The organism is Lysobacter dokdonensis DS-58 (assembly GCF_000770795.1).
GTDB classification, from domain to species: domain Bacteria; phylum Pseudomonadota; class Gammaproteobacteria; order Xanthomonadales; family Xanthomonadaceae; genus Noviluteimonas; species Noviluteimonas dokdonensis.
Genome location: NZ_JRKJ01000018.1, coordinates 109,622 through 166,247 on the forward strand (window position 1 = coordinate 109,622; position 56,626 = coordinate 166,247).

The 56,626-nt window shown below is 67.1% G+C and carries 53 protein-coding genes, 2 tRNA genes and 1 pseudogene (1 of these 56 only partly in view); 19 read left to right on the forward strand and 37 right to left on the reverse strand.

Annotated features, from left to right (window positions below):
* Positions 1–1,225, reverse strand: the 5' portion of a protein-coding gene (locus LF41_RS11665) for a DUF1214 domain-containing protein (RefSeq protein ID WP_036169865.1). It extends 152 nt beyond the left edge of the window; 1,225 of the gene's 1,377 nt are visible here — the first part of the coding sequence; its start codon is at positions 1,223–1,225; its stop codon lies off the left edge, out of view.
* Positions 1,226–1,358: 133 nt separating this feature from the next.
* Between LF41_RS11665 and LF41_RS11670 the strand changes: the two genes are divergently transcribed.
* Positions 1,359–2,096, forward strand: a complete 738-nt coding sequence (locus LF41_RS11670) for a GAF domain-containing protein (protein ID WP_202594043.1) — start codon at positions 1,359–1,361, stop codon at positions 2,094–2,096.
* Here the strand turns inward: LF41_RS11670 and LF41_RS11675 are convergent.
* Complete coding sequence (locus LF41_RS11675) at positions 2,086–2,892, reverse strand: DUF3108 domain-containing protein (protein WP_036169867.1); 807 nt, start codon at positions 2,890–2,892, stop codon at positions 2,086–2,088. The genes LF41_RS11670 and LF41_RS11675 overlap by 11 nt on opposite strands.
* A gap of 120 nt (positions 2,893–3,012) precedes the next feature.
* Between LF41_RS11675 and LF41_RS11680 the strand changes: the two genes are divergently transcribed.
* Complete coding sequence (locus LF41_RS11680; RefSeq protein WP_036169869.1) at positions 3,013–3,384, forward strand: hypothetical protein; 372 nt, start codon at positions 3,013–3,015, stop codon at positions 3,382–3,384.
* Here LF41_RS11680 and LF41_RS11685 read toward each other — a convergent pair whose 3' ends face one another.
* The 3 genes from LF41_RS11685 to LF41_RS11695 all read right to left on the reverse strand — a co-directional run bounded on the left by LF41_RS11685 (position 3,385) and on the right by LF41_RS11695 (position 6,126).
* Entirely contained in the window at positions 3,385–4,830 is a 1,446-nt protein-coding gene (locus tag LF41_RS11685) for a DUF1254 domain-containing protein (RefSeq protein WP_084073576.1), read from the reverse strand.
* 78 nt (positions 4,831–4,908) lie between these two features.
* Positions 4,909–5,298 carry a hypothetical protein gene (locus tag LF41_RS11690; RefSeq protein ID WP_036169871.1) on the reverse strand — a complete coding sequence of 130 codons (390 nt, stop codon included), beginning with the start codon at positions 5,296–5,298 and terminating at the stop codon, positions 4,909–4,911.
* A gap of 18 nt (positions 5,299–5,316) precedes the next feature.
* Complete coding sequence (locus LF41_RS11695; RefSeq protein WP_036169872.1) at positions 5,317–6,126, reverse strand: hypothetical protein; 810 nt, start codon at positions 6,124–6,126, stop codon at positions 5,317–5,319.
* Between the two features lie 97 nt (positions 6,127–6,223).
* On the opposite strand from LF41_RS11695, the gene LF41_RS11700 reads away from it, so the two are divergent.
* From LF41_RS11700 to LF41_RS11715, 4 genes are all read left to right on the forward strand, one after another.
* Positions 6,224–6,979 (forward strand): alpha/beta fold hydrolase, encoded by a 756-nt coding sequence (locus LF41_RS11700; protein ID WP_202594044.1) that lies wholly within the window; start codon positions 6,224–6,226, stop codon positions 6,977–6,979.
* Positions 6,980–6,990: 11 nt separating this feature from the next.
* The gene (locus LF41_RS11705) at positions 6,991–7,371 is read left to right on the forward strand and encodes a VOC family protein (RefSeq protein ID WP_036169878.1); all 381 of its coding nucleotides are present in this window, start codon (positions 6,991–6,993) and stop codon (positions 7,369–7,371) included.
* A gap of 91 nt (positions 7,372–7,462) precedes the next feature.
* Entirely contained in the window at positions 7,463–7,951 is a 489-nt protein-coding gene (locus tag LF41_RS11710) for an RNA polymerase sigma factor (RefSeq protein ID WP_036169881.1), read from the forward strand.
* A gap of 11 nt (positions 7,952–7,962) precedes the next feature.
* The gene (locus LF41_RS11715) at positions 7,963–8,592 is read left to right on the forward strand and encodes a hypothetical protein (RefSeq protein ID WP_161786957.1); all 630 of its coding nucleotides are present in this window, start codon (positions 7,963–7,965) and stop codon (positions 8,590–8,592) included.
* A 6-nt stretch (positions 8,593–8,598) separates the two neighbouring features.
* On the opposite strand, the gene LF41_RS11720 is transcribed toward LF41_RS11715, so the two are convergent.
* The 3 genes from LF41_RS11720 to LF41_RS11725 all read right to left on the reverse strand — a co-directional run bounded on the left by LF41_RS11720 (position 8,599) and on the right by LF41_RS11725 (position 12,262).
* Positions 8,599–9,204: a hypothetical protein gene (locus LF41_RS11720; protein WP_036169886.1), complete on the reverse strand. Its 606-nt coding sequence runs from the start codon at positions 9,202–9,204 to the stop codon at positions 8,599–8,601.
* Positions 9,205–9,284: 80 nt separating this feature from the next.
* The gene (locus tag LF41_RS16770; RefSeq protein ID WP_152600000.1) at positions 9,285–9,524 is read right to left on the reverse strand and encodes a hypothetical protein; all 240 of its coding nucleotides are present in this window, start codon (positions 9,522–9,524) and stop codon (positions 9,285–9,287) included.
* A 224-nt stretch (positions 9,525–9,748) separates the two neighbouring features.
* On the reverse strand, positions 9,749–12,262 hold the full coding sequence (locus LF41_RS11725) for a S8 family serine peptidase (protein WP_202594045.1): 2,514 nt from the start codon (positions 12,260–12,262) through the stop codon (positions 9,749–9,751).
* A gap of 280 nt (positions 12,263–12,542) precedes the next feature.
* Between LF41_RS11725 and LF41_RS11730 the strand changes: the two genes are divergently transcribed.
* The 12 genes from LF41_RS11730 to LF41_RS11785 all read left to right on the forward strand — a co-directional run bounded on the left by LF41_RS11730 (position 12,543) and on the right by LF41_RS11785 (position 27,357).
* Positions 12,543–13,406, forward strand: a complete 864-nt coding sequence (locus LF41_RS11730) for a DUF6689 family protein (protein WP_338037855.1) — start codon at positions 12,543–12,545, stop codon at positions 13,404–13,406.
* Positions 13,407–13,476: 70 nt separating this feature from the next.
* A complete protein-coding gene (locus LF41_RS17020) occupies positions 13,477–14,364 on the forward strand; it encodes an FHA domain-containing protein (RefSeq protein ID WP_052116375.1) in 888 nt (295 codons plus the stop codon).
* Positions 14,364–17,663, forward strand: coding sequence for a serine/threonine-protein kinase (locus LF41_RS11740; RefSeq protein ID WP_036169890.1), 3,300 nt, complete (start codon positions 14,364–14,366; stop codon positions 17,661–17,663). The genes LF41_RS17020 and LF41_RS11740 overlap by 1 nt, the downstream gene beginning before the upstream one ends.
* A complete protein-coding gene (locus tag LF41_RS11745; protein ID WP_036169892.1) occupies positions 17,660–18,379 on the forward strand; it encodes a sensor histidine kinase in 720 nt (239 codons plus the stop codon). Before LF41_RS11740 ends, LF41_RS11745 begins: the two co-directional genes overlap by 4 nt.
* A 46-nt stretch (positions 18,380–18,425) precedes the next feature.
* Entirely contained in the window at positions 18,426–19,064 is a 639-nt protein-coding gene (locus tag LF41_RS11750; RefSeq protein WP_036169895.1) for a response regulator, read from the forward strand.
* A gap of 52 nt (positions 19,065–19,116) precedes the next feature.
* Positions 19,117–19,596 (forward strand): LEA/WHy family protein, encoded by a 480-nt coding sequence (locus LF41_RS11755; RefSeq protein ID WP_036169897.1) that lies wholly within the window; start codon positions 19,117–19,119, stop codon positions 19,594–19,596.
* Positions 19,597–19,607: 11 nt separating this feature from the next.
* Positions 19,608–21,401 (forward strand): acyl-CoA dehydrogenase C-terminal domain-containing protein, encoded by a 1,794-nt coding sequence (locus LF41_RS11760; protein ID WP_036169899.1) that lies wholly within the window; start codon positions 19,608–19,610, stop codon positions 21,399–21,401.
* Positions 21,402–21,475: 74 nt separating this feature from the next.
* Complete coding sequence (locus LF41_RS11765; protein WP_036169901.1) at positions 21,476–22,105, forward strand: HNH endonuclease; 630 nt, start codon at positions 21,476–21,478, stop codon at positions 22,103–22,105.
* Between the two features lie 46 nt (positions 22,106–22,151).
* Entirely contained in the window at positions 22,152–23,273 is a 1,122-nt protein-coding gene (locus LF41_RS16225) for a hypothetical protein (RefSeq protein ID WP_052116376.1), read from the forward strand.
* A gap of 48 nt (positions 23,274–23,321) precedes the next feature.
* Entirely contained in the window at positions 23,322–25,229 is a 1,908-nt protein-coding gene (gene dxs, locus LF41_RS11775; RefSeq protein WP_036169903.1) for a 1-deoxy-D-xylulose-5-phosphate synthase, read from the forward strand.
* An 84-nt stretch (positions 25,230–25,313) separates the two neighbouring features.
* Positions 25,314–25,682, forward strand: a complete 369-nt coding sequence (locus LF41_RS11780) for an Hpt domain-containing protein (protein ID WP_036169905.1) — start codon at positions 25,314–25,316, stop codon at positions 25,680–25,682.
* Positions 25,663–27,357: an ATP-binding protein gene (locus LF41_RS11785; RefSeq protein WP_052116377.1), complete on the forward strand. Its 1,695-nt coding sequence runs from the start codon at positions 25,663–25,665 to the stop codon at positions 27,355–27,357. Before LF41_RS11780 ends, LF41_RS11785 begins: the two co-directional genes overlap by 20 nt.
* Before the next feature lie 74 nt (positions 27,358–27,431).
* Here LF41_RS11785 and LF41_RS11790 read toward each other — a convergent pair whose 3' ends face one another.
* The 13 genes and pseudogenes from LF41_RS11790 to LF41_RS17025 form a co-directional block, all read right to left on the reverse strand.
* A complete protein-coding gene (locus tag LF41_RS11790) occupies positions 27,432–29,042 on the reverse strand; it encodes a POT-type proton-dependent oligopeptide transporter (RefSeq protein ID WP_052116378.1) in 1,611 nt (536 codons plus the stop codon).
* Between the two features lie 129 nt (positions 29,043–29,171).
* Positions 29,172–29,486, reverse strand: a complete 315-nt coding sequence (locus LF41_RS11795; protein WP_152600001.1) for a hypothetical protein — start codon at positions 29,484–29,486, stop codon at positions 29,172–29,174.
* 189 nt (positions 29,487–29,675) lie between these two features.
* Complete coding sequence (locus LF41_RS11800) at positions 29,676–30,923, reverse strand: low temperature requirement protein A (protein ID WP_084073578.1); 1,248 nt, start codon at positions 30,921–30,923, stop codon at positions 29,676–29,678.
* Entirely contained in the window at positions 30,920–31,588 is a 669-nt protein-coding gene (locus tag LF41_RS11805; RefSeq protein WP_237577738.1) for an alpha/beta hydrolase, read from the reverse strand. Before LF41_RS11805 ends, LF41_RS11800 begins: the two co-directional genes overlap by 4 nt.
* Positions 31,552–31,917, reverse strand: coding sequence for a hypothetical protein (locus LF41_RS11810; protein ID WP_036169912.1), 366 nt, complete (start codon positions 31,915–31,917; stop codon positions 31,552–31,554). Before LF41_RS11810 ends, LF41_RS11805 begins: the two co-directional genes overlap by 37 nt.
* 44 nt (positions 31,918–31,961) lie before the next feature.
* Positions 31,962–32,384 (reverse strand): PaaI family thioesterase, encoded by a 423-nt coding sequence (locus tag LF41_RS11815; RefSeq protein ID WP_036169914.1) that lies wholly within the window; start codon positions 32,382–32,384, stop codon positions 31,962–31,964.
* A gap of 19 nt (positions 32,385–32,403) precedes the next feature.
* Positions 32,404–32,685 (reverse strand): hypothetical protein, encoded by a 282-nt coding sequence (locus LF41_RS11820; protein ID WP_036169916.1) that lies wholly within the window; start codon positions 32,683–32,685, stop codon positions 32,404–32,406.
* 406 nt (positions 32,686–33,091) lie between these two features.
* Positions 33,092–33,448 carry a hypothetical protein gene (locus LF41_RS11825; RefSeq protein ID WP_036169917.1) on the reverse strand — a complete coding sequence of 119 codons (357 nt, stop codon included), beginning with the start codon at positions 33,446–33,448 and terminating at the stop codon, positions 33,092–33,094.
* A gap of 237 nt (positions 33,449–33,685) precedes the next feature.
* Complete coding sequence (locus tag LF41_RS11830) at positions 33,686–34,027, reverse strand: hypothetical protein (RefSeq protein WP_036169919.1); 342 nt, start codon at positions 34,025–34,027, stop codon at positions 33,686–33,688.
* Positions 34,015–34,224 carry a hypothetical protein gene (locus tag LF41_RS11835; RefSeq protein WP_036169920.1) on the reverse strand — a complete coding sequence of 70 codons (210 nt, stop codon included), beginning with the start codon at positions 34,222–34,224 and terminating at the stop codon, positions 34,015–34,017. Before LF41_RS11835 ends, LF41_RS11830 begins: the two co-directional genes overlap by 13 nt.
* Before the next feature lie 206 nt (positions 34,225–34,430).
* Complete coding sequence (locus LF41_RS11840) at positions 34,431–35,672, reverse strand: HlyD family secretion protein (protein WP_036169921.1); 1,242 nt, start codon at positions 35,670–35,672, stop codon at positions 34,431–34,433.
* 109 nt (positions 35,673–35,781) lie between these two features.
* Positions 35,782–37,883: pseudogene (locus LF41_RS11845) on the reverse strand (peptidase domain-containing ABC transporter).
* A gap of 55 nt (positions 37,884–37,938) precedes the next feature.
* On the reverse strand, positions 37,939–38,118 hold the full coding sequence (locus LF41_RS17025; RefSeq protein WP_161786958.1) for a hypothetical protein: 180 nt from the start codon (positions 38,116–38,118) through the stop codon (positions 37,939–37,941).
* Between the two features lie 147 nt (positions 38,119–38,265).
* Between LF41_RS17025 and LF41_RS17390 the strand changes: the two genes are divergently transcribed.
* On the forward strand, positions 38,266–38,412 hold the full coding sequence (locus LF41_RS17390) for a hypothetical protein (protein ID WP_425599477.1): 147 nt from the start codon (positions 38,266–38,268) through the stop codon (positions 38,410–38,412).
* A 51-nt stretch (positions 38,413–38,463) separates the two neighbouring features.
* On the opposite strand, the gene LF41_RS17130 is transcribed toward LF41_RS17390, so the two are convergent.
* The 16 genes from LF41_RS17130 to LF41_RS11915 form a co-directional block, all read right to left on the reverse strand.
* Positions 38,464–38,640, reverse strand: coding sequence for a hypothetical protein (locus LF41_RS17130; RefSeq protein ID WP_202594046.1), 177 nt, complete (start codon positions 38,638–38,640; stop codon positions 38,464–38,466).
* Between the two features lie 623 nt (positions 38,641–39,263).
* Positions 39,264–39,340 (reverse strand) — tRNA-Pro (locus LF41_RS11850).
* Between the two features lie 50 nt (positions 39,341–39,390).
* Positions 39,391–39,747, reverse strand: coding sequence for a MerR family transcriptional regulator (locus tag LF41_RS11855; protein ID WP_036169922.1), 357 nt, complete (start codon positions 39,745–39,747; stop codon positions 39,391–39,393).
* A complete protein-coding gene (locus LF41_RS11860; RefSeq protein WP_036169925.1) occupies positions 39,740–40,042 on the reverse strand; it encodes an integration host factor subunit alpha in 303 nt (100 codons plus the stop codon). Before LF41_RS11860 ends, LF41_RS11855 begins: the two co-directional genes overlap by 8 nt.
* A gap of 17 nt (positions 40,043–40,059) precedes the next feature.
* Positions 40,060–42,444, reverse strand: coding sequence for a phenylalanine--tRNA ligase subunit beta (gene pheT, locus LF41_RS11865; RefSeq protein WP_036169928.1), 2,385 nt, complete (start codon positions 42,442–42,444; stop codon positions 40,060–40,062).
* Between the two features lie 10 nt (positions 42,445–42,454).
* Complete coding sequence (gene pheS, locus LF41_RS11870; RefSeq protein ID WP_036169930.1) at positions 42,455–43,450, reverse strand: phenylalanine--tRNA ligase subunit alpha; 996 nt, start codon at positions 43,448–43,450, stop codon at positions 42,455–42,457.
* Between the two features lie 118 nt (positions 43,451–43,568).
* Positions 43,569–43,928 (reverse strand): 50S ribosomal protein L20, encoded by a 360-nt coding sequence (gene rplT / locus LF41_RS11875; RefSeq protein ID WP_036169932.1) that lies wholly within the window; start codon positions 43,926–43,928, stop codon positions 43,569–43,571.
* Positions 43,929–43,941: 13 nt separating this feature from the next.
* A complete protein-coding gene (rpmI, locus tag LF41_RS11880; RefSeq protein WP_027083463.1) occupies positions 43,942–44,139 on the reverse strand; it encodes a 50S ribosomal protein L35 in 198 nt (65 codons plus the stop codon).
* A 192-nt stretch (positions 44,140–44,331) separates the two neighbouring features.
* Entirely contained in the window at positions 44,332–44,856 is a 525-nt protein-coding gene (gene infC / locus LF41_RS11885) for a translation initiation factor IF-3 (RefSeq protein WP_237577748.1), read from the reverse strand.
* Between the two features lie 66 nt (positions 44,857–44,922).
* Positions 44,923–46,839 (reverse strand): threonine--tRNA ligase, encoded by a 1,917-nt coding sequence (gene thrS / locus LF41_RS11890; protein WP_036169935.1) that lies wholly within the window; start codon positions 46,837–46,839, stop codon positions 44,923–44,925.
* A 180-nt stretch (positions 46,840–47,019) separates the two neighbouring features.
* Positions 47,020–47,094: transfer RNA gene (locus tag LF41_RS11895), tRNA-Val, on the reverse strand.
* A gap of 74 nt (positions 47,095–47,168) precedes the next feature.
* Positions 47,169–49,787: a reprolysin-like metallopeptidase gene (locus LF41_RS11900; RefSeq protein ID WP_036169937.1), complete on the reverse strand. Its 2,619-nt coding sequence runs from the start codon at positions 49,785–49,787 to the stop codon at positions 47,169–47,171.
* A 28-nt stretch (positions 49,788–49,815) separates the two neighbouring features.
* Entirely contained in the window at positions 49,816–50,949 is a 1,134-nt protein-coding gene (locus LF41_RS17275) for a Calx-beta domain-containing protein (protein WP_338037856.1), read from the reverse strand.
* A complete protein-coding gene (locus tag LF41_RS11905; protein ID WP_036169939.1) occupies positions 50,840–52,477 on the reverse strand; it encodes a M12 family metallo-peptidase in 1,638 nt (545 codons plus the stop codon). The genes LF41_RS17275 and LF41_RS11905 overlap by 110 nt, the downstream gene beginning before the upstream one ends.
* A gap of 18 nt (positions 52,478–52,495) precedes the next feature.
* Positions 52,496–55,192, reverse strand: coding sequence for a reprolysin-like metallopeptidase (locus LF41_RS11910; protein WP_036169942.1), 2,697 nt, complete (start codon positions 55,190–55,192; stop codon positions 52,496–52,498).
* Positions 55,193–55,268: 76 nt separating this feature from the next.
* Positions 55,269–56,570, reverse strand: coding sequence for a reprolysin-like metallopeptidase (locus LF41_RS11915; protein WP_036169944.1), 1,302 nt, complete (start codon positions 56,568–56,570; stop codon positions 55,269–55,271).
* Between the last annotated feature and the right edge of the window lie 56 nt (positions 56,571–56,626).

Here is a 56,626-nt window from a genome sequence, read left to right on the forward strand (position 1 = left end):
AGTACAAGGTCAGCGAACCATCCGGGTTGTACTTCAAACCCGATTCGCGATTGAGCAAGAAGCGGTTCTTCGGATTCTTCAACACCCGCATGAACATCGGGTCCACCGCGATCACGGACCAGAAGTAGTTCGCGTACTTCGGCGGGAGGTCATCTTTCGGGAACGTGAGCGTGTAGGTGTTGTCGCCGTTGAGCGTTGCACCTGCACCGTCCACCGCGGCCTTGTAATAGATCACTTCATCCAGGCGATTGGCCCAGATGCCGCCGAGGTTCACCAGCGTGCGGCCGAGCCAGTCATCGTTGTATGTGCCGGCGACCGCAGGACGCACCCAGCCATTGCGGATCGTTCCGTGCCCGATCAATGCGCCGGCCTTGCCGAGATCGGCGTGGGCCTTCTCGCGGACGATCTTGTCGACGCGGGCGCGTTCGGCAGGATCCGCGATGCCCGCGGCGATCGCCCGCGCTTTCGCGGCCAGTCCTTCCATGCCCGGGTTGATGTCCTGCTCGCTGTCGAGCACCGCGTCGGCATGCTCGAAGGCTTCGACACCCGGCAGATGTTGTTGGTCGAACTCCGGCGTCGCGGGAAGCGTGGGCGGCGTCGGCGTGCCCGTCGCGCGCAGCGCGAACTTGTGTTGCAGCGCGACGGCCTGGTTCCAGTCGTCGCCCAGTTCCACGCGCGCCAAGACGCGCATGTATTTCACCGGTACGTCGATGCGCGTGGTGTTCGCCGGCAACGTCACGTTCGCCCCCTTCAGGCATACCGCGAAGTCCCCGGAAGGCTTCGCGGCCTGCGTGCGCTCGTTGATGTTCGCCACCGTTTCGCCCCAGCCGTTGAGGAATTGCACGGTGTAGTAGCGGCCGGTGATCTTCGGCACGGTGACGAGGGTGCAACTGTTTTCATCCACCGCGACCCACGCTTCGGAGTACGCGACATCGAGGTTCGGGTTCGGCCAATCCACCGCGCCCGGTTTGCGGTGGATCATCGTGTTCCACTTCCAGCCTTCCGCGAAGTCCGCCTTTTGCTGGCGGAGCACGAGCAGGCGGCCCATCAGGTAGATCCAGGCATCACTGATGTCCTGCTCTGTGTATGCGGCGGCCCCTGCAGTCGCCGTGGCGGATGCCGTCGTCGAGACCGACGCCGGCGTGGCCTCCGGTGCCGTCCGATTGCAGGCACCCGCCACGAGCGCGATTGCGGCCATCCAGGACATCGATGCAACGCTGTTCATGAAAGCCTCCCAGGCGCCCGCTCCATGATTCGACGAATCGCAGCGCAGGCGCGTCGGAGCTTTCACGTACGCCCGGCCAGTAGAAATACGGTGTGGTTCACGTTGATGAAACCGCGCGCTGTAGACTCGCCCGGTGACCGCCTCCCCGAACCGAATCGCCATCGACGCAGACGTCGCCAAAGTCGCGCGCTGCCCCTCAGTGCCCGTCATCCTCGATGCCGTCGTCGAACTGACGAGCCTGCGGTTCGCGGCCGTCGCGCGCGTGACGGAAACCGAATGGACCGCCTGCGCGGTCCGCGACGATCTCGGCTTCGGCCTGAAGCCGGGCGACGACCTCGTGGTCAAGACCACGATCTGCGACGAGATCCGTCAGCACCACCAGCCGGTGATCTTCGGGCACGCCAGCGCGCATCCGTTGTTCAAGACCCACCACACGCCGCTGCAGTACGGGCTGGAGAGTTATGTCTCCGTGCCGATCTTCCGCCGCAACGGCGACTTCTTCGGCACGTTGTGCGCCATCGACAGCGCGCCCAGCCAGATCGACGCCGATCCGGTGAAGCTGAAGACGATCTGCCTGTTCGCGCGCCTGGTGGGTTACCAGCTCGACATCGTCGATGACCTGTCCGAAAACATGTCCCGCCTGCAAGACGCCCAAAGCGGCCACGCGGTGCGCGAGGAAGAGGTCACGCACACCGAGCGCGAGATCCGCGGCATGCTGCAGCCCGTGGTCACCGGCCTGTACCTGTTGCGCGCGAGCGACGTGCTCGGCACCGCCGACCGCGCCATCCTCGCGGACATGGAAGCCAGCTGCGCGGCCATCGCCACCATGCTGCGCGACCGGCTCAACCAGGACGGCCGCGTCAAGGCTTAGACAGCGGGAATTCCACCACCGCCGGCACGGACAGCAATACCTTCGAGCGGTACATGCCGTTGAACACGTCTTCTTCCTTGATCACCACGCGGCGCGCCTTGTCGATCCAGAAGCGCTGGTAGTTGCCCTTGCCGGGCTGTCCGCTTTCGGTTTCCACCAGCCAGCAGTCGTGGCGCGTGCCGTCGCCGCCGGTGAGCGTGCGTTCGCCGACCACCGTGTAGTCGACATCCATCGGTGCGTCCATGCCGACGTCGAACAGGCGGATGCGCAACGTGCCGCCCTTTTCGTACGGCAGCAGCGGCAGCAGCGTGAGATCGGAGTGCCAGTTCATCCACCAGCCGTCCTTCATCGCCTTGAAGCCGGCTTGCGCCTTTTCTCGCGCCGGGTCGGGCATGGTGCCTTCGATGGTGCCACGACCGAGTTTCGGTTCGACCGTCGTCGTGAACTGCGCGTTCGGGCGGTTCCACATCGAGGTCTGCGATAGCGTCGCGAGGTCCTTCGCCGCGTGCACCGTGCGTGCGGTATGGACCACGCCGGTCTCGTCTTGCCAATGCTGCGTGATCACCCATGCGTCCGCGCCGTCGACGCGTTCGCGCGCGACCTGCGTGGTCGCGAGCATCGTGCGTTTGAATCCGGTGTCGGGCGCGCCGTGGAAATAGACGAGGTAGGTTTGGGTCGCCGGCTGCAGTGCTTGCACATGGAGATCGGCGGGCACGACCTGCACGGGTTCGGCGGCGATTGCAGAGCCTGCGAACACGGCCAGTGCGAGGGCGATGGAACACGACAGGCGATTCATGCGGGAAACCCGATCGGGGGAGTGCGGTATTCAACGGTCGCGCCCGCGCGGCAGGGAGTGCCTTCCGGCAGGGTGACGAAGCACACGGCGGCGCCAGATCGCCCCTGATAGAGTCGCGCGATGCGCAGCACGGTCAAGGTGATTCCGGACACGGACATCATCGAACTACGGTACGCCGGCGAGATCGACTTCGCCGCGCGCATCGCCGCGCTCGACGATCTCGAACATCGCTACCAGCGCGACGGCTTCCGGCGCGTGCTCGTCAACTACACCTCCGCCTGGCCGGCGGAGGAGCAACCGGGGATGGCCGCCCGGTTCCTCGACAAACTCACCGCGCTGCAATTCCCGCGCGGCGCGCGCATCGCCTTCCTCAACCAGCCCGATGCGCACATGGCCGCATCGGAGCCTGTCGCCGCGGGCTTCGGCTACCGCATGCGCAAGTTCCGCGAGCGCACCGAGGCGATCGCCTGGTTGCTGGAAACGGGGCCTTGATCATCGCGCCCGCTCGATCGGCGGCGCCTTCCACCGGCCATCGAGGGCCTCGGGCTTCGGCCAGTACACGCGCATCGCCACGAAAAACGGCCCGGCGGGTGCACGCAACCAATTGGACTGCTTGTCCTGCCCCGGCGAGGCGTGCTGGAGATACAGCGTGATCCCGCCGTCCGCATCCTTCTTCAGCCCGGGCAGCATCGGTGAATTGACCAGGTAGCGGTCCAACGGATTGTCGATCAACAACCGTTCGGGAAGCCGGTACATGGTCACCGACCAGAAGGCGTTGGCCGGCGGCAACTGCCCCGGCGCGAAACGGAGCGTATAGGCGTTGGCGCCATCCAGCGGTTGACCCGCGGCATCATTGAAATACTCCGGGTAGAACGCCTCGTCCTTCGCGTTGCCGTAGATGCCCAGCACCGCGGCCATCATCCGGACGAGGTAGTCGTTCTTGAGGAAGGCGCGCGTGCCGAAGGCGTCGGCGCTGTTTTTCTTTCCGGTATCGAGCATCGTCGTCTTGTAGTCGTCCAGCGCCTTCCACGCGTCGGCCATGCCCGCTTCGATCGCGGCGCGATCAGCGGGCGACAGCGATGCGACGTCGAAGGGCTTGCCCGCGCCGACACCGATCTTCGCGAAGCGCTCCATCAGCGCCGATTCGCTCGGATGCGTGGGACAGAATTGCAGGAGCCAATTGAGGATGCGGAAGAACTCGGGCGAAGTCTTCTGCGCGTCCGGCGTGAGCGGCGCGATGAATTCGATCGGCGGTGCGGCGGGGGGCGCTTGCTGGCCCAGGAACTTCGACAACGGCTGCACCTTGTAGCCGGCCTGGATCTTCCGGACGTTGGGGATATCGGCCGCGTCGAACAATTGCGTGCGGAACAACACGAACGCCAGCTGGGTTTCCGAGCGGATGACTTCCCTGATGCCCTTGGGCGTTTCGCCCTTCCAGTCCGGGCCGGCGAGGAGGTAGTCGGCGGCGTCGTTGCCGGTCGCGCGACTGCCGATGTACGCGAAGTCGAAGGTGTACATGTCGATGAACTGCGCGGAGTAGTAGCGGCCTTTCTCGACCGCCGGCACGGAAATCACCAAGGGCTCGCTGCGCAGGTCCGCGCCGATCGCCGAGTACGGCGTGTCCGAGTTCGGCGTCTGGATCGCCGTGTCCTTCGGCCCGTAGACGCGCGCGGTGTTGTGGATTTCGTTCCAGCCGCCCTTGTACTCGGCGTTGCCCTTGTCGACGAAGTACGCGTATTGCACGCGATAGCTGTCGACCATCGGAAAGCCGTAGATGTAGGCCTCCTTCGCAATGGCGCGTGTTTCGTCGGCGATGGTGGTGGCCGCCGGTGTGCCTGCGGTCGATGCGGCAGGGGCCGTTGGTTCGGGCGCGCGGTTGCACCCGGCGATCAGCAGCAGGGCGACGGCGGGAAGCGCGCGACGGAGGGAAGCCGGCATGGGGGTGCTCCGCGGGGAACCACCGCCATGCTGGACGGCCGCGACGTGCGCGGCCACGGTAGAACTACTGAAACGCCCTTACGAAAAACGCCAGCGGCGGGCGAAGTAGCGCGTGGCCCAGACGGCGGCGATGACTTCCACCACGGGCATGCCCACCCACCAATATTCGACGACCGCGTCGAGGTGCCGCGTGGCGGAGATCAGCTTCATCTCGTAAAACTCCGGCGCGAAGAACACGGTGTAGACCGCGAGCGGCAACTCGATCATCAGGCTGGCCACGCCGGTCGCACCGAACGCGAATCCCCACACCACCAGTACGAACATCCGGCGTTGCTCGAGGCGTTCGCGCCGCGCCCGCCACCACGCCCACAGCGCGGGGAAGGACAGGATCAGTCCGATTCCCAGGTAAGCGGCGATCAACAGCAGCAAGCCCTTGTAGCCGATCAATTGGATCGTCGCGTCGAACATGTGCGTTCTCCAGGTCGATCAGAGCGAAGCCCCGATGATGCCGTCGCTGAGTGCGACCATCGGCGCCGGTTCGCCCGCGCGCTTGGCCGCGTACCACGCGATAGAGCGCAGCGGCGTGCGCGATTCGATGCGCCACTTGCCGGGGCGCTCGTCGATCGGGCCTTCGGGTTCGAACACCACGCGCACTTCGGTGATACCCGGCATTTCCATGTTGAAGGTGCGGAACTTCGCGAGCTGCACCGATTCCACGCTCAAGGCTTCGAGGCGTCGGCAGATCAGCGCCTTCTCTTCCGCATCGCCGCCCGCGTTGAACAGCGTGCAGCGCAGCGAACCGGTGTCCTGCGCACGGCCTTCGCCGTCGACGCGCGCCGCGACGCGCACGATCGCGTTGGTCGAGCGGTACGGCGATTCGAGGTAGGTCCGCGTGGCGACACGCGATTCGCGTGCGCCGATGCCCTCGCCGAACGCCGCGTCTTCCAGTCGGATCAAGTGTCCCTCGGGCACCTTGATCGCGCCGATCATCAAATCCATCGACGTCGTGCCGGTCGCCTTGCCTTCCGGCATCGCGAGGGGCTTGAAGGTCCACGACGGGATCGCCTTGTCCAGGCGGTTGCGCACGGCGTCGGGGAGTTTCTTCGTCGTGATCTCGTGCGCGACCACGCGCCCGGCGGCATCGAGGGTGATCGTGCCTTCGACGCGCATCGTCATGATTTCGTCGAGCGGGGCCGGCGGCGGCGCGTCGTCGCGCGCGATGCCCGCCGGCGATGCGAACGCGATGGCGAATGCAGTCAGCAACGGCGCGGTGCGTCGCATGCAGCGGTGGCGCATGTGGTGTCCCCTGTGTTCCCCGGCGCGATGCTATCGTGCGGCGGCGTTCCGATGCCAATCCGTGGAGCCTGCGACAGCGATGGTGACCGAGGGTCACGTGGACACCGATGTCGCATCGCCCGGCGGCCGCATCTTCGTGCGTCGATGGCCGGGCGGGAACGAACGTGCGCCGATCGTGTTGTTGCACGACTCGCTCGGATCGGTGGAGCAATGGCGCGACTTCCCGCGCGCACTGGCCGATGCGACGCAGCGCGACATCATCGCGTACGACCGCCTGGGGTTCGGACGCTCCGGCGCGCGCGAGGCGCGGCCGTCGATCGGCTTCATCGACGAAGAAGCATTGGTCTTTTCCGCGATCGCGGACGCGCTCGGGCTGGCGCGCTTCGTATTGTTCGGCCACAGCGTCGGGGGTGCGATGGCGCTGGCCATCGCGGCCGCCGAAACCGAACGCTGCGAAGCGGTCGTGACCGAATCGGCGCAGGCCTTCGTGGAAGCGCGCACGCTCGAGGGCATTCGCGCGGCGAAAGCCGCCTTCGGGGATGACGCGCAGTTCGCACGCCTTGCGAAGTGGCACGGCGACAAGGCGGGCTGGGTACTCGATGCGTGGACCGGCGTCTGGCTCTCGACCGCGTTCGCGCCATGGTCCGTGGATGCGCACCTGCCGCGGATCGCGTGTCCCGTCCTTGTCATCCACGGCGAGCGCGATGAGTTCGGCTCGACGGCGTTCCCGGAGCGCATCGCCCGCGGCGTGCGCGACGGTCGCATGATCGTGCACCCGTGCGGGCACGTGCCCCACCGGGAATGCCCGGCGGACGTGCTGCGCTGGGTCGCGGCATTCCTCGATCGAGAGTAGGCTTGCCCCCCATGCGCATGCCCCGACCCGCCGCAGTCGTGTTCGCAGCCGATGTGTCGAAGGTCGCTGCGTTCTATCGCGGGGTCTTCGCGATGCGCGACATCGAGACCGGCGCCGGCTACGTGGTGCTCGAACGCGACGGCTTCCAGCTCACGGTGCACGGGTTGCGTGGCGAGCGGTCCGCCAACGGCGCGGCGCGCGAGGACACGTACCTGAAGGTGTGCTTCCCCGTCGACAACCTCGCGGCCGTACGGCGCGAGGCGGCATCCCTCGGCGGCGAACTGTGGGCGGCCGAGCGCGAGTGGGAATCCGACACGCGCGGCTTCCGCGCCTGCGATGGCCGCGACCCGGAAGGCAACGTGTTCCAGGCGCGGGAACCGATCGCCGGCTGAGTCGGCCGGTGTCGCGTGTGATATTCCGCGCCCTCGCGCGTATCACCCCGGCAAGCCCTTCCGACTCGCCACCGTGACCATCGCCCTTGCCATGACCCCGGATTTCCAGGCACTGCTCGCCGCGCATCGCGGGATCGTGCTGAAAGTCGCCGCCACGTATGCGCGCTCGCCGGAGGATCGCGCGGACCTGGCGCAGGACATCGCGATGCAATTGTGGCAGGCGTGGCCTGCCTACGACGCATCGCGGACTTTCGCCACGTGGATGTACCGGGTCGCGTTGAACGTCGCGATTTCGTGGCAGCGGCGCGAGCGCCATCGCCGGCACGAAGCGCTGGACGACGACGCGCAGTCGCACATCGCCGGCGCGCTCGATGTCGATGCAGAGGCACGCGAGCAACTGACCTTGGTGCAGCGCGCGATGGCACGCCTGGGCGAAGTGGACCGCGCGTTGCTGCTGTTGCACCTGGAAGGCTGCAGCCATCGCGAAAGCGCCGAGGTGCTCGGCACCACGGAAGGCAACGTCGCCACGCGATTGAACCGGATCAAGACCCACCTGCGGCGCGAAGTCGCCGACGCATGACGGAGACGAACATGGAACTGCACGAACTCGAATCGGCGTGGAAGACGCTCGACGCACGCGTCGCGCGACAGGATGTCGAACTCGCGCAACTGCGCGCGCGGGATTTCGCGTCGCGGATGAAGGCGACGCTGTTGCGCGTGACGCTCGGCCAGTGGTGGCAGATCGCCGTGGGACTGGCGTTCGCGGTGTGGGGTGGCTCGTATTGGTTCGATCACCTCGGGACGACGCACCTGGTCGCCTACGGGCTGGCGGTGCACGCGTACGGCATCGCGTTGCTGGCCACCGCGATCGTGTTGCTGGTGCACCTGTCGCGGGTCGACTACGGCCAATCGGTCGCTGACGTGCAGCAACGGGTGCTGGAACTGCGCCGCACGCGCATCCGGTGCGAGCGCGTGTTGTGGATCGCGGGCGCGGTGATGTGGGTCCCGATCCTGATGATCGCGTTGCGCTTCATCCGCGTCGATGCGTGGGCCGCCAACCCGTGGTATGTGCTGGGCAATCTCGCCGTGGGCCTCGTGCTCGCGGCGGTCGCCGGCCTGCTGATGTGGCGCAAGCCGGCGTGGTTCGCGAAGCACGCGATGGACGGCGGTCTGGCCGAGGTGGAGCGCCGGCTCGCCGACGTCCAGGCGTTGCGATCCTGACGTGGCTTACTTCGACGGATTGGAGTCTGCCTTCTCGAGCGAGAGCACGACCGATTCGGCGGCGGTGATCACCACGGTGTCGCCGATGTGGGGCTTGGTCAGCAATGTCGGGTCCTGCACCTTCACCGTCACGTAGTTGCCTTCGGGGCCCTTGAGCGTGGCGGTCTGCGTGGTGCGGTCGAGCGCTTCGACCGTCGCCACGACGCGGAACATGCGGCCTGCCCCGGCGGCCGGCGCCTTGTCGGCGGGCGCATGGCCGCCGCCTTCGACGGCGACGAAGGGGTCCTTCTTTTCTTCCTCGGTCGCCGCGCGCAGCTCGCTGGTGATGCCGATGGTGTATTTCGCGCGCACCGTATCGCCGGGGGAGATCTCGTTGAAGCGCTCCACCTCGGGGCCGACGACAATGGTCTGTGACTCGCCTTCTTCGTTCTTGAGCGTGACTTCCCGCTTTTCCCGGTTGACGGCGGTGATGGTGGCGGTCTTCTCGACGGTTTGTTCCATCGTCTGCGGGGCGGCGGTGGTCTGCGGCTCCTGCGCGAGGGCGGGCAGCGCGAGCACGGCGCCCAGGCACGCGGCGATCAGGGCGGGGCGAAGCACGGTGCGACGGTCCATTCGGCGAACTCCTCGGGGGGAAGCCCGCAGTCTGGCGACTCGTTCGCGGGCTCGATATTGCCCTTTCGGGAGCCGATGGCTCAGCGCGGGATGCGGCCGTTGGCCAGCAGGAGGATGGCTTTCTCGATCGACATGAAGACGAACAGGCTGTGGTCCACGCCATCGAGGATGTGGCTCCAGTCCCCGGGGCCCGAATCGGGCACTTCCACGGTGCCGCACAGGCGCGATTCCGGCATCTGCTTGTGCATCTCCCTCGGCGGTAGAAAGCAGGCAGGCAGGAAGGCGACAGTCCCGCCCTGCTCGTACACGGACAGCTTCATCGACGTCTTCTCCCCCGGCCGCGCCTCCCGCGCGACCGGCCGATTTGTGAAGGCCAAATGGCAGAGCCAGGCCCTGTGTCGAAGTGAACGCTGCGTGCATGGCGGACCGGCTACAAACCGGCGCCGTTCGTCGGGAAAACGCTTACGAATTGCGGTTCGCCCAAAAAAAGAACGGCCCGGTCACCCGGGCCGTCGTTTCCGGCATCCCTGCCGACAGGGGAAGGTCAGTCCTGCGAGGACTGGTAAGCGGTGAGGTAACGGCCGGCGGAGACGGCGAAGGCCGCGCGGGTGACCGTCTTGTTCGGGTCGAACCAGGCATGCAGCACCGGGGTGAGGTCGTACGGACCCTGCGTGACTGTGAAGCGTGCATTGATCAGCCCGAGGTCCAGCGCCTGCTGCACGTAACCGCGCAGCGCGGGGGCGATCGAACCGGCGTCGTCGATCGCGATGCGCTTGCCTTCGTGGAAGACGGTCAGCGGGCCGGTGAACGCGCGGGCCGATTCCTGCAGCGCCATGCTCTGCACGAGCGAGTACGCCAGGCTGACGCGCGTGACGCTGTCGTTCGGGCGGAACGCGCCGTTGACCGTGCCCATGATGCCGTCCTGGCCTTGGGTGAGGTCACGCAGCGCACCGCCGCGGGCCACCGCCGATTCGGCGAAGGCGTAGCGCGCATCGCCCGGGGCGAGGTCGGTAAAGCTCGACTTGTTGTTGAAGGGCAGCGACTGGCGGACGTTCTGGCCCATCGTCAGGTACTGCGCGAGCTCGCTGCGCTTGATGACGGCGTCGGGGCGGAACGACTTGTCGGAGTAGCCATCGACGAGGCGATTGGCGACTGCGAACTCGATCGCCTGGCGCGCCGGATGATTGGCGACGTCGCCCATACCGGTGTAGCCGCCGCTGTTGAGGAAGGCGATCGTGCCCGTCACGGTGCCCGGTGCCGCGTAGCCGTTGGTGACCTTCAGCGGATCCAGGCCGGTGCCAGACACCGAACCGATGCCGCGCACGGTGACATACCAGGTGCCGGCCTTGCCCGGCGCGCCCGTGGTGATCTCGCCATCGTTACCCACGATGGGCGCGGGGATGCCGATGGACGAACCGTACTGGTTGCCATCCGGATCGATCAGTACGACCGCGACGGTGCTCGTCGTGCTCGCGCTCGCGGTGACCCATGCGACGTTGGCGCCGACTTCGAACGGCACCGACTGCACCGTGCCGACCGGTGCGAAATCCACCGACCACGGGAAGCTCGCGCCGCCCGGGGCGAGCAACGCATTGGCGTTGAATTCGCGCAGGAAGTTGACCGTGCTGCCCCAGCCGTAACGCACGGCGGAGGATTCGGCGACCGCGGCGTAGGCATTGATATGGCCCGCGCCCGCTTCCCACGAAAGGCGACCGGTCATGTTGGTCGCGGTGCGCTCGACGATGTCCTTGACCTGCGCCGGCGTGAGGTGCGGATTGGCTTCGAGCATCAGCGCGACGATGCCGGCCACGTGCGGCGTCGCCATCGAGGTGCCGCTCATGTGCGTGTAGAACGGCAACTCGGCGAGCGGCAGCGTGTCGGCGTCGTGCTGCGCTTCGAGCGGCGGCAGCGCGCCGGTCAGCGTGCGGGTGGAAATCACGTCCACGCCGGGCGCGACGATGGTCGGCTCGTTGTAGTACGTCCACGAGCGGCCATCGGGCATGGTGAACGTGCCGGTTTCACCGCGCTTGCCGCGTGAGGAGAAGCTGGTGAGCACGCCGTCGTTCTCGCCGGCGCCGACGGAAATCACCCAGGGCGCCTGCGCGTACGGGTTGTGCGTGTCTTCGCCCGGGCCGTCGTTGCCGGCGGCGAACACCGACACGATGCCGCGCTTGTACAGCTCATAGGTCGCAATGCTCACCGGGTCCAGCGGATCGAACTTGCCGCTCGACCCCCACGAATTGCTGGTGACCCGGATCGCATTGCGGTAGGAGAACTGGTTGGTGGCCGCGTAATCGAGGCCGCCGACCGCGTCGAGGATCGAAATCACCGCGCCGGAGCCGTAGCCGACGAGATCGGCGCCTGCCGCGACGCCGCGATGCTTGCCGTTGGAACGCGCGCCCGTGCCTGCGATGGTGCCGGCGCAATGCGTGCCGTGCCCCGAGCTGATGTCGGTGTTCGGCACACCCTCGGTGTAGGTGATCGGCAACATGGTGTCGAAGGCCGCCAGGTTGGTCAGGCCGGTCGTGTTCTGCACGACGTGCGTGCCGAACTTCAGGTCGTCGTGCGTGCCGTCGATGCCCGAGTCGTTGACCAGCACGGTGACGCCCGCGCCGCTGAAGGGGATCGGGCGGTTGTAGTCGGCCGGATTTTCGACGGTGCGCGCGGCGCCGGAGATGCGGCGCTCGTCCTGGTTCATGTAGCGCAATGTCTTGTTGAAGTAGATCGAGGCGACATCGTCGCGCTGCGCGAGTGCGCGGATCTCGGCGGGCGTGGCCAGCGCGCCGGCGATGGGCAGCGAGCGCATCGTGATGCCCTTGGTGATACCCAGCGACTTCAGGACCTGCAACTGCTGCGCGGTGACGGGGCCGGATTGTTCGTACGTGACGACGATCTGCAACTCGTCGGCGCCCGCGGTGGACGCGAGCTTGGCGACGAGATTGGGATCCAGGTGCGCATCGGCCAGGGCGACGCCGCTGGCGAGCAGGCCGGCGGCGATGGCGCAGATGCGCAGGCCGCGGTGGGAACGGTTGGCGTGTGAGTCGGACGACGTGCGCATCTGGAACTCCGTGGGGATGGGACCCGGTGGGGGGCGGGTGCATTGACGTTGTCTCGCGTTCCGACCTTCGCGCCCATCGGTGCTTGCCCCTACGTCGTGTAGGGATTTCCCCCTAGTGCGCCCATTCACTGATGCGGCCTTCACGGGACACACGTGAGCCTGAACCCGACAACACGATGGGGGTTTCCCCTACAGACCGCGCGCGAGGGAGCAGCTAGTCTTGCCCCTGGCCTCGGTGCACCGCTGGCTCACACAAATCGAATTCCGGAGCGCAACCACGATGCGTGCTTCCCTTTCAGTCGGTCCGCTGCGTTGCACGCGGTGGTTGATGGCCGCGGCGCTTTTCTGCTGCGCCTCGCTCGCATCCGCGCAATCCGTTCCGCAAGTCGTCCCGGTGTCGACCACGGTGTCCGGCAACACGGCCACCGTCGTCGTCGGCCCTGCCTCCGCACCGCTGGCCGATCTGACGTTGACCTTCGACGATGCGAGCGGACTCACCGCCTCCAGCCTCGGCGTGTCCGCGCAAATCGTGAACCTGAGCGATTCAGGTCTCCTCGCCCGCCTCCCAGGCGTGCTGACCCAACCCGACGCGTTGTTCCCGTTGCTGGTCACCATCGAGCCGCCGAGCACGGGCGGCCTGGCGTTCGATCGCACCGTCCGCGTGGAAATGCACACGCACGCGCTCACGTATTCGGCTGGCAGCTCGTATCGCCTGTTCAAGGCCTCGCTCGGCGCGGGCTTCAAGGACATCACCGATGAAGTCGCGCCCGGCAGCGTGCGCGCGCGCGGCACCACCGGCGGTTTCTCGCAGTTCCTGATCCTGGCGGATCTGCGCGAGTCGTCCGACGTGGTCGCCGGCAAGATCGCCGCGCTGCGCGCCCGTGTCGCCACCTTGCCGAGCGCCGAGCGCCCCGCGTTCGATGCACTGATCAATGCCACCGAGACGGCCGTCGCCAATGAATCGTGGTCCGACGCCATCGCCGCCATCGACAGCCTCCGCGCCCGCGCCGCGGCGCGCGCCGGCAACCAGCTCACGGATACCTGGCTCGCCACGCGCAACGGCGACAACCAGGCCGGCGACCTGATCGCGGGCGCGGCCACGCTGCGCTTCAGCGTGTCCTACCTGCGCGATTACGGCGACTGAGCCCCGCGCGCGCGGCTCCGCGTACGGGCCGATACGCGCCACCGTCTCGCGGGGCGCTAAGATCGGCCGCATGCAGGCGCGACTCATCGCTTTCCTTCCCGACCAGGCGGCCATCGTCCGCACTGCGCGTCCGGGTGAAACGCTGCGCATCGGGCGCGCGCAGGACAACGACCTGCGGCTCGACCACCCTTCCGTCTCCCGCGCGCACGCGCAGCTGATCGGCTCCGACTCCGGTTGGCTGCTGCGCGACCTCGGCAGCAAGAACGGTAGTTACGTCGATGGCCGCGCCGTCCTCGGCGATGTTGCGCTGGCCAAGCCCGGCTGGCTGCGCTTCGGCGACATCCATTGCGAACTCGGCCTGCTCTCGGCGCTCGATCTCGCCGAAGAGGACGCGCACCGCCTCGCTCGGCGCACGGCGGCGACGGCGCATACGGCGCAGCTCGAGCGCCTGACGAACCTGGGCGATTTGCTCGACGCGAGCCTGCGCTCCGTCCTCGACCTCTCGCAATGCGAACGCGGCTTCGTCCTGCTCGCACAGGGCGACGACTTCCGCGTACGCAGCAGCCAGGCGCTCGATGCCGGCGCGCTGCCTGACCGCGCGTTCTCCGGCAGCGTCGGCGCGGTGCGTCGCGCGCTCGACGAACGCCGCGCCGTCGTCGCCAACGACATCGCCAGCGACGCCGAACTCGCCGCACGCCATTCCATCGTGTCCCAAGGCCTGCGCACCCTGCTGTGCCTGCCGTTGTTCGAAGGCGAGCGCACGCTCGGCGCGATCTATGCCGATCGCACCGGCCCCGGCCCCGCGATCACGACGCTCGACGTGGAGTTGCTGCAAGCCTTCGCCGAACATGCCGCGGTTTGGATCGCCGCGCGCCGCGCGACCGAACAACTCGCGCAAGCGGGCGATGCCGCGCCGCGCTGGAGCCGCATCGTCGCGGCGCAGGCCGAGGTCGCCTGATGCAGCACGAGGATCCCGAACGAACATCGACCGGTGTGTACGCGCACGCTGACCTGCCGCCCGGTACGGTGCTGGCCGGGCGCTTCCGCATCGAATCGCTGCTCGGCGTCGGCGGCATGGGCATGGTGTATCGCGCCACCGACACCGCGCTTGGTGTACCCGTCGCGCTCAAACTGTTGCGCCCCGAATCGATGCATCGCGAGGAAGCGGCCGAACGTTTCCGGCAGGAGCTCCTGCTCGCGCGCCAGGTGTCGAGCCCGCATGTCGTGCGGATCCACGACCTCGTGCAGGACGGCCAGCGCTTCCTGATCAGCATGGACTTGGTGGAAGGCGAGTCGCTCGATCGCCGCATGGATCGACAGGGAACGCTCGACACCGACGAGGCCCTGCGCATCGCCCACCAGCTCGCAGAGGGCCTCGCGGCCGCGCACGCACGCGGTGTGGTGCACCGCGACCTCAAACCCGCCAACGTGCTGCTCGACAAGGACGGCAACGCGTTCATCAGCGACTTCGGCGTGGCGCGCTCGCTTGCGGGCAGCGGCATGACGCGAGCGGGCGCGGTCATCGGCACGCCCGATTACGTTTCGCCGGAGCAGGCACGCGGCGATAGCGTCGATGCGCGCAGCGATCTGTACTCGCTCGGCCTGATCCTCTACGAAATGCTGTCCGGCAAGCTGCCTTTTGCCGGCGGCACCGTGACCGAAGTGCTCGCGCAACGCATGACGCGCTCGCCGCCGCCGCTTGCCGTCAACGGGCTGCCGACGTGGGTCGTCCGTCTCGTCGATCGCTTGCTGCGGCCCGTGCCGGCGCATCGGTTCGCGAGCGCGCGCGACGTGGTCAAGGCGATCGACGCGCGCGAAGTGCCGTGGGAACGCCCGCAGGGAAAGGCCATCGCCGCGTGGGCCACCGCGCTCGCGGCAGTGGCACTGCTCGGCGCCGGCGCATGGTGGTGGCTGCATCGCGAAGTCGCCACGCCCGCCGCCACCCTTGTCGCCGCCGCCCCGCTCGATCGCGTGCTCGTGCTCCCGCTCGGCCACGATGCCGGCGTGCCCGACGAACGCGCCCTCGCGTTGGATGCACGCTTCCGTGACGCACTCGCCGCCGCGCCCGCCCTCGCCGTCGTCGATGGCGAGCGCACCGACCAGGCGTTGCGCCAACTCGACGCGGTGCGTGCGGGCAACATCGACATCGCGACCTTGCAACGTACCGTCGCCGCCTCGCGCATCCTGCAACCCACATTGCGCACGGCGAACGGCCAATGGCGCATCGAGGCGAACTTGCATGCGCTGTCGGGGCCGGCGACGTCGCTCGCGGGCCCGAACGCCAGCTCGCCCGCGAACGCCCTGCAACAATGGTTGCGCACCGCCGCCGTGCAACAGGCGTTGAACCTCGCGACGCCCCCCACCTTGCCGCCCGTGCCCGGCAATGACGCACTCGACGCGCAAGGCGCCGGCCTCGACGCCTTGCGCAACGGTCGTCTCGCCGATGCGCTGCAGCAGTTCCAATCCGCCACGACGAAGGCGCCGGGCGACGCCGCGCTCTGGCTCGCGCAATCCGACGCAGCCCTCGCCATCGGCGAACAGGACGCGGCGTACGAGGCGATCGAATCCGGCCTGCGCGCCTCCGCCGCGATCAAGACGCCCTCGCCCACCGACGCCCGCATCCGCGCGCGCCTGGTCGCCGCGAAAGCCCTGCTGGATGGCGATGCGCCCGCCGCCGCGGCGCAATCGCGCGGCGCCACGGCGAAGACGCCGGACGATACATTCGCCGAACTCAACCTCGCGCGCGCACTCGGCGCCGGCGGCGATTTCAATGCCGCGACCGCGTTGTTGCAGAAGCTCACGACGCGCGACCCGAACGACCCGCGGGCGTGGTTCGAGCTCGGCAAGTTCTCGATCCTGCGTGGGCAGGCGCGGCGAGCGGTCGATGAAGACCTCGTGCGCGCGCTCGTGTTGTTCAAGCGCGGCCGCAACCTGTATGGCGAAGCAGAGACGGTGAACGCGCTCGGCGTCGGTTACGGACGCCTGGGCCAAACGGTCGATGCAGGCGAGCAATACCGCAAGGCCGTCGATTTGCGCCGCAAGCTCGGCAACCAGCGCGGCGTCGCGACGAGCTTGCGCAACCTCGCCAACATCGAATCGCTCACCGGCGATTACGCGCAAGCCCAGGCGCACCTGGGCGAAGCGCGCGCGATCAACGCCCGCATCGACGACCGCGCGGGCCTGGCCGCGATCGACAACGAGCTCGGCCTGCTCGCCGAAGAACGCGGCGACTATCCCGCCGCGCTCGATGCCTTCAAGCGCGCGTTGCAGGGCTGGCGCCAGGTCGACGACGCGCACGGCACCGCCGACGCGCTGAACAACATCGGCTTCTCGCATTTCCAGCTCGGCGCGTACGTCGACGCGCAGACGCATTGGGAACAGGCTGCCGACGCCTTCGCCAAGCTCGGCGAAGACACGGGCAAGATCCGCACGCAACAGAACCTCGGCCTCCTCGCCACCGCGCGCGGCCGCTGGAACCAGGCACGCACGCTCCTCACGCAATCGCTCGCCAGCGCCGAGCGGCTCCAGATGCCGGAGGAAGCCGCGGTGAGCCGCCGCAACCTCGCCGAGCTGGAGCTGATGCAAGGCAACGTCGCAGCCTCGCTCGCGCAATCGGACTCGGCGGCGAAACTCTTCCGTGCGCGCGAGGATTTGCGCGGCGAAAGCGACGTCGGCCTGTTGCGCGTGCAGGCGTTGCGCGCCGCGGGCGCCATGGACGACGCCGGCAAGGCGCTCGATTCGCTTACCCCGGCACTGAAGGGCGCATCGGCCGAACAGGAAGCGCTCGCCTGGATCGCACGCGCGCAAGTCAGCGCGGGCGCGCGACATGGTATTCCGCGCAACGCCCTGCGTTCGGCGAAAGCGAAGGCGCGCCTGTCGGGCGTGCGTGCGCTGGCGCTCGATGCCGATCTTGCGTGGGAAGAAACCATCGGCGCGACGACGAACACGCTCGACAAGGACACCGCCGCGCTCGGCAATGCGGCCTTGCGCCTGCGCTGGCTGGAGTTGTCGATGCGCCGCGCGATCGCCCAAGGCAAGCGCAATCTGGCGACGACGAACTATCGTGAAGCGTTGACGTGGTTCCGCGCGGGCGCGTACCTGCGCGAAGCGGCGATCCATCGCCTGGGCGCGCAAGCGGCCACCGACCCCGGCGAGGTTGCCCTCGCCACGCAACGCGCGAACGCCGCACACGCCGCCTTCGTCGCGCACCTCCCGGAATCCATGCGTGCCGCACACCAGGCCGTCGCCCACCAATGACTTCGAACGACTCCATCGACACCGCCGACCTGCTCGCGCAATACCAGCGCCTGCTCGAACGCGTGGAAACCAACGAGAAGGAATTCCGGCGCCTCGCGCGCTCGGTCTCGCGCGTGGAGGAGGACGAACGCCGCCGCCTCGCACGCGACCTGCACGATGGCCTCGGGCAAACGCTCACCGCGCTCAAGCATCGCCTCGTGCAACTCGGCGACGGGTTGCCGGGTGAATCGCGCGAACGCCTGGATGCCGCCATCGCCCTGTGCGGCGAGGCGCTGGAAGACACGCGCACGCTCTCGCGCCTGCTGCGTCCGCCCATCCTCGACGACCTGGGCCTCGAAGCCGCGTTGCGCGCGCTCGCCCGTTCGCTCGGCGAATCCAGCGGCATGACCATCGACGTTGACATCGGCGAGTTGCCGCCTCTCGACGGCGATGTGCAGACGCTGCTGTTCCGCGTCGCGCAGGAAGCGTTGAACAACGCCGCGAAGCACGCGCACGCCTCGGAAGTCCTGGTGCGGCTGGTGTCGCGCGGTGGATTCCTGCAACTGCAGGTGGCCGACGATGGGGTCGGGTGCGATCCCGATCGCATGGTCGCCTCCGGCGGCAGCGGCCTGGGCGGCATGCGCGAACGCCTGCGCCTGTACGGCGGCCAGATGGAAATGCACTCCTCGGCCGGCGAAGGCACGCGTTTGCGCGCCCTGGTTCCGACGGGCGCTTGACGCACACACCGCGCGCGCGCACCTTCCCCGCAGGGGGAAACATTCGATGATCCGCATTCTGTTGGCCGACGACCACACGCTCGTCCGCGAAAGCCTCGTCAGCCTGTTGCAGGCCGGCGGCGACGTGCAGGTGGTCGCGCAGGCGTCCGACGGGCTCGAAACCGTCACCAAGGCGATCGCGACGACGCCCGACATCGTCGTCACCGACATCGCGATGCCGCGCCTCAACGGCATCGAAGTCGTGCGCCGCCTGCGCGAAGCCGTGCCGCAGGTGCGCGTGCTCGTGCTGACGATGCACCAGGAAGACGAGTACGTCCTGCAGGCCGTGCGCGCCGGCGCCGCGGGTTATCTGGTGAAGGACAGCGCCGCCGAGGAACTGCTCGCCGCCGTGCGCAGCCTGCATGCCGGGCAAGGCTATTTCGGACCGCAGGCATCCAAGGCACTGGCCGAACAGATGCAGCACCCCGAACGCCAGGTCGACGACCCGTACGGACGCCTCACCACGCGCGAGCGCGAAGTCTTCCACCTGATTGTCGAAGGCATGACGACGAAGGAAATCGCGCGCCGCCTCGACATCAGCGCCAAGACCGCCGAGAACCACCGCGCCCGCGTGCTCGACAAGCTCGACGTGCGCAACACCGCCGAACTGGTGCGCTACGCGTTGCGTCGGGGTTTGCTGGACTGACGCTCCGTACCCCGGTGTATGCTCGCGACATCCAAATGCGCGCGAGGCGGTCATGCGGTCGAAGGCAATCCTGGGGGTGTGTGCGGTCGCGATCGCAACACTGTTGTCCGCCTGCGGTGGCGGCGGCATGGTCCGTCGCGTGTCCGAGCCCGCGGTGGGCATCCAGCAACTGACAGTGCAGGCCGACGGCTCGTGGTCGGTCGACGTGCGCATCGACAATTACAGCAGCGTGCCGATGACGTTCGACACGCTCTCTCTTACGGTGAAGGTCGCCGATGAAACCGCGGGCACGCTGACGGCCTCGCCTGCATTGCCCGTCGGGCCCGAGTCCGCCGATATCGCCACGATCCGCATGACGCCCTCGTCGGGCGCGCGCATCGCCATCGCCGACGCCCTCGCCTCGCGCAACCCGTTGTCGTATTCGCTCGAAGGCAGCGTCGGTGCGTCGGCAGACGGCAAGGCGCGCACCTTCCAGGTCGAGCGCAAGAACCAGCTCAACCCCGTGCCCGGCTTGCCGGGCGTGCTGCGCTGAGGGCCGCAGGGATGGGTAGCAGTTACCGCGCACCGCTCGAGGACATGCGCTTCGCCCTGTACGACGTGCTCGGCGCCGAGCAGTTGTTCGCCAAACTCGGTTTCGACGATGCCTCGCGCGACGTCCTCGACGCGATCCTGCAGGAAGCCGCGCGCTTCACCGAAACCGTGCTCGCCCCGCTCAACGAGATCGGCGACCGCGAAGGCTGCACGTTCGACAAGGCGACGGGCGATGTGCGCACGCCGCGCGGTTTCCGCGAAGCGTACGAAAAGTTCGTCGACGTCGGTTGGAGCGGCCTGGTATCGCCGGTCGAGTTCGGCGGACAGGGCATGCCGCACCTCGCCGGCTTGCCGCTGAAGGAAATGATCGACGCGGCCAACCTGGCGTGGGGCAACTTCCCGCTGCTTTCGCACGGCGCGACCGAAGCGCTGCTGCACCACGGCGAGGCATGGCAACAGGACGCTTTCCTCAAGCCCATCGTCGAAGGCCGCTGGACCGGCACGATGTGCCTGACCGAACCGCATTGCGGCACGGACCTCGGCTTGTTGAAGACGCGCGCACAGCCGCGCGAAGACGGCAGCTTCGACATCACCGGCACGAAGATCTTCATCACCGCCGGCGAGCACGACTTCACCGAGAACATCGTGCATCTCGTACTCGCGCGCCTGCCCGATGCACCGGCCGGCAGCAAGGGCATCTCGTTGTTCATCGTGCCGAAGATGCGCGTGGACCGCGATGGCGCGATGGGCGAGCGCAACGCCGTGCGCTGCGGCGCGCTCGAACACAAGATGGGCATCCATGGTTCGGCGACGTGCGTCATCAACTTCGACGGCGCGCAGGGGTATCTGATCGGCGCGCCCAACAAAGGGTTGATGGCGATGTTCACCATGATGAACACCGCGCGCCTCGCCGTCGGGTTGCAAGGGCTCGGTTTGTCGGATCGCGCGTTGCAGAACGCGGTGCGTTACTCGCGCGATCGCTTGCAGATGCGTTCGCTCACCGGCGCGAAGTTCCCCGACAAGCCGGCCGATCCGATCATCGTGCATCCCGACGTGCGCCGCATGTTGCTGACGTGCAAGGCGCTGGTCGAAGGCGGCCGCGTGCTCGGGTATCACGGCGCGTCGCTGGTCGATGTTGCGCACCACGCGAAGGACGCAGGCGACCGCCAGCAGGCCGAGGCGTTGCTCGGTTTCCTGACGCCGATCGTCAAGGCCTGCCTCACCGAATGGGGCGTGGAGTGCACGTACCACGCACTGCAATGTTTCGGCGGGCATGGCTACATCGCCGAGCACGGCATGGAGCAACTGGCGCGCGATGCGCGCATCACCACCTTGTACGAAGGCACCACCGGCATCCAGGCACTCGACCTGATGGGCCGCAAGGTGATGCAGCAGCAGGCGGTCGGTCTGCAGGTGTTCCTCGGCATGATCGAAGAATTCTGCAACGCGCATGCGAACGACGAATCGCTCGCCGAGTTCATCGCGCCCCTGCGCGCCAAGGCCGCGGAATGGCAGGCCCTGACGATGCAGGTCGGACAGCGCGCGGTGGCCGATGCCGACGAAGTGGGCGCCGCGGCCTACGACTACCTCTTCTATTCGGGGTACGTGGCGCTGGCATATTGGTGGGCGCGCAGCGTCGCGGCCGCCGATGCCTCGTCGCAGTCGGCCGCGTTCAAGGCCGGCAAACGCGAGACGGCGCGCTTTTATTTCGCACGTTTGCTCCCGCGCACGGCCATGCATGCGCAGGCGATCGCCAGCGGCGCGGGCGCGCTGATGGCGATGCCGGCGGAGCGATTCGGAGACTGAGTGCGCGAATTCAGCCGGCAATGGCTGGGTTGGGTACCCATTCGGTCATCGAAGGGGTATAAGCTCGATTCCCGATGGAGACCGATAGAGCGCCCCTTCGCCTCGTCGTTCCGCCTTCGGCGGAACCCACCTCCCGCATCCATGCGGTCCGCCTGCTCTCGCTCGACGCCCACGGGCGCGTGCTGGACTGGATGAGCTGGCAGGATGCCGCGTGCCTCTACGCGCGCGGCGCGGTCGCATGGACCCTCGGCGACCCCTGCATCACGGTGCATGGCGGCATCTGCCGCGCGACCGGCGCGCAGAGCGTGCTCGACCTCCACCCGATCGTCGCGGCCAAGGGCCATGCGCGCCCGCACGCACTCGACCCGACGCCGGCGCTCACCAACGCCGCGTTGTTCGCGCGCGACCAGCACCTGTGCCTGTACTGCGGCCATGACTTCCCGCGCCCGCACCTCACGCGCGACCACGTTGTTCCGCTGTCGAAGGGCGGCCGCGATCTGTGGGAGAACGTGGTCACCGCGTGCTTCCACTGCAACTCGCGCAAGGGTGGGCGCACGCCGCAGCAGGCGGGCATGCCGCTGCTCGCCGTGCCGTATCGCCCGAGCTGGATCGAGCACCTGATCCTGTCGAACCGCCACATCCTGGCCGACCAGATGGCGTTCCTGAAATCGCATCTGCCGAAGCGGGCGCGTTCAATCGCGTGAACCGCCGCTGTACACTCGGGACTTTCCCGTCCCAGGTTCACGAAAGATGGCTTTGACGCTCGGCACCACCGGCATGGATTCCGCCACGGAGGCGGAACTGCGCGCCGCATTCCTCCAGGCGAACGCGACCCAGGGCGGTCGCTGGAAGCTCGTCCCGGAAGCCGAGGCCGACTACGTCGTCGTCGACATGGACAGCATGTACGGCCCCATGAGCTGGCTGCGCCTGCACGCCGCGGGCAAGCAGGTCATCGGCCTGACCTCGGCGCCGCGCACGCAGACGGACTTCCGCCTGGAACGACCGATCAACGCCAACGGCGTGGCCGCGATGCTCGACCAGATCTCCGGCGGCGGCAGCGTCACCGCGCCGGCGGCCGAACCCGTCGCGCAGGCCGTGCCCTCGGGCATGAGCCCCTCGCCGGTGCCGTACGACCAGCTTCCCGAGGAAGTGCCGCAGAAGCCGCGCGAAGACCTCAGCGCGCCGCCGCCGGCGCCCAAGCTGCCTGATTCCGTGCAGGCCGGCTCGCTCAAGCCGACCACCATCGAACCCGCGCCGGCGCCCGTCGCCGCTGCGCCCGCACCGGCCCCCGTGGCCGCCGCGGCCCCGCCCCGCGAGCGCCATCTCGGCGACTGGCTGGTTCCTGGCGAACTGCAAGGCAAGCTGCGCTACCAGCTCGGCAACGGCCCGGCGGTGCTGATCGACGCCGACGCGCGCCAGTACCATGGCCCCGCCGCGCTCAAGCCGCTGGCCGGTTACTTCGACGGCGCGGTGAAGCGCGACCACTTCGGTTCGCTCGACGATGCCACCTTCGCCCGCGAAGCCACCGCGCTCGGCGCCGCGCAGCCGCTCGCGCGGCTGCAGTGGTACGGCGGCCTGCTCGCCGGCCAGGGCAAGCTGCTGCCGGGGTTCGATCCCTCGGCGCAGTACCGCCTCACCAAGTGGCCGCAGACCGAACGTGAATTCCCCAAGCACTTCCGCATTGCCACCGCGATGATGAAGGGCCCGGCCACGCTCGACGACGTCGCCGCGGCGAGCGGATGCCCGCTCGAGGACGTGATCGACTTCGTGAACGCCAATCTCGCCACGGGATTCGCGGAAGTCGTCTCCGACGAACCGGAGCCCGTGGAACCGCAGAAGGGCGGGCTGTTCGGGCGTTTGCGGGGTAAGTAATCACGGGGGCGGGCTACAATTGCCGCCTTCGTTGTCGCCTCCCCCCACATGATCGACTCCACGCGCTACCCGCGCCTGTCCCGCATCGCGACGCCGGCGGACCTTCGCACTTTCGGCGAAGACGAGCTGCCGGCCATCGCCGATGAATTGCGCGCCTACCTGATCGAATCGGTGGGCCGCAGCGGCGGCCACTTCGGCGCCGGCCTCGGTGTCATCGAGCTCACCGTCGCACTGCACTGGCTGTACGAAACGCCCGACGACCGCCTGGTGTGGGACGTCGGCCACCAGTGCTATCCGCACAAGATCCTCACCGGTCGCCGCGACGACATCCAAACCGTCAAGCAGAAGGACGGCGTCGCGCCGTTCCCGAAGCGCGAGGAAAGCGAGTACGACACCTTCGGCGTCGGCCACTCTTCGACCTCGATCTCCGCCGCACTCGGCATGGCGATCGCGAATGCGCGCGCCGGCAACACGCGTCGCGTGGTCGCCGTCATCGGCGACGGCGCGATGACCGCCGGCATGGCGTACGAAGCCCTGAACCACGCTGGCGGCATGGACCCCGAGCCCAACCTGCTCGTGATCCTCAACGACAACCGCATGTCGATCTCCGAGAACGTCGGCGGCCTGACCAAGATGCTCGGCCGCATGACGGGGTCGAAGACGCTCAACGCGTTGCGCGAAGGCGGCAAGAAACTCCTCGGCGACAAGAACAACCCCACCGCGCGCTTCGTGCGTCGCTGGGAAGAACACTGGAAGGGCATGTTCGTGCCGTCCACGCTGTTCGAAGAGATGGGCTTCCACTACACCGGCCCCATCGACGGCCACGACGTCAACGCGCTCGTCGCCACGCTCAAGACGCTGAAGACCCTCAAGGGTCCGCAGTTGCTGCACATCATCACGACGAAGGGCAAAGGCTACGAACTCGCCGAAGGCGACCAGATCGGCTACCACGCCGTCGGTCCGTTCGATCCGGCGCAGGGCCTCGTGCCCAAGCCCGGTGGCGCGAAGAAGCCGACGTATACCGACATCTTCGGCGACTGGCTGTGCGACATGGCCGCGGCAGACGAAACGCTGCTCGCCATCACCCCGGCGATGCGCGAAGGCTCGGGCCTGGTGCGTTTCAGCAAGGAATATCCGGACCGCTACTTCGACGTCGCCATCGCCGAGCAGCACGCGGTGACGCTCGCCGCGGGCATGGCGTGCGAAGGCGCGAAGCCCGTCGTCGCGATCTACTCGACGTTCCTGCAGCGCGGTTACGACCAGCTCGTGCACGACGTCGCAATCCAGGACCTCGACGTGTTGTTCGCGATCGACCGCGGCGGCGTCGTGGGCCCCGATGGCGCGACGCACGCGGGCAACCTCGACCTCAGCTATCTGCGCTGCGTGCCGAACATGGTGGTGATGGCGCCGGCCGACGAAAACGAGTGCCGGCAGATGCTCACCACCGGCTTCAAGCACGTCGGCCCCGCGGCCGTGCGTTATCCGCGCGGCACCGGCCCCGGCGTCGGCGTTTCGGAATCGCTCGACACGCTGCCGATCGGCAAGGCCGACGTGCGCCGCAAGGGCGCGCGCATCGCGCTGCTCGTCTTCGGTGCCATCGTGCCGGCCGCCGACCAGGTCGGCGAACAACTCGGCCTCACCGTCGTCAACATGCGCTTCGTCAAACCGCTCGACCGCGCGTTGCTGCTGGAACTGGCGAAGACGCACGGAGGTTTCGTCACGCTGGAAGACAACGTCGTCGCCGGTGGCGCGGGTTCGGGCGTCGCCGAGTTGCTTGCGGGCGAAGGCATCGCGCATCCGGTGCTGCACCTGGGCCTGCCCGATGCCTTCCAGCACCACGCCAGCCGCGAGCAACTGCTCGCCGAAGCGGGTCTCGACGCCGCGGGCATCCGCGCCGCGGTGCTCGCACGCTGGCCCGCGTTGCAGTCCTCCGCGCCGAAGACCGCCGCAGGCTGACCTCCCGTCGGTCTTTTGCCCCGGCCGCTTGTCCGCGGCCGTCGCGCGGGCGCACGATGTTCGCGATCTTCGCAGTCGCAGGTCGTGCTCGTGCAGGTGCAAGGCGAACGCTTCGCAACGATGCGCCGGTTGTTCCCCGACGAACGCACGCTGGTCCGCGTGCTCGGGGCGTTCGGCGACGCCACGCGCGATGACCTGCGCGCGCTGGGACAAGCCCAGGAACGCCACGACCTCCACACGCTCACCGAGATCGCGCACAAGCTGAAATCCGCCTGCGCGCAGGTCGACGACGCCGACGCCGCGCGCGTGCTGGACCTGCTGGAAGACGCCGCGTCGATGGGCTCGTCGCCGCCTCTGCTCGCTTCGTTGGTCGACGACGTCCTCGTCCGCGTGGGCCGCCTGGCCGACGACGTCGACGCCTTCATCGCTTCGCATGAATCCCGCGGCCGCTAGTGCGCTGCTCTTCATCGCCCTGCTCGCCATCGCCGGATGCGCGTGGCTGTGGTGGCGCATGCTGCAAGTACGCGCGCAATTGTCGGTCGCGCAAGCGCGCAGCGAGCGCCTCGACGAAGTCACCAACAGCGTGCCCGGCGCGATCATCGAATTCCTCGTGCGCTTCGACGGCACTTCGTCGCTGTTGTTCGCGAGCGTCCCGGCCAAATCCCTGTCGGGCATCCCGCTCGAGAAGATGCTCGAGGACTACGGCAACTTCGAAGCGTTGATGGACCCCGAGGATGTCGTGCCCGTGCGCATGCAGGTCGCGGCCGCCGCGATGGCGATGACGCCCGTGCGCGTCGAATATCCCATCACGCATGCGATCACCGGCGAGCGACGTTGGCTCACCGCATTCGGCACGCCGAACGCCGTGCCCGAAGGCGTGCTGTTCCGCGGCCACGTCCTGGACATCACCGACCAACACGAGACCGAAGTCAAACTCGCGCAGGCCCTTCAGGAATTGCAACGCGCCCGCATCGCAGCCGACGAAGCCAACGAAGCGAAGTCCACGTTCCTGGCCAACATGAGCCACGAGATCCGCACGCCGATGAACGCGATCATCGGCATGTCGCATCTGCTGCTCAAGTCCAACCTCCCGCCGCGGCAGCACGGCTTCGCCGACCGCATCCACCAGTCCGGCGACTTCCTGCTGCGCGTGATCAACGACATCCTCGACGTGTCGAAGATCGATGCCGGCATGCTGCGCATCGAGCACGTGGCCTTCGACGTGCGCCAGTCGCTGGCGAATGTCGCGTCGATGGCGATGGAACGGGCAGCCGCGAAAGGGCTGGAGGTTTCGGTCGAAATCGGCGACGACGTGCCGCCGTGGCTGCTCGGCGATTCGTTCCGCCTGGAGCAGATCCTCGTCAACTACGTCGGCAACGCGATCAAGTTCACCGAGACCGGCGAGATCGCGATCGGCGTGCGCCTGCTCGGCGCGAGCGGCACGCGTGTGCGGTTACGCTTCGACGTGCGCGACACGGGCGTCGGCATCGCGCCGGATGTGCAGGCGCAGTTGTTCAAGTCCTTCCACCAGGCCGATTCGTCGACGACGCGCCGCTACGGCGGCACCGGGCTGGGTCTGTCGATCTCGCGCAAGCTCGCGGAGCTGATGGAAGGCAGCGTCGGCGTGGAGAGTGCGGTTGGCCACGGGTCGACGTTCTGGCTGTCGTTGCCGTTCGAAGTCTCCCACACCCCGCCCGCGACGCCCGCGGCGCAGAGCGACGACATCGACGTCACCGCCCTGCGCGGCCGTCGCATCCTGCTCGCCGAAGACAACCTGTTCAACCAGGAAGTCGCGCGCGCGCAACTGGAGGACCTCGGCGTCGCAGTGGATGTCGTCGACGACGGTGCGCAGGCCATCGAACGCGCGATCAGCGGCGACTACGCCCTGATCCTGATGGACATGCAGATGCCCGTGCTCGACGGCCTGCAGGCGACGCGCACGTTGCGCACCGACCACCGCCTGCGCGACATCCCGATCATCGCGATGACCGCCAACGTCCTCGAACAGGACCGCAAGCGTTGCCACGACGCGGGCATGGACGACTTCATCGGCAAACCCTTCGAACCCGACGCTTTGCGCGCGGTGCTGCTCAAGTGGCTGGCCGTCCCCGTCATGCCCGACGAGTGACCGTCAGATATCCCGCGCGCCCATGAAACCGACCTTGTAGCCGGCGGCCTTGAGCGTCTTCGTGGTGCGCGGGTTCACGCGGCCCGATAGTTGTCCTGCATCTTGTACCGCTTCGCATACAACGCAAAGCCCAGCGCCGCGGCGAAGGCGAACGCCGCGAAGAAGAACATCAGGAACGCATTCTCGCTCAGCCCCGTGCCCGCGATGTGCGCGGTGACTGCGTCGTTGCGCACGCCGGCATTCGTCAGCAGCACCCACAGGCTGCCGAACGTACTGGTGAGGTACCAGAACGCCATGATCACGCCCTTCATCGCTTGCGTGGCCTGGCTGTAGGCGAACTCCAGCGCCGTCGCGGAGACGAGCACTTCGCCGAAGGTGAGCAACAGGTACGGCGCGATCTGCCACGCCAGCGAGACCTGCGAACCTCCATCGATCCACAACTGCAGGATGCCCGCGACGATCCACGACACGCCGGCGAACACGATGCCCGTGCCCATGCGGCGCAGCGCGGTGGGTTCCAGCCCCGCGCGCCGCAGCGCCGGATACAACACGAGGTTGTTGAACGGGATGATCAGCATGATCAGCGCGGGGTTCAGCGCCTGCATCTGCCCGGCTTCCTTCACCAGGAAACTCGGCCACCACCATTCGTCGTGCGGAATCACCATCTCGCGGCCCTGGATGACCCACGTCGACGCCTTCTGGTCGAACAGCGACCAGAACGGCGTGGTGAGCGCGAACACGATCAGGATGCGCAGCACCGCGCGCACGCTGTCGACCGTCGCATCCGGATGCTTGCCGCGCGCGCGTTCCAGTTGCATCGACGTGCCCAGGCCGCCGCACGCGATCAACACGCCGAGCGCAAGGCACGCGGTGATCACGAACCCGTAATCCTCCGGCCACCACGCCGGGCCGATGGCCCACGCCATCAGCAGGAACACCGCGAGCGCGCCACCGAACGCGGCGACGTAGAAGCCCGGCCGCCCTGCGCCATCCGTCGAGGTCAGCGCGGTCTTCGCCACGTGCATGAAGGAGTTCGGATCGTTCGCGACCGGCGGCACGCGGATGTATCGCTTGCGCCCCATCCAGAAGATCAGCGTCGCGATGAACATCAGGATGCCCGGGATGCCGAAGGCCACCGCCGGCCCGTAGGAGCGCAGGAACAACGGCATCAGCAGGGACGCGAAGAACGAACCGAAGTTGATCGACCAGTAGAAGGCGTCGAACACCACCTTCGCCATCGACTTGTTGTCGCGCGTGAACTGGTCGCCGACGAACGACACGACCAACGGCTTGATGCCGCCCGAGCCCAGGGCGATCAGGAACAGGCCCGTATAGAAGCCGTTGCGGTTGTCCTCGAACAACGCCAGGCACGCATGCCCCGCGCAGTAGACCAGCGAGAACCACAGCACCGTGTTGTATTTGCCGAAGAAGCGATCCGACAACCAGCCGCCCAGCAGCGGGAAGAAATACACGCCGATGACGAAGCTGTGGAAGATGTCCTTCGCCGCGCCTTCCCGGTCGGCCTCCGGCACGTAGGCCAGGATGACGCTCGAGATCAGGAACTGCACCAGGATGTTGCGCATCCCGTAGAACGAGAAACGCTCGCAGGCTTCGTTGCCGATGATGAAGGGGATCTGCCGCGGCAAGCGCGGCTTGGCGATGGCGTCGCTGGAGGTGGTCGTCATGAGGCGGGCGCTGGGACGTCAGCCCGCACTGTAGCCGACCGCGGGCCGTGCGCGGTCATCGCCGCGCGGCCCCGTCCCCGGCGGGGCCGCGAGAACGCATTCACGCGAGGCGATCGCCCCGCGCTGGCGCTATTGCAGCGGCTTCCAGGTCAGGGAGCCGGTGGCGGTACGCGTGACCAGGATCCGCGGCACCTTCTGCGCGCAGGCTTCGGAGGCGGCTTCCATCAACTTGTCGCGCAGCCCCTTGGACTGCGTGGGGTCGTTGACCGACAGCACCTGCTCCACTTCCTTGAGCGAGGGTTGCGCGGGATCGTTGCACGCGATGGTGATCGAGCGTTCCGAGTCTTCCGCCTTGACTTCGATGGCACCGAGCGCTTCCTGCGCCAGCGACGGCGCGCTGGCGAACAACACGACGGAAAGCGCGACAACAGGGGCATAACGCATTGCGCCTCTCCTTCCGATTCGGCGGACGACGGCCTGTCGTCCAGGGTCCGAACCATGATCATTGGCACCTGCGCGCCCGTAAACAAATGACAAAGGTTGGGGAACTAATAGTCATGCCGACGAACGGATGGCTCATCGGTTCGCGGGATGTCCGCGCACTGTGGGCGAATGCGTTGTTGCAGCGCGCCATCAATGCAAGAGCGATGCCGCCTCGTGGCGATGCCCGCGCCATTCATAGCCGATCACCGTCACCACGGGCGCGAGCATCAGCACGCACAGGCACGCCGTCATGTCGACGCCCGACATCGCGGCGCCCACGGCCGCCACCATCACTGCGACGGTTGCGATGAGCAACCACAGGTGGAACGGGTCGAAGCGGCGCACGAGGTAGTAGTACAGCCCGTAGATCGCGAGCAGGAACACGGCGACGGGAATCGCAGTCGCCAGCAATGTCGCGACCGCGCCGATGTGCGCTTCGTGCTGCAGGTAATACGCGGCGACATGCAAGCCGGCGCCGGTGGCGACGATGCTCGCGATGATCAGCAGTTGCGTGTGCGCCCAGGTGAACCCGCGGCGACGGTGGTGGTGCAGTACGTAACCCGAGGGGAGGATGTAGTACGTCCACCACATCGCGAACGTCAGCCCCACGCCCGCCACGCACACCAGCGCCGTATCGAGCGTCCAGCCGTGCACGTCGACGACGGCGGACAACGACGCGACCGTGCCGACGATCCCCTCCCCCATCGCGATGATCGCGAACAGGCTGTAACGCTCGGCGACGTGGTGCGCGTGCCAGGGCGTGCCGTCGTGCAGATGCTCGGCCAACCACGGCAGCAGCAGTTCGAGGCCCGCGAGCGCGACGATCGCCGCGAACGTCGCCACCGGCGGGAACGACGCGAAGATCATCGCGAACCATCCCGCCTGCGCGACCGAGATGCCGATTGCGTACAGCAGGCAAGTGGCGCGCCGCGATGGATCCTGCCGCGCGGCGCGCAGCCACTGGAACACCATCGCCATCCGCATGATGACGTAGCCGAGCACCATGATCCCGATGTCGATGCGTCCGTCGTCGACTTCCAGCGACGCGAACATCCGCGGCAACCCGAGCGCGAACACCAGCACGCCGCTCATCTGCGCCATCGTCGCGAGGCGGAACACCCAATCGTCCGTGTCGTAGGCCGAGGCGAACCAGGTGAAGTTGCTCCACGCCAGGCAGATCGCGAAGGACGCGAAGCCGAAGCCCAGCAATCCGTTGCCGACGTGCCCTTCCGCGATCGCATGCGCGAGCTGCGATGCCGCCAGGCCGAATGCGATGACGAACGTCAGGTCGAACAACAATTCCAGCGGCGTGGCGACGCGATGCGGCTCGCCCGGGTCACGGCCCCGCATGGGCTTGTAGTGATGGTGCAGGTGGTCGGCGTCGATGACGTCGCTCATGGCGTCGCCGCGCCGCTGATGAAATCGAGTGTCGGCACCGTCCATTGCTTGCGCGGCAGATAGAACGCCCCGTGCGACTTGCCCGTGTCGATGACGATCTCCTCGAACGAGGTCGGCTTCTCCGCCTTCTCCGCGATCGGCTTGCACGAATACGGCGACAGCGTGTCGGACTTCTCGCGGATCGACAGCACGCGCCCGGTGAAGCGCACCTGCGGCTCGTCGTCGCGCCAGCAGGCGGCGAGCAGCACGAAGCGCACGTCGGGCCGGCGCAGGAAACTCGACACGCGCATCGCGATCGCCCCGCCCTTGGAGAACCCGACGACGGCGATGTGATCCTCCGGCACGCCCGCCGCGATCAGCGCCTCGATCTGACCGACCACGCCGCCGGCGAACGCGATGTACGCGGTGTCCTTCGGCCGCTGCTGCGAGATCACCACGGCGCCGCGCAAAGCGAGCGACTCGAGCACGGCCGGCCAGTCGTACACACCAAAGCGATCATCGACCGGCCGCGGCGCGCCCTTCTCTTCCACGATCTTGCCGTGGAGGTAGATGACGTAGTGCTTCGTGGGGTCGGGCTTGGCCGGCGGCGCGGTGAGTATCTCCGCCGCGGTGGCGGCGCCCATCGACATCAACAACGCGACTGCGAGTGCGAAGAGCCGGAGCATGGCGGACTCCCGTGCGGGCCCCTAGCGTAACCCGACAGCGCACCGACCCAGGCCGGCTGCCGCACCTCCCGCCGCGCCCCGCTCCCCGGCAACCCCGTGCGCTTCTCCATCCACCGCTCGACCCACCGCATCCCCTGCGCCTGCGACCCGCACCGCGCCTGCAACACCGCCATGCGCCACTGGATCTGCGTATGCCACTTCCCGTTGCGATCGCGCATGACCATCGCGATGCAACCGGCGTTCCACAACAGATGCGCCGATCCCTCCTGCAACAACCAGCGACAAGCCGGCGGCAACGGGCGGGACGGCGCGATGTAACGGAAGGTCATGCGACGTGAGCGTACGCGCGTGCGTCGCGCGGGATGCGAATGCGTCAGCCCGAATTCGCGAGGTTCGCGATCGTCGCCTGCATGATCGCGATCGTCTTCGATTCACCGCCGCGCACGCCGATCACTTCCGACGTGCAGACGGTCAACGTGCGACCCGCCTTGACGACCTTGCCGATGGCGACGAATTCATCGGCCACCGCCGGGCGAAGCAGGTTGACCTTGAACTCCGCGGTGAGCACGTCGGAACCATCCGGCGCCATCGTCAGCGCGGCGTAACCGCACGCACTGTCGAGGATCGCCGTCAGCGCGCCGGCGTGAACGAAGCCGTTCTGTTGCGAGATCTCCGGCGAGGGCGCCATCGCGATTCGCACCTCGCCCGGTTCGATCGACACCAGGCGCGCGCCGAGGTGCTGCATCAAGCCTTGGGCGGCGAAGGAGTCGGAGACGATCTTTTGGATGTCGCGCATTGACCGATCCTATCGCGCATCAGCGGCCATCGCATCGGTAGTAGTACATGATCGGATCGCGGCGCAGGCGCCAGTTGGTCCATGCGCCCACGATTGCCAGCGCACTGCCGGCGATGAACGGTGCGAGCGCGAGATAGCGCAGCATCGTGAGGATATTCGCGGCGCCCGGGCCCGCGGATGCCGCGAACGTCGCGATGCAGAACTGCGCGATGCCCGCCGCGACCAAGACCAACACGCCGGACCACAACTGCCTATCCGCGCGCCGCATCGTGCGGCGTTGCCATGCGTGGAAATTGGGCATCCCGTCTCTCCTGGTGGAAAGGCGGCAAGATGCAAATGGAATGTCTCACCGATTGCGATCCGATCCTTCCGTCGTGGCCGGGATAGACGGCAAGCGAACGCACGTCGTGCACCTCCTTCGAGCAGAAGAACCTTGCGCCGCGGATCGGCGCAAGGTTGTCGGGAGGTTGAAAGGCCGCCAACAGTCAACGGTGGACGTATTTCCCTTTGCGGGGTGTTGCATTGAGTCCCCTCCCGACGGAGGGGATACGCATTTGGCGCAGTCCCTGGCGCCGACTGTTGGCGGAGCTTTCAAACTCCGGAACGAATCGTGCCTATGCGTGCCCATGCGGCGATATCAGCGAATGCCGCGATCGCGTGTCGGAAAACTCCTAATCACGTATCGCCGCGCCCGCGGCGAGCGGCTGTCAGCCGGACTTCGCCATGTGCTCGGCGGCCTTGCGGCTGCGCGCCACGCGGTCGACGGCGTGCTGGAGGTCTTCCCCTACCCCGGCAAGTGCATCCGGAATCGGCCGGTGGCCCGGTTCGGCGGGAATGGGCCGCGGATCGCATTCAGCGGCAAAGTCCACCAGCATCTTGCCGACGTTGTACGTCGCATAGATCTCGGCATCCGGCCCGAACTCCCGCGCGGTATTCACGATCGCCCCCGCCACGCCGCCGAAGATTCCCAGGAAATGCCGCGCACTGGTGCTGTTGGCCAGCAGGTGCGGCATGGAATCGCGCAGGTCGCGCAGGTTGAGGTCGAGGAAATCCTTGCTCTTCATCCGTGTTCGCTTCCGAGTTCGTGGATCCCCTGTCGCGAGCGTACTCCCCACTCCCGCAGACAGATTCGTGCGGAAGGGTGAAGCGTTCACGGAAGGCGCCGGGGTGGCCCGGGGAATGGCGCCTTCGTAGGGGGTAACGCGGATGGGTGGCGGGACCGGACCGCCGGGCGGTCGGGATTGCCGCTTCAGTGCACGCAGATCAGGCACCCGCGTTCTTGGTGACCGGAACGAATTCCCTCATCGCTGCCACGGCGGCGTCCACGTTGACGGTGCAGGCGGCGCTGCCGGTGCGGCCGCTTGTTCCGCAGCGCCCGTTGCGGCGCTCGCGGTGGTGTCTTCCGTCGGCCGATCCTTGCGCCACACGTGCGCGTCCATGCCATGCCCGTCGCCACTACATTCCAGCAAATATTCGCCGCCGGCCTGCGCGTCGACGGTCAGGTCGAATGTGCCGACGAACATGCCGTTGCAGCGCAATCGCACGAGGTACTTGCCTTGACGCACGCGCACGGCAGCGAACTTGCTCACGTTGGCGGCGCCAGCGACGTCGTAACCCTGCGAGATCACGATCAACTCGGCCATGCGTCGGGGCCCATGAAGATCCGCCTTGCCGTCGAGGATTTGAATTTCCTTTCCGAGCTCAACGCCGTGCGGATGATCGCGGTTTCGGATGCGGGCGTGGTCGCATCGACTTGATAGTCGAACGTGCCTTTCGGCTTCCCCCACGCAGTTGCGAACAGCAAGGCCGCCACGGCGGCCAGCTTGGCGGATCGGTGCATTGGTGCCCCCCCTGATGGACCTGCGAATCATAGCGACGTGCTGGCGGATAGAACCGGGCGCGGGGGATCACCGGCTGGTTTAAAACCAACGCATCCGCGTATTGAATTCGTCATAACCCGTCCCGCATCGCAGTCGACCAGACGATTCGCGAAAAGTGGACAACAAAGGGAGAGTTGACGTATCGAAATCCTGCCCCTGGGCTGGGTCAGCCCGCGCCCACCACGCCGCGGACGGAATAAAGGGGTTCGAGCAACCACTCGTACAGCCGTCGCCGCTCGCTCAGGATGTCGGCCTCCAGCACCATCCCGGCCCGCAGCGGCTCTGGTTTCCCGTATGCGGTCACCGTTTGCGCGTCGAGTTCGACGAGCACGCGGTAGACGGGTTCACTGTCGGAGTTGGTCGGCGCCACCACGCTGCGCGAGACGCGTACCACGCGCCCGCTGTAATGACCGAACTTCTGATACGGATAGGCCTGGTAACGCAGCAGCACCGCACTGCCCGGCTCGATAAAGCCGATCGCGCGGCTAGGCACAAGCAGCTGCGCCTGCAGGCGTGAACCTTGTGGCAGCAGCGTCAGCAGCGGTTGGCCGGCCTGCACCGCCTGCCCCGGCTCAACCAGCCGATTGGCGACGAGCCCGCCCACCGGTGCCTTGACCAGCATCGCCCCGCCCGCCTCTTGCTGCACTCGCTCCTGCTGCAGCTGCGCGAGGTCGCGTTGTGTCGCGGCCTCTTTGGCATGACGCTGGGCGGGCAACTCCTGCAGCGCTTGCTCCATCTGCATGATGCCGCGGCGGATCGTGGTGGCCTCGCGTTCCAGCGCCTGCTGTTGATCGACTAGGTCCAGCACCGCCTGCGCCTGTTGATCTAGCTGCGCTTGACTCACGTACTGATCCGCGGCGATGCGCGCATACCGCGCGGTCGTTACGCGCCCCAGCCGCACCTGCTCACGCCGCGTCGCAATCGCGGCCTCGGTCTGGTGCAACTGCTTGTGCGCGGCGGCGAGTTGCCGATGTGTACCCGCCTGCTGCGCGTCGAGCTGGGCGCGCTGCGCCGCGCCCAATGCCGCCACGCTCTCTTGGCGTGCCGCCAGTCCGTCGCGCAATGTGGCGAGCGCGTCCTCGCCGTGCGCCAGAGCGCGGGGGATGGACAGCCGCAGCAAGGGCGCGGCGTCTACAATCGGATCCCCTTCCTGCGGGATCACTTCAGCCACCACGCCGCTGGCGGGCGCGGTCACCGTCGCGAGACCTAGGCTCGGCACGAGCTGGCCCACGACCCGCGAGCGACGGCTGTAGCCACCGAAGAGCAGGAACGCCACGACCGCCAGCGCCGCGACCACCGCGACCAGCGTCAACGTCCACATTCGCAACGGTTGGGCGAGCGTGATGCCGCCGAGTTGCGCGCTGCCCTTTGCCTCCAGCACTTCACGGCGGAACAAGTCGTGCGTCATGCCGGCCGCTTTCGGCGCGCCTGCCGGTGTGCTTGCTCTGGTATCGAAAGGGTCTCGGCGGCCGCCTCCGCTTGCTGGTTGTCCCGCGGATGCCGCTCCTTCATGCCTGTCATGCGGTCGCGACCTCGGGCGATGGCGCGTGCGCGTTCGGCCGCACCTCCTGCACGATCCGCCCGCCGTGCATCACCAGAACGCGGTCGGCGCTCGCGATGGTTTCCGGGCGGTGCGCGATGATGATCCGAGTGATCTTGAGCGCGCGCACCGCATCGTTCACCCGACGCTCGCGCTCGACGTCGAGATGGCTGGTCGCCTCGTCGAGGAACAGAAAGCGCGGCTGGCGATAGAGCGCCCTCGCCAGGATCACTCGCTGCTTCTGCCCGCCCGACAGTGTGGTGCCCATGTCGCCAATCAGGCTGTGATAGCCCATCGGCAATGACACGATGTCGTCGTGGACTGCGGCGAGCCGAGCGGCCTCTTCGACTCGTGCCAGATCATAGCCGTCCTCGCCGAAGGCGATGTTCTCGGCGACACTGCCGGCAAACAGCTTGTCGTCTTGCATCACAGCGCCCACCCGCTCCCGGTAGTGCCGGGTTCCGAGCCGACTGAGCTCGCGGCCATCGACGGTGATGCGGCCCTCGGTCGCCGGCAGCAGCCCCAGCAGCAGCTTGACCAGCGTGGTCTTGCCGCAACCCGACGCGCCGACGATCGCCACCGATTCGCCCTCCTCGACGGTGAAGCTGCAGCCCTTGAGTACACACGTCTCGCCATCGGCGTAGCGAAAGCCCAGGCCGTCGACAGTCAGGCTTCCGCCGGTCAGTTCCGCTGTCGGTGCCGCCCCCTGCTCCGCCTCGGGCTCGGCGAGCAAAATGTCTCCCAGTCGCTCGCCGTGCAGGCGCAACATGCGGAACTCGATCCACTTGTCGATGAGCCCCGACACCGACCGGCGAACTGGTCCTTGTACGCGAGGTACGCCACCAGCATGCCCACCGAGAACACGTTCTCAAGCGCGAGCGTGGCGCCAATCCAGACCACGGCGATGCGTTCGAGGCCGAACACCAACTGGCTCGCGGCGCTGAAGCCCAGGCCCAGCTTGGCCAGCCCTACCTCGCGATTCACCGTGTCGTGCATCAGCGTGGCATAGGTCGAACGCCGCACCGGCTCACCGCCGGCGACCTTGATGGACTGGATGCCACGGATGGATTCGAGCAGGTGCGATTGCTGTTTGGCCGCCGCCCCCAGTTGCTGCTCAGTGCCGTCGCGCAGAGGGCGGTATGCGAGCGCCCGTAGGCCGAGGTACAGCCCAACCGCCAACAGCGTCACCAGCGCGAGCTCGGCGCTATAGAGCAGCATCATGCCGAGCGTCACCACCGCCATCAAGCCGTCAATCAACGACTCGACGAAGCTGGTGGTGAGCGTCTTCTGGATGGCCTGCACCGCGCCCATGCGCGAGGTGACGTCTCCCAAATGCCGCTTCTCAAAAAAGTCGAGCGGCAGGCGCAGCAGGTGGGCGAACACGTTGCTCATCCACTGCAGCCCAAGGCGCGTGGAAAGGTAGACCACCGTCCAGCCGCGCAGGAGGCTGATGGCGACCTGCAGCAGCAGCGCAAGCCCAAAGCCCAGCCCGAGCACGGTCAGCAGTTCGCGATCGGCGGCGACCAGCACCTGGTCGACCACCCACTGCATGAAAAACGGCGCCATCAGGAGAAACGCCTGCAGTGCGAGCGAGAGCAGCAGCACGAGCGCGAGCGAGCGCCACAAACCCGACACGCGGCCGGTCAGCTGACGCATCGAAATCGACGGGGGTGCTTTCTGCGGCCGGAACTCAGCGGTGGGCGTCAGCTCCAGCGCGATGCCGGTGAAGTGCTTGGACACGTCGGCGCGCGACAGCACGCGGCGGCCTAGCGAAGGGTCGAGGATCGTGATGCGATCGCCCGCGACCTGCGCCAGGACCACGTAGTGGTTCAGGTCCCAATGCAGCACACACGGCGTCGTGAGCTTGGACAGATCGTCAAGGTCCAGACGTAGCGGACGCCCCTGCAACCCCAAATCACCCGCAATGGCGATCAGGCGCTTGAGCGACGCGCCCTTGAGTGACAACGGGAAGCGGCGGCGCAGTTCGCGCAGGCCGACCGCATTGCCGTGGTGCGCGGCAGCAATAGCGAGGCACACCAAGCCACATTCCGAAGATTCGGACTGGACAATGACTTCCATGCCCTATCTCACTTCAGACGCGGTTCGTTGCGGCGTACCTCGGCTTTCTTGCGCTTCAGCGCGCAGACTTTTCTGCCTCGCCGCTCTTGATGGCATCGACCACTCGAGCCAAGGTCGCAACAATCGCCGCGAGCGAGACGAACGGCCACAGATGGTTGCTCGACGACACAAGCAGCACCGTCAAGCAGAACATGCAGATGACGTAGGACCTTTGATTCAAACGATGCATCTTCACTTTCGAATCTCCAACTGGGCTGCATCAAACATCTCGTCAACCGCCAATCAACAGCACTGACGAATGAGCGTAGCGACAAAGCTGCTGCTGGGGGCGACGCCCCCAACAGTGGCCCAGTCACCAGAGTAGGTGTCCGATGATCGCGCCATGCAGGCCGCCACTAACCGCACCAGCGAGGGCACCGATGGGCCCGCCGCACAAAAAACCAATTGCCGCGCCAGCGGTGACTCCTGCGGCGAAGCCCTCTGTGGTGCCCATGTGGGCACCGTCGATCTGATCGATTTCGTGGAGTGAAAGTTCACGCATGCGTTTGCTCCTTTGGTTGACAGCTAGTTTGTTAGCAACTCAAAGCAAATACAGGCCGACGCCAATGATTCCGCCAGCGAGCGCACCAATCGCCGCACCCGGAGCATTCGCGATGAGTGCCCCTGCGAATCCGCCTGCACCAGCACCTGTGAGGAATGCGGTGCCCACCCCTTCACCTCCCACCATCTCAATTTCTTCGAACGTCAGGTCGCGCATTCTTCGATCACGAAAAGAGCCCCAGGTATGCAGTCGTCGCGCTCAGCTGATTGATGCATTGCAACGCTGCCTCGTTCTGTACGAACTGGCCGATCAGTTCAGCCGAGCCCAGCTGATCATGTGACAGCACTCGGAACCAGAAGAAAGGTCTGGAGGTCCGGAGGAAACTCTCGAAAGGTTTGCATACTGGCCAAGAGTCTGTGTAGTGCACTTCCAACCGATGGTGAGACTAGAAAAGAAGGAAAACGCCAGGGACTGATGCATCGATAAAGGCCCATGAGAGTTGGTGCCCGACTTGTGTCCCAACCCCGAAACGGGTTCACGTCGCCCCATCCAAACAATCGGGGAGAGACTTGACTGGGCAGTGATCGCGCAATGGAATTAGACATCGCTGCCAGGCTCAACGCGTTTCTGGTGGTCGAGCAACGGCAGGATTTCAATTGACGCGTGTTAGGTCGCGATCGACGTCCATCAATATGGCGCGCCAAGTGGTACGTGCACGAGTGATGCTGATTTCGTAGGGAAGGCACCTACCGGGCAATAGATGACGCACCCTCTTGCACCAATAAAAAATGGGCCCGCCCGGAAGCGCGCCCATTCTTGTCGCTAGATAACGCTAAATTTGGTCGGGGTAGCCGGATTCGAACCGACGACCACCAGTCCCCCAGACTGGTGCGCTACCAGGCTGCGCTATACCCCGGGTAGGTTGGCGATTATAGAGGAACCTCGCGAGCTGTGCCGTACGCCGCCTCAGCGACGCAGCAGCACCAGGATCTCTTCGAGCTCCATCCGCACTTGCTTGATGATCTGCGTGCTCAGCGCGCTTTCCTGCTTCGCGCCCTCGCCTTCCAGCCGGAGGCGGGCGCCGCCGATGGTGTAGCCCTGTTCGTACAGCAGGCCACGGATCTGGCGGACCATCAGCACGTCATGGCGCTGGTAATAGCGGCGGTTACCGCGACGCTTGACGGGTTTCAGGCTCGGGAATTCGGTTTCCCAGTAGCGCAGGACGTGCGGTTTGACGTCGCACAGCTCGCTGACTTCACCGATGGTGAAGTAGCGCTTGGCGGGGATCGGCGGGAGTTCCTTGTTGCTGCCCGGATCAAGCATTACCGGCTCCCGTGTATGCCTCGACGCGTTCCTTCAGTTTCTGGCCCGGGCGGAAGGTCACCACCGTGCGCGCGGAGATCGGAATCTCCTCGCCGGTCTTCGGGTTGCGGCCCGGGCGTTGGTTCTTGCGGCGCAGGTCGAAGTTGCCGAAGCCGGACAGCTTGACCTGGCGGCCGTGTTCGAGCGCTTCGCGGAGCGCGTCGAAGAACGCGTCGACGAATTCCTTCGCCTCGCGTTTGTTCAGGCCGACTTCGTCGAACAACCGCTCGGCCATTTCCGCTTTGGTCAGTGCCATCTCGTCCCCCTGACGATTCAGCTGCGGATCGCGGCGTGGTGTTGGGCCTGCAGTGCCGAGACCACCTCGGTCACCACGTGCTCCACGTCGCGGTCGGTCAGGGTGCGCGATTCATCTTGGAGAATCAAGCCCATAGCGAGACTCTTGAATCCCGATTCGACGCCCGCGCCACTGTAGCGGTCGAACAGCAGCAAGTCCCGCAAAATCACGCCTGCGGCCGCTTTCACGGTGGCCTGGACATCGGCCCAGCGCACGGTTTCGGGGACGACGAACGCAAGGTCGCGCCGGACGGACGGGTACTTCGACAGGACCGCGGCGCGCGGAATGTTGCGGGCCAGCATCGGGTCCAGGTCGAGCTCGAAGGCGACCACCTCCACGGGGAGGTCGAGCGTCTTCGCCAGGCGCGGGTGCAGCTGGCCGATCCAGCCGATTCGGTCTTCGCCTTCTTCCGTCTGGCGGTACACATCGGCCGAGCGGCCGGGGTGGCCGTGGGCGGCGGTGCCGGGTTTGAACGTCAGTTGCGCGCCGGAGAGGAGCGCCAGCGATTCCAGGTCGCCCTTGAGGTCGTGGAAGTCGACGTTGCGGGTTTTCTCGCTCCACTGTTCGGTGGTAACGGCTCCGCAGGCCACGGCCGCGATGCGATTGGTCTCCAGCGGCGCGCCGCCGGTGTTCGAATGGAACACCCGCCCGAGTTCGAACAGCCGCACGCGCGTCTGCTGGCGCGCGGCGTTGCGCGCGAGCGCGGCGACGAGGCCGGGCAGAAGTTGCGTGCGCATCACGCCCAGTTCGGCGCTCAGCGGGTTGGCGAGCGGGACGGCGTTGTCGGTGGCATGCCACGTGGCGAGCAGGCTTTCATCGACAAACGCGTAGTTCACCGCTTCCAGGTAATCGCGCGTGGCCAGGTGCCGGCGCACGGTGCCCTCTTCCACCTTCGTTTCCGTCGGCGCGGCCAGGCGCGTGCCGCCGCCGGGGAGCGTCGCGGGGATGTTGTCGTAGCCGAAGACGCGCGCGATTTCTTCGATGAGGTCTTCTTCGATCGCGATGTCGAAGCGGCGCGTCGGCGGCAGGACGTTCCAGCCGTCGTGCGTCGGCACGACAGCCAGGCCCAGCGCGTGGAGGATGCGTTGCACTTCGGTGTCGCTCACCGTCGTGCCGAGCACGCGTGCGAGGCGCGCGCGGCGCAGCGGGACGTATTGCGGTTGCGGCAGGTGTTCGGGCAGGACGGCTTCGGTCACCGGGCCGGGGGCGCCGCCGGCGATTTCGACGATCAGCCGCGTGGCGATTTCGATCGCCTGGCGCGGGAGGTCGGGGTCGACCCCGCGTTCGAAACGATGGCCGGCATCGGTGTGCAAGCCGAGGCGGCGGCCGCGGCCGATGATGGCGCTCGGCACCCAATGCGCGGCTTCGAGGAAGACGTTGCGCGTGGTGTCGGTCACGCGCGTATCGAACCCGCCCATGATGCCGCCCAGCGCCACCGCGCGGTCGTTGTCGGCGACGACCAGGAACTGGTCGTCGAGCGCGACGTCGCGGCCGTCGAGGAGCTTCAGCGATTCATTGGCGCGCGCACGGCGCACGCTGATCGGGCCCTTCAGGAGATCACGGTCGAACGCGTGCATCGGCTGGCCGATCTCGAGCATCACGTACTGCGTGACGTCGACGAGCAGGCTGATCGGGCGGATACCGCTGCGGCGCAGGCGCTCGGCCATCCAGATCGGCGTGTGCACGTTGGCGTCGACGCCTTCGATCACGCGGCCGACGAAACGCGGCACGTCCGCGCCCGCATCGAGGTTGATCGCCATCGCCGCGTCGTTGAGCGCGGGCATGGGCGTGGCGTCGAACGGCACGACTTCGCTGCCGAAGGCGGCGGCGACGTCGTACGCGATGCCGCGCACGCTGAAGCAGTCGGCGCGGTTCGGCGTGAGCTTGAGTTCGAAGCGCGCGTCGGGCAGGCCGAGGTATTCAGCGAGCGGTGCGCCGACCGGCGCGTCATGCGGGAGTTCGAGCAGGCCGGAGGCGTCGGCGTCCAGGCCGAGTTCCTTCGCCGAGCAGAGCATGCCGTTGGAATCGACACCGCGCAGCTTGGCGACCCTGATCGTCAGCGTGCCGACCTGCGTGCCGATGGTGGCCAGCGGCGCGACGAGGTTCGGGCGCGCGTTGGGTGCGCCGCAGACGATCTGCTGCAGCGCTCCGGTACCGATGTCGACCTTGCAGACCTGCAGCTTGTCGGCTTCGGGGTGCTTGGCGCATTCGACGATGCGCGCGACGACGACGCCATCGAGCTTCTCGCCGATCACTTCCATCTCCTCGACTTCGAGGCCGATGGCGGTCAGCGTGGCCGACAGTTGCTCGCGCGTCGCGTCGGTGCGCACGTGTTGGCGGAGCCAGTTCTCGGGGAACTTCATTCCATTGACCTCAGGCGAACTGGCGCAGGAAGCGCACGTCGTTGTCGAAGAAGCTGCGCAGGTCGTCGACGCCGTAGCGCAGCATCGCGAAGCGCTCGACACCCAGGCCGAACGCGAAACCGGTATGGCGCTCCGGGTCGATGCCCACGTTGCGCAGCACGTTCGGATGGACCATGCCGCAGCCGAGCACTTCGAGCCACTTCGTCGTGCCGTCGGCCTGGTGCCAGGCGATGTCGACTTCGGCCGAGGGCTCGGTGAAGGGGAAGTAGCTCGGGCGGAAGCGCATTTCGAAATCGCGCTCGAAGAACGCGCGGACGAATTCGGCCAGGGTGCCCTTCAGGTCGGCAAAACTCGCGTGTTCGTCGACGAGCAGGCCTTCGACCTGGTGGAACATCGGCGTGTGCGTCTGGTCGCTGTCGCTGCGATACACCTTGCCGGCGGCGATCATGCGCAGCGGCGGCTTGACGTCCTTCATGTAGCGCACCTGCACGCCGCTGGTGTGCGTGCGCAGCAGGCGGCCGTCGCCGAAGTAGAACGTGTCGTGCATCGCGCGCGCCGGATGGTGCGGCGGGAAGTTCAGCGCTTCGAAGTTGTGCCAGTCGTCTTCGATCTCGGGGCCGTGCGCGAGCTCGTAGCCCAGGCGGCCGAAGATCTCCGCGATGCGTTCCAGCGTGCGCGACACCGGGTGCAGGCCGCCGCGCGCGGCATCGCGGCCGGGCAGCGTGACGTCGACGGATTCGGTGGCGAGCTTGTGTTCGAGGGCGGCTTCGTCCAGCGCATTCTTGCGCGCGGACAGTGCGTCGCCGATGGCATCGCGGGCGCGGTTGATCGCCTCGCCTGCGGCCTTGCGTGCGTCGGGCGGCAACGTGCCGAGCGCCTTGAGTTGGGTCGTGACACTGCCCTGTTTGCCGAGCAGGCCCACGCGCAGCGCTTCGAGTGCATCGGGCGCGTTGGCGCCGGCGATGTCGCTCAGGGCCTGCTGCAACAGCGAATCGATTCCGTCCATCGGGATCCTTTCGAACTGGACAATCCGAAACAAAAAAGGGGGAAGGACTTGCGCCCTTCCCCCTGCGTTGCTTTCCATCGAAAGCCGCGCAAGGGGCGCGGCTCTCGTTGGTGATGCGTTACGCCGCGAGCGCGCTCTTCGCCTTTTCGGCCAGCGCCGCAAAACCCACCGCGTCGTGCACGGCGATGTCCGCCAGCACCTTGCGGTCGAGGGTGATGCCGGCCTTCAGCAGGCCGTTCATGAAGCGGCTGTAGCTCATGCCGTTGATGCGGGCCGCGGCATTGATGCGCGTGATCCACAGCGAACGGAAATTGCGCTTCTTCTGCTTGCGACCGATGTACGCGTACTGCAGGGCCTTCGTGACCGCCTGCTTGGCGACGCGGAAGACCTTACGACGGGCGTGGTAGTAGCCCTTCGCCTGCTTCAGGATTTTCTTGTGCCGACGGCGGGCCGTCACACCACGTTTGACTCGTGCCATTGTTCAGCCCTCCTCAGAGATACGGCAGCATGCGGTCCAGACGGCCCGCGTCTTCGGCACGAACGTGGTTCGTCTGACGAAGGTTGCGCTTCCGCTTGGTCGCTTTCTTGGTGAGGATGTGGCTCTTGTTGGCGTGGCCGCACTTGTACTTGCCGGAAGCGGTCTTCCGGAAGCGCTTGGCCGCCGCCCGATTGGTCTTGATCTTGGGCATTGGGTTGTCCTTGCGAAATCTTGTCACTGGCCCGGGCGGTGGCCTCAGCCACGCTTTCCGTCCTGCCCTTGCCGGTCGTAAGCCTTTGATTCTTCTGAATCAAGGCGGGTCCATGGTCTTGCAAAACAACAGCCCCGGCGGACCGGGGCTGCGCATTATGCCGGGCCGCGAGGCCCAAAACAATGATTTTTCTCAGGTTTTCTTCTTGGGCGCGATCATCATGACCATCTGCCGGCCTTCCAGGCGCGGCCGCGATTCGATGACGATGTCTTCGCCCAGGTCGGTCTCGATCCGCTTGGCCATCTGCTGGCCGAGTTCCTGGTGGCTCATTTCGCGGCCACGGAAGCGGATGTTGACCTTGATCTTGTCGCCTTCCTCAAGGAAGCGGCGCATGTTGCGCAGCTTGATCTGGTAGTCGCCTTCGTCGGTGACGGGGCGGAACTTCACTTCCTTGATTTCGACCTGCTTCTGCTTCTTCTTGGCAGCCGCGGCCTTCTTCTGCGTCTCGAACTTGAACTTGCCGAAGTCCATGATCCGGCACACCGGCGGATCCGCGTTGGGCTGGATCTCGACGAGGTCGAGGCCTTCGTCTTCGGCCATCCGCAGGGCTTCGTCGCGCGTGAGCACGCCGACCATTTCGCCGTCGCTGCCGATCACGCGTACGCGCGGCACGCGGATTTCGCTGTTCTTTCGATTCTGCTTTTCGGGGGTGCTGATGTCGCAATCTCCGTGGAGTATCGAGCCGCGCGGCAGTGGGGTGCCGCGCGGGCCTTGTGTCTGACGCTACTGCGATTCGCGCAAGCGCTGCGCGAAGTCGGCGATGGACATGGTCCCCAGGTCCTCGCCACTGCGCGTGCGCACCGCGACTGCGCCATTTTCCTTCTCGCGGTCGCCGACCACGAGCAGGTACGGCACGCGCTGCAGCGTGTGCTCGCGGATCTTATAGCCGATCTTCTCGTTCCGCAAATCAGCGTCGACCCGGAAGCCTTGATTCGTAAGGGTTTTCCGAACCTCGGCCACCCAGTCGGCCTGCGCGTCGGTGATATTCATGACCACCGCCTGCACCGGGGCCAGCCAGGCCGGGAAATGGCCGGCGTGGTGCTCGATCAGGATGCCGATGAAGCGCTCCATCGAGCCGACGATCGCCCGGTGCAGCATCACCGGGTGGCGGCGCTGGCTGTGCTCGTCGACGTACTCGGCGCCGAGGCGGCCGGGCATCATGAAATCGACCTGCATCGTGCCCAGCTGCCAGGTGCGGCCGATGGCGTCCTTGAGGTGGTATTCGATCTTCGGGCCGTAGAAGGCGCCCTCGCCCGGCAGCTCCTGCCATTCCACGCCGGCGGCGCGCAGCGCCGAGCGCAGGGCCTCTTCGGCCTTGTCCCACGTGGCGTCATCGCCGAGGCGCGGTTCCGGGCGCAGCGCGATCTTCAGCTGCACGTCCTGGAAGCCGAAGCGGGCATAGACGTCCATCGCCTGCTGGTGGAAGGCGGTGACTTCGGCTTCGATCTGGTCTTCGGTGCAGAAGATATGCCCGTCGTCCTGCGTGAAGCCGCGCACGCGCAGGATGCCGTGCAGCGCGCCCGACGGCTCGTTGCGGTGGCACGCGCCGAACTCGCCGTAACGGATCGGCAGGTCGCGGTAGCTGTGCAGGCCGGAGTTGAACACCTGGACGTGGCCCGGGCAGTTCATCGGCTTGACCGCGTACGTGCGCTTCTCCGATTCGGTGAAGAACATGTTGTCCTTGTAGTTGTCCCAGTGGCCGGAACGCTTCCACAAGGACACGTCGAGGATCTGCGGGCAACGCACCTCCTGGTAGCCGGACTCGCGGTACACCTTGCGCATGTACTGCTCGACGACCTGCCAGATCGACCAGCCCTTCGGATGCCAGAACACCAGGCCCGGCGCTTCTTCCTGCAGGTGGAACAGGTCCTGCTGCTTGGCGATCTTGCGGTGGTCGCGCTTCTCGGCTTCCTCCAACTGCAACAGGTAGGCCTTGAGGTCCTTGTCGTTGAGCCAGGCGGTGCCGTAGATGCGGCTGAGCATCGCGTTGTTGTGGTCGCCGCGCCAATACGCGCCGGCCACCTTCATCAGCTTGAAGGCGCGCAGTTTTTCCGTCGACGGCACGTGCGGGCCGCGGCACAGGTCGGTGAACTCGCCCTGCGAATACAGCGAGAGGGCTTCGTCCGACGGAATCGATTCGATGATCTCCGCCTTGTAGTTTTCGCCCATGCCGCGGAAGAACTGCACCGCTTCGTCGCGCGATTTGACGCTGCGCGAAACGGGCTGCGCTTCCTTCACGATCTTCTGCATTTCCGCCTCGATGGCGGGCAGGTCGTCGGGCGTGAACGGACGCTCGTAGGCGAAGTCGTAGTAGAAGCCGTTGTCGATCACCGGGCCGATGGTGACCTGCGCGCCGGGATACAGGCGCTGCACGGCCTGCGCGAGCAGGTGCGCCGTGGAATGGCGCAGCACGTCGAGCGCGTCGGGATGCTTGTCGGTGACGATCTCCAGCGCGGCGTCGCGGTCGATGCGGTAGCTGGTGTCGACCAGCTTGCCATCGACCTTGCCCGCGAGCGCCGCCTTCGCCAGGCCCGCGCCGATGGAGGCTGCGATCTCGCCGACGGTGACCGGATGGTCGAAATTGCGGACGCTGCCGTCGGGCAGCGTGATCGCGACGGGAGTTTGGACTTCTGCGTTCATTGCGTGGGCACCAGGAATAAAAAAAGCGCCCGAGGGCGCCTGCTGTCGCTGCGACTCGGGAAAGGTCAGGGTTGGCTGCGCGTAGTGTTCATGTCGCACGCTCGGCCGGCGTTGCCGCGGGCCACCTCTTCCGTCTTCTCGTCGCGATCTTATCGTGTTTGGTGCCCCACGCCGGAAGCGTGGTGGGCGGTACAGGGTTCGAACCTGTGACCCCTACCATGTCAAGGTAGTGCTCTACCGCTGAGCTAACCGCCCGAATCGCCCCACCCGGCCAGTCCGGCCGAACGGGGCTGCGCAGTTTAACGAAGGTGCTGCGCTGCGACAACCGCTCATTGGGCGGATTTCGCGCCCGGTCCGCCGGTCCTGCGGTCGTCATCGCCGATCCACGTGCGCTTGGTCGCCGTGGACGCAGTGGCGCCGGTGACTTGGTCGACCACGAAATCGAAGTAGCGCGCCGGGTCGGGCCTCGTATTGCCCGGCGGCAGCGCGAGCGTGATCGTCGCGTACTCCGCGCCGGGCTGGATGCGGCCCTGCCCGGTGCCGGCGACGTAATGCGTGCCGGCCTTCGCCGTGCCATCAAGCGTGCGCCATCGGAAGTTGACGCCTTGCGCGCCGGCGGGTTCGGACAGCTCGACGTAGATCGGGAACGACGTCGTGCCTTCGGGCACCGTATCGGGGCCGGTCGCGAAGATCGTCGGCAGGTTCGACAGCACCGGGTCGAAGATTTGGTCGCGCGGGGCGAAGTCCTGCAGGTACGCCACGTACGGCTTCCAGGAGTCGCCGGCGCTGATCGTCATTTCCAGGGTCGAGCCGACAGGCACGCGCGTGATGTAGCGGAATTCCGGCGGCTGCACGAGCACGATGTCGCTGGCGACCTCCACGCCATGCGACCACGCATGCACCGACATCACCCTGCGTGTCGTCGGCGGCGTGCTGCCAGGCGCGAACTTGATCTGGCCGCTGAGCGCGTACGTGTCCAGGAACATCAGCGGCAGCGCGCGATCGCCGTGCACTTCCTGCACCAGGGCCGGCTTCATCGCCCCCCACGCGGTGCTGGGGTAATTCTCGATGCGCAGCTCGGAACCATAGGCCACGGGGATCGCGAAGGTCTGGTCGGCATTCGGCCAAAGGGTTTCCCAATAGTCGCCTTCGTCCGTGCCGTCGACGCCGTATACCTTGAGCGTCGGGTTGAGGCCCGCCGAATCGATACCCAGCGGGAACCAGAGGCGGCCGGTGATCATCGGGCGCGGATCGTCGGCGACGATGGTGAGCGTGGCGGTCGCATCGGCGATGGGCACGTTCGTGCCTGCGCGCGCAACGAGGCGCAGCAGGATCGTTTCGTCGGGTTCGATTTCGTCATCGCCGATGAGGACGATCGGCACGCCGCCCGAACGCCAGCCGGGCGACAGATACGTGGAGGCATCGGCGGGCATTCGATAATCCACGCCCTGCGTTGCCGTGCCGCCGATCACCTGCACTTCGAACGTCGCACCCTCGGCGGGCGCCGGGCCCGACAACAACACCGGCACGTAGAGTTCCAGCTCGTGGCTCGCGCGCAGTTCGACGGCTTCGACATCGCTGATCGAAACGGTGCCCTTCGTCCCGCGGAAGCCCGCGATCATCGGCGCCATCAGGTTGAGGCTGCGGACGTTGTCGCTGGCCTCCTCGATGCCGCACGGGCTGCCGCATGCGGTGCTGCCCGGGTTCGAGAAGTAACCGATGCGCGGCATGCCCTGCGGATACGCCATGACCGTGGCGAAGGCGTCGTTGCGATAACCGAACGAGAACGCATACGCGCCGTAATCCAGGTTCCCCGTCTCGGGATCCCGCGAGGTCTGGCGGTCGTGCATCGACCCCATCAGGTGCCCCAGTTCGTGCGCGAGCACATACGGACTGCATCCGCCGACGTTGACGACCGAATAGCCGTACGTCGGTGAGCCGCCCGCATTGCGGTGCATGCCCTCGCCGGTCAGCCATGCGACGCCGCACGACGGATCGCCGTCCTGGTAAGGCCGCACCAGCGTCACGAGATCGCCGGCGTAGTTGTCGCGGATCGCTTCGATGTCGCCGTATTGCTGGTTGGTCAGCGCGTCGAGGACCGGACCGTTCTGCGTGACCGCCGGCACCGTCGAAAGCAATTGCACGCGCACCGGATTGAGCGTGATGCGCGCGCCGCTGTCGCGATGCGCCTGGTTGGCGATGGCGAAGAGGTTCGCCACTTCGGCTTCCGCGTTCGCGACGCTGCCGCGCGCAGTGATCAGATCCTGCGAGTACAACGCGATGACGTCGATGCGCACGGGCGTCGTGTCGATCGGGGCTTGCGAGGCGATGGCCGAGCGCGCGATGGGCGCGGTGCGCGGTTGCGTTGTTCCGTCGGCACGGAATTTCTGCGCGGCGCTCGCGGTGCGCGCCGCTGTCGAGACGCGCGTGATCTCGGTCTTGCGACGCGGCGGGATGCGCACATCGGTGTCGCGCGACGTCGCGGCCGCCGGAACGAGGTCGCCGGCCGGCGCGATCGTGACGCGGTTGCGCGGGCCGGTGACGACGTGCAGCAGCCCGCCATCGGGCGTCGGCAATACACCGAACACGGCCGCGCCGCGGAAGGTCATCACCATCGCCTGCGGGCCCAGGCGCGTCTTCGTGCGCCCGACCACATGCCAGTTGCCGTTCGCGTCGGTGTAGTTGCGTTCGATGGCGACGGCGTAATCCGCGCCGTCGGGCAGGGACACGTGCAGCGCCCCGTCACGCACGGCGTTGCGTGCGATGGCGGCGTCGAATGCGAAGGACCGCGGCATCTCGCGCGTGGCGCCTGCGGGGATCGTCAACGTCGCACGCGCGTTCGAACCTCGCGGCGCGGACGCAACCACCTGCGCAGCGTCCTCGCCTCCGCGCCACCACGCGATGCCCGCGACCAGCGACAACGCCACGCCCGCGGACAACACCCGCATCCCTGTTTGCTTCACTGCTTCGATCCCTTCAGCGCTTCTGGCCGGGGCCGCCGAGCCGGCGGTCGTCGTCCATGATGGTGAACCGCGTGTTGGCGTTGGTGATGTTGTAGGCCGGCGATGCGGTGATCGCGACGTCGAACGCGCGCGGCGACTGCGGCGTGTCGTTGCCGATGACCTCGACGTACACGATCGCCTCGGGTGCGTCGTCCGTCAGTGTCACGTTGCCCGACGCGGCGACATAGTCCGCGCCGCTCTTCGCGCTGCCGTCGACCGTGCGCCAGGCGACGTTGATCGAACCGAAGCCCGTCGTCTGGTTCGACCGCGGCACGTACGCGATCTGTACCGGCACCTTGTACTTGCGGCCCGCACGGCCTTCGGGCAACGCACGACCGCCGCGCACGATGAGCGTGCCGCTCCATCGCAGGACCGGCGCGATGCTCCGGTCGGTGTTCACGTCGTGCAGCACGCCGTACCACGGCTGGTATTGCGAGCTCATCTCGACGTTCGCTTCGAGCGTCGCGCCCGGGTAAACCGATCGGTAGAACGTGGTGCCGACGGTGTTGTAGTCCGCTTCGGTGATCGCGCGTCCCATGTAGCTCTCGACGGTCTTCACCGTGATGAACTGCCCGGACATCAGCGTCTCGCCGGGCGCCGGTTGCATGCTGCCGAACACCACCAGGCCGTTGGGCGCCGGGATCACTTTGTATCGGTCGCGCCAGACGTCATTGAAGATCGTCGGCAGGAAGCGCGAGACGCTGGTCGACTGGAAATAGTTGCCTTCGGGCTCGCGGATTTCGAGGTTGGCGCCCGGCGCGACGGGAATGTCGAACGTGCAGCCCAGGTCCGGGAAGATGTCGTACGGCTCATCGCGCGGCCCGTCCATGCCGTAGGCGACGGCGCGCAAAGGGCAAGGGGCCGTGGGATCCGGCGACGCGGTGAGCAGCTTGCCGCGCACGTGCGGGCGCGGGTCGTCGTCGCGGATCGTCAGCACCGCGGTGTCGTCGGCGATGGGCCAACCGCTCGACGTGGTCACCTTCAGGATGATCGTCTCGTCACCTTCGACCACCGTGTCCGGCCGCACGCGGATGCGGAACAACGATTCGCTGCGGTATCCACGCGGGATCACGCCCGACATCGGGCTGGCGATTTCGTAGTCGACCATGCCCGTCGCGGTGCCGCCGACGATCTGCACGTCGTACGGCACGTCGGCGTTCATCGCGTAACCGTTGAGGCGCACGGGCATCGCGATGTACGCGTTGCCGCCCCAATCGGGTTCCCAGCCTTCGCTGTCGGAGACCGTCAGCTTGCCCGGCGCGGTGCGGAATTCGGAGACGGTGCGCCATGCGGTCGAAGGCACGCACGTTGTCCGACAGATCGGGGATGCCGCAGCGCGCGCCGCACAGCGAGGAATTCGGATCGGAGAAGCGGCCGATCCACGGTTCGTTGGCGTCGGTGTACGCCATGATCGTCGCGAACTTCGGCGCGGTGAGGCGCCGATACCCGAAGGCGTACGGATGCGAGCCGTGCGGATATTCGCCATCGACCCAATCGGTTTCGCGGTCGTGTGCCGAGCCGAGGTTGTGGCCCAGTTCGTGCGCCATCACGTGCGCGCCGCACGGCTCGGTGTTGACGACGGAGAAGCCGAACAGGTTTTCGGTTTCCGTCCCGCGATTGCCGCTGCCGCCGACCCACGCGATGCCGCAGTCGGTATACGCGGCGTTAGAGGGGCGCACGAAGGTCACGAGGTCGGCCGAATACTGGTCGCGCAACAGTTCGAGGTCGATGCCGCCCACGAGATCGGCGGTCATCTGATAGAGGACGTCGTAGTTGTCCATCGACGTCGGCACGGTGAGCTTCTGCCGGCGCACCAGCGAGAAGCGCACGCGCGAGTTGCTGTCGATGTGCGCCTGGTTCGCGGCGGCGACGAGGTTGCTCAACTCGGTCTGCACGGCGGCGTCGCTGCCGCGCAGCGCGACGAGATCGTCGGCGTAGGCGGCCATGACCGTGATCGTGACCGGCGGCAATCCGGATGCAGCGGCGGTCACGAGCGTGTTGTCGACAGGCGCCGGCGTCGATGCCGGCACCTGGACGCGTTCCTTCTGCGCGCCCGCGGTGGCGTTGCGCATCGGCAGGCCGCGCGCGGCGAGCCGCTGCGCGCGCACTGCGGCAAGGTCTTCCTTCGGCCGCGGCGCGATATCGCTCGTCAACGCCTTGCCCGGCGGGATCAAACCGCCGTCGAGCGAGGCCTGCACGCGGCCGTGGTTGGTGACGATGCGCAGCATGCGGCCGTTCGGCATCGGCAACGTGCCGAACACCGCGTTGCCGCCGAACGTGAGCACCGCCGCCTGCGGACCGACCGGCGTGTCGACGTGGCCGATCACCGACCACTGCCCGAACGCATCGGTTTCCTGGCGCTGCATCTTCACCGGGTACGTCGTGCCATCGGGCAACGTGACGCGCAGCGTGCCGTCGCGCATCGCGGCGCGCGCCATCGCGGCGTCGAGCGCGATCGGATGCGCTTCACCGACGACGTCGAACGCGCCCTGCAGCTTCAGCGCAGGTGTCGCTGCATGCGCGGACTGCACCGGCGCGATGCGCAATGGCGCATCGCCCGACTGCCACCACGCGATGCCGGCGATCAGCGATACGCCAGTGACCACCGTCCATGCGATCTTCCGTGACTGCTTCATGCGCGCTCCCTGCCCTCGTTATGGCGCCGCGGTTTTCTGCCCCGGCCCGCCCGTGCGATGGTCGTCGTCGGCGATGGTCACGCGCGTCGACGGATTGGTGATCTGATACGGAGAGATCGGATCGATGACGACGTCGAACGACCTCGCCTTGTCCGTCACGTCGTTGCCGTTGATTTCCACCCACACGATCGCCGACGGCACGCTGCCGGTCAGCGTGACCGTGCCCGATGCCGCGGTGTAATCCTTGCCGGCCTTCGCGGTGCCGTCGACGGTGCGCCAGTTCACGTTGACCGAGCCGAGTTGCACGCTGGTGTCGCTGAACTTCGACACGTAGGCGATCTGCACCGGCACTTTGGTCTTGCGGCCTGCCGGGCCTTCCGGCCACGGCTGGCCGCCGCGGACGACGATCGTGCCGGCATTGCGCATCAACGGCATCGCGCCGGTGTCCTGCCACACGTCGTGGAAGACGAAATACCAGGGCCGGTACGACGTGGACTGCGCCTCCACCTGCACTTCGAGCGTCGCGCCGGGATAGACCGAACGCGTCCACGACGCGCCGTACGTGGGCGTCATGATCGTCTCGCTGATGGTGCGACCCATCAACGTTTCGATGGAGCGCGTCAACGTCGTCGGCGTGCCGATCCACGGATCGCTCGGCACCATGGTGAGCGCCACCTGGAGCGGCTGCGGCGCGGGAATGGCCAGGTAGCGATCTTCGTAGACATCGTTCACCACGGTCGGCAGGAAGCGGCGACCAGCCGTGGGAACACCGGTCACGCCGAAGTTCTGCCGAAGTTCGAAATTGGCGCCCGGTGCGACGGCGAAATCGAAACTGCAATCCGGCCACGCCGGGGCGAAATCGCGCTTCCCGTCGCGCGGCCCGTTGATGCCGTAATACGTTGCCTGAATGTAGCAACCGTCCTCCGGCGGCACGAGGATGCGACCGCGAATGTGCGGGCGCGGGTCGTCGTCGCGGATCGTCAGCACCGCGGTGTCCTTGATGATCGGGTAGCCGCCGGGCGCGGTGATGCGGACGATGATCGTCTCGTCGCCTTCGATCTCCGTGTCCGGGAGGATCTGGATCAGCCCGAAGGTTTCGTTGCGATAGCCCCACGGAACGGTGCCGCTGGCTACGGGATCGCCTGCGACGAAGTCCACGCCCGGCGTCGCGGTGCCGCCGATCACGCGCGCCTCGAACGGCACCGCCGCATCCATCGCATACGCGTTCAATCGCACGGGGAACCGGAGGTTCGACGGCAGGATGTCGGGGTCGCCTTCCCACGCTTCGCTGTCGGAGACCGTCATGCGGGCCGGCGTCGTGCGGAAATCCGCGATGGCGGGCGCCATCTTGTCGAACGCGCGCACGTTGTCGGACAGTTTCGCGATGCCGCACGGCGCGCCGCACGCACTGGAGTTGGGATCGGAGAACCGGCCGATCCACGGTTCGTCGGCGTAGGTGTACGCCATGATCGTGGCGAACTTGGGCGCGGTCAGGCGGCGATAGCCGAATGCGTAGGGATACGAGGCGTGCGGATATTCGCCATCGATCCAGTCGGTCTCGCGGTCGTGCGCAGAACCGAGGTTGTGGCCGATTTCATGCGCCATCACGTGCGCGCCGCACGGGCCGACGTTGACGACGGAGAAACCGTAGGGCGCTTCGGCCTCCAGCGCATGGTTGCCAGCGCCGCCGACCCACGCGATGCCGCAGTTCGAGAATTCGTTGCGATACGGGCGCACGAAGGTGACCAGGTCCGCCGAGGATTCGTCGCGCACGGTTTCCAGGTCGACACCGCCGACGAAATCCCCCGTCATCTGGACGAGCACGTCGTAGTTGTCCATCGTCGACGGCACGGTGAGCTTCACCTTGCGCACGAGCGAGAGGCGCACGCGCGTGCCGCTGTCGATGTGCGCCTGGTTCGCCGCGGCAAGCAGGTTGCTCATCTCGGTCTGCACCGCCGCTTCGCTGCCGCGCAGGGCGATGAGATCGTCGGAATACGAAGCGATCACCGTAATGGTGACCAGCGGCAGCGCGCCTGCGGCTTCGGTGCGAAGCGAAGCGTCCGTCGTCTGTGCGATGGGCGTGGATGTCGGCAATCCGCCGCCGACAGGCATGCGTTGCGACGCCGCCGGCGTGGCGCGCCGCTGCAAATCGCGTCGGGCGGCCGCCTTCGCCTTCATCGCGACGATGTCGTCCTTCGGACGCGGGGCGATGTCGCTCATCAGGCCGTGGCCCGGCGGGATCAGGCCGCCATCGAGCGAGCCTTCGACCACGCCATGGTTGGTGACGACACGCAGCATGCGCCCGTTCGGCATCGGCAGCGTGCCGAACACCGCGTCGCCGCCGAAGGTCAGCACCGCCGATTGCGCACCCACCGGCGTGTCGACCTGGCCGATCACCGACCACTGGCCGAATGCGTCGGTTTCCTGGCGCGACATCTTCACCGGATACGCGGTGCCGTCGGGCAGCGTGACGCGCAGCGTGCCGTCGCGCATCGCGGCGCGCGCCATCGCGGCGTTCAATGCGATCGGATGCGCAGTGCCGACGACGTCGAACGCACCGTGCAATTGCAACGCGGGCACCGCGGGCTGCGATGCCACGTTTGCGCTGCGGCGCACCAGTGCTTCAGAAGGTGATTCGTGGAGGCCCCACACCACCGCCACGCACGCACACAACCCCAGGGCGAGCCAGAGGCTCGTCTTCGACCGCAATGCCATTGCATCCCCCGATGCGGATTACCGGCCGATCATAGCGGCCGCCGCCGGGTGGCGCGACGTGACTCGTGGTAGCGGGCTAGTTGCGGGTCGGCGGATCGCGGAAACGCGCGACCGCCGGGGCCGCCAGGTCGATGCCGCGGGCGTTGTCGATGCGGCCAGCCACCCCACAGGGGGCGCCGTCGCAGGCGGTGGGGTGCGGGTTCGAGAAGCGTCCGATCCAGCGGCCCTCGCCCGGGTCCGTCATCAGCGTGCCGAACATCGGCGTGCGCAGATCGAAGGAGAACGGGTACGCGCCGTACGTCACGACGCCGTCGGCGTCGGTCTGCGCGGCGATGTCGTGCGCCGCGCCCATCGCGTGGCCGATCTCGTGCGCGAGCACGTAAGCGCCGCACGGCGAAACATTGGCGACGACGTAACCGTGCGCCGGATCCAGGCCGGCTTCGCCCTGTTCGTGCGCGCCGTTCAACCACGAGGCGCCGCAGGTGTCGTCGGTCTCCGACACGGGGCGGATGAAAGCCGCGAGGTCGGCCGCGGTCTTGTCGCGCAGGGCTTCGAAATCGATGTCGCCATAGCGGCCGGCGGTGAGCACGTCGAGCGCCTGTGCATTCGTCAGGTCGGCGGGGATCGCGACTTCCTGCGCGCCGATCATGTGCAGTCGCACGCGCGTGCCGCTGTCGCGGTGCGCCTGGTTCGCCACGGCGATCAGGTGCGCGATCTGGGTCTTCGCCGCCGCAACGCTGCCGCGCCGCGCGACCAGTTCCGGCGAATAGAGCGCGAGCACGTCGATGCGCACCGGCTTGCCGTCGTCGAGGCGGAGCGGCTGGTCGGCCACGGCCTTGAAATACTGGGTGTCGAACTCGCCGCCCGGCGGGACGCGATAGTCCGGCGTGGCCGGGCGACCGGGCTGGCTGCGCGGCACGAGGTTGCGCGCCGGCGCCACCGTGATCAGGCCGTTGCCTTCGGTTTCGATCTGCATCGCGTGGCCGTCGGGCATCGGCACCTGGCCGAAGACCGCATTGCCGCCGAAGGTCAGCACCATCGACTGCGCACCCACGGCGGTCTGCACTCGGCCGACGAGCGACCAGTGCCCGCCGCCATGCGTTTCCTGGCGCTCGATCTTGACCGGGTACGCGGTGCCGTCGGGCAGCACGACCTCGAGGGTGCCGTCGCGCAGTGCGCGGCGCGCCATCGCGGCGTCGAGGTGGATGCCCTGCCCGCCGCTTTCGAGGCGCAGGGTGGGAAGGCCGGTTTCGGCAGGGATTTGGGACACGGGCGCGCGCACGGCCTCGCCCGCGAATTCCGCGCGCAAGCCCCAGACCGCGAACCCCACCGCAGCGGCGACCAGCGTGCAGGCCACCGCGCCCCGGAACATCCCCATCACGAACCACCGACTTCAAGCTGAACCGCAGCGCGCATCTTAGCGGGCCGCGGCCG

What these genes read in the sequence shown, in the direction of transcription:
- LF41_RS11675 (WP_036169867.1), bottom strand. Translation starts at nt 2,892, where the DNA reads ATGAATCGCCTGTCGTGTTCCATCGCCCTCGCACTGGCCGTGTTCGCA.
- LF41_RS11680 (WP_036169869.1), top strand. Translation starts at nt 3,013, where the DNA reads ATGCGCAGCACGGTCAAGGTGATTCCGGACACGGACATCATCGAACTA.
- LF41_RS11685 (WP_084073576.1), bottom strand. Translation starts at nt 4,830, where the DNA reads ATGCCGGCTTCCCTCCGTCGCGCGCTTCCCGCCGTCGCCCTGCTGCTG.
- LF41_RS11690 (WP_036169871.1), bottom strand. Translation starts at nt 5,298, where the DNA reads ATGTTCGACGCGACGATCCAATTGATCGGCTACAAGGGCTTGCTGCTG.
- LF41_RS11695 (WP_036169872.1), bottom strand. Translation starts at nt 6,126, where the DNA reads ATGCGCCACCGCTGCATGCGACGCACCGCGCCGTTGCTGACTGCATTC.
- LF41_RS11705 (WP_036169878.1), top strand. Translation starts at nt 6,991, where the DNA reads ATGCGCATGCCCCGACCCGCCGCAGTCGTGTTCGCAGCCGATGTGTCG.
- LF41_RS11710 (WP_036169881.1), top strand. Translation starts at nt 7,463, where the DNA reads ATGACCCCGGATTTCCAGGCACTGCTCGCCGCGCATCGCGGGATCGTG.
- LF41_RS11715 (WP_161786957.1), top strand. Translation starts at nt 7,963, where the DNA reads ATGGAACTGCACGAACTCGAATCGGCGTGGAAGACGCTCGACGCACGC.
- LF41_RS11720 (WP_036169886.1), bottom strand. Translation starts at nt 9,204, where the DNA reads ATGGACCGTCGCACCGTGCTTCGCCCCGCCCTGATCGCCGCGTGCCTG.
- LF41_RS16770 (WP_152600000.1), bottom strand. Translation starts at nt 9,524, where the DNA reads ATGAAGCTGTCCGTGTACGAGCAGGGCGGGACTGTCGCCTTCCTGCCT.
- LF41_RS11725 (WP_202594045.1), bottom strand. Translation starts at nt 12,262, where the DNA reads ATGCGCACGTCGTCCGACTCACACGCCAACCGTTCCCACCGCGGCCTG.
- LF41_RS11730 (WP_338037855.1), top strand. Translation starts at nt 12,543, where the DNA reads ATGCGTGCTTCCCTTTCAGTCGGTCCGCTGCGTTGCACGCGGTGGTTG.
- LF41_RS17020 (WP_052116375.1), top strand. Translation starts at nt 13,477, where the DNA reads ATGCAGGCGCGACTCATCGCTTTCCTTCCCGACCAGGCGGCCATCGTC.
- LF41_RS11740 (WP_036169890.1), top strand. Translation starts at nt 14,364, where the DNA reads ATGCAGCACGAGGATCCCGAACGAACATCGACCGGTGTGTACGCGCAC.
- LF41_RS11745 (WP_036169892.1), top strand. Translation starts at nt 17,660, where the DNA reads ATGACTTCGAACGACTCCATCGACACCGCCGACCTGCTCGCGCAATAC.
- LF41_RS11750 (WP_036169895.1), top strand. Translation starts at nt 18,426, where the DNA reads ATGATCCGCATTCTGTTGGCCGACGACCACACGCTCGTCCGCGAAAGC.
- LF41_RS11755 (WP_036169897.1), top strand. Translation starts at nt 19,117, where the DNA reads ATGCGGTCGAAGGCAATCCTGGGGGTGTGTGCGGTCGCGATCGCAACA.
- LF41_RS11760 (WP_036169899.1), top strand. Translation starts at nt 19,608, where the DNA reads ATGGGTAGCAGTTACCGCGCACCGCTCGAGGACATGCGCTTCGCCCTG.
- LF41_RS11765 (WP_036169901.1), top strand. Translation starts at nt 21,476, where the DNA reads ATGGAGACCGATAGAGCGCCCCTTCGCCTCGTCGTTCCGCCTTCGGCG.
- LF41_RS16225 (WP_052116376.1), top strand. Translation starts at nt 22,152, where the DNA reads ATGGCTTTGACGCTCGGCACCACCGGCATGGATTCCGCCACGGAGGCG.
- dxs (WP_036169903.1), top strand. Translation starts at nt 23,322, where the DNA reads ATGATCGACTCCACGCGCTACCCGCGCCTGTCCCGCATCGCGACGCCG.
- LF41_RS11785 (WP_052116377.1), top strand. Translation starts at nt 25,663, where the DNA reads ATGAATCCCGCGGCCGCTAGTGCGCTGCTCTTCATCGCCCTGCTCGCC.
- LF41_RS11790 (WP_052116378.1), bottom strand. Translation starts at nt 29,042, where the DNA reads ATGACGACCACCTCCAGCGACGCCATCGCCAAGCCGCGCTTGCCGCGG.
- LF41_RS11795 (WP_152600001.1), bottom strand. Translation starts at nt 29,486, where the DNA reads ATGCGTTATGCCCCTGTTGTCGCGCTTTCCGTCGTGTTGTTCGCCAGC.
- LF41_RS11800 (WP_084073578.1), bottom strand. Translation starts at nt 30,923, where the DNA reads ATGAGCGACGTCATCGACGCCGACCACCTGCACCATCACTACAAGCCC.
- LF41_RS11805 (WP_237577738.1), bottom strand. Translation starts at nt 31,588, where the DNA reads ATGCTCCGGCTCTTCGCACTCGCAGTCGCGTTGTTGATGTCGATGGGC.
- LF41_RS11810 (WP_036169912.1), bottom strand. Translation starts at nt 31,917, where the DNA reads ATGACCTTCCGTTACATCGCGCCGTCCCGCCCGTTGCCGCCGGCTTGT.
- LF41_RS11815 (WP_036169914.1), bottom strand. Translation starts at nt 32,384, where the DNA reads ATGCGCGACATCCAAAAGATCGTCTCCGACTCCTTCGCCGCCCAAGGC.
- LF41_RS11820 (WP_036169916.1), bottom strand. Translation starts at nt 32,685, where the DNA reads ATGCCCAATTTCCACGCATGGCAACGCCGCACGATGCGGCGCGCGGAT.
- LF41_RS11825 (WP_036169917.1), bottom strand. Translation starts at nt 33,448, where the DNA reads ATGAAGAGCAAGGATTTCCTCGACCTCAACCTGCGCGACCTGCGCGAT.
- LF41_RS11830 (WP_036169919.1), bottom strand. Translation starts at nt 34,027, where the DNA reads ATGGCCGAGTTGATCGTGATCTCGCAGGGTTACGACGTCGCTGGCGCC.
- LF41_RS11835 (WP_036169920.1), bottom strand. Translation starts at nt 34,224, where the DNA reads ATGCACCGATCCGCCAAGCTGGCCGCCGTGGCGGCCTTGCTGTTCGCA.
- LF41_RS11840 (WP_036169921.1), bottom strand. Translation starts at nt 35,672, where the DNA reads ATGACGCACGACTTGTTCCGCCGTGAAGTGCTGGAGGCAAAGGGCAGC.
- LF41_RS17390 (WP_425599477.1), top strand. Translation starts at nt 38,266, where the DNA reads ATGCAGGCCGCCACTAACCGCACCAGCGAGGGCACCGATGGGCCCGCC.
- LF41_RS17130 (WP_202594046.1), bottom strand. Translation starts at nt 38,640, where the DNA reads ATGCGCGACCTGACGTTCGAAGAAATTGAGATGGTGGGAGGTGAAGGG.
- LF41_RS11855 (WP_036169922.1), bottom strand. Translation starts at nt 39,747, where the DNA reads ATGCTTGATCCGGGCAGCAACAAGGAACTCCCGCCGATCCCCGCCAAG.
- LF41_RS11860 (WP_036169925.1), bottom strand. Translation starts at nt 40,042, where the DNA reads ATGGCACTGACCAAAGCGGAAATGGCCGAGCGGTTGTTCGACGAAGTC.
- pheT (WP_036169928.1), bottom strand. Translation starts at nt 42,444, where the DNA reads ATGAAGTTCCCCGAGAACTGGCTCCGCCAACACGTGCGCACCGACGCG.
- pheS (WP_036169930.1), bottom strand. Translation starts at nt 43,450, where the DNA reads ATGGACGGAATCGATTCGCTGTTGCAGCAGGCCCTGAGCGACATCGCC.
- rplT (WP_036169932.1), bottom strand. Translation starts at nt 43,928, where the DNA reads ATGGCACGAGTCAAACGTGGTGTGACGGCCCGCCGTCGGCACAAGAAA.
- rpmI (WP_027083463.1), bottom strand. Translation starts at nt 44,139, where the DNA reads ATGCCCAAGATCAAGACCAATCGGGCGGCGGCCAAGCGCTTCCGGAAG.
- thrS (WP_036169935.1), bottom strand. Translation starts at nt 46,839, where the DNA reads ATGAACGCAGAAGTCCAAACTCCCGTCGCGATCACGCTGCCCGACGGC.
- LF41_RS11900 (WP_036169937.1), bottom strand. Translation starts at nt 49,787, where the DNA reads ATGCGGGTGTTGTCCGCGGGCGTGGCGTTGTCGCTGGTCGCGGGCATC.
- LF41_RS17275 (WP_338037856.1), bottom strand. Translation starts at nt 50,949, where the DNA reads ATGGTCGACTACGAAATCGCCAGCCCGATGTCGGGCGTGATCCCGCGT.
- LF41_RS11905 (WP_036169939.1), bottom strand. Translation starts at nt 52,477, where the DNA reads ATGAAGCAGTCACGGAAGATCGCATGGACGGTGGTCACTGGCGTATCG.
- LF41_RS11910 (WP_036169942.1), bottom strand. Translation starts at nt 55,192, where the DNA reads ATGGCATTGCGGTCGAAGACGAGCCTCTGGCTCGCCCTGGGGTTGTGT.
- LF41_RS11915 (WP_036169944.1), bottom strand. Translation starts at nt 56,570, where the DNA reads ATGGGGATGTTCCGGGGCGCGGTGGCCTGCACGCTGGTCGCCGCTGCG.